Origin of the sequence: Methylocella silvestris BL2, from assembly GCF_000021745.1 — a bacterium.
In the GTDB taxonomy this organism is placed as follows: domain Bacteria; phylum Pseudomonadota; class Alphaproteobacteria; order Rhizobiales; family Beijerinckiaceae; genus Methylocapsa; species Methylocapsa silvestris.
The window spans coordinates 1,882,614-1,927,500 of the sequence record NC_011666.1 but is presented as its reverse complement, the minus strand read 5'-3'; the positions used below and the strand labels follow the sequence as shown (position 1 = coordinate 1,927,500).

Genomic DNA, 44,887 nt, shown 5'->3' with positions numbered 1-44,887 from the left:
AACAGCGGAATTCGTATCGCCGCCGCCGACATTGCCGGGCGGACGCTGAATGAAATCCTGGCCGCCAAAGGGTTTTTGCGCGAGACGCCGGAGCTGATCGCGGCTTTCGATCAGGCGGCGGAGCGCTACTTCGAATGGCGTCAGTGCTATGGCGCGCAGTTCCTCGGCCGCGGAACGGGCTTTCACGCCGAAGATCCCAACGCCTCCCATCGCGATACGGACTGGTCGCGCAAGGACATCGTCGTGCTCTCGACGGGCGGAGGCTCGGCGCGCCTCGTCAATGACGAGGAAGTGCTCTCCGCGCGCAGCCTGACGCTTGAGGCGCCGGGCGACATCCTCGCCCATTTCGCGCGCAAGGCGTCGAAAAGCAATCAATTCGCCGCCGAGGACGAGATCAACGAATTGCGCGAGAAAATGCCCGCCGGTCTCTTCACCCGCCTGCCGGTGCATCCCTACATTTTGATGTTCCATCTCGACCTGCATCACCATCTGTGGGTGCATGTCGATGAAATGTCGCTCTATCGCTATCAGCCGGAATTGAAGAACAAACTGGTGCTGCCGCCGGAGCAGACGGATCTCATCGACATCCTCACCGCCGAAATGGACGTTCTGATGGACGATATCGTCGAGGGCAAATCGGGCGGCACGACCGTGCTTTGCGCCGGGCCGCCCGGCGTCGGCAAGACTCTCACCGCCGAGGTCTATTCGGAAATCATCCAACGCCCGCTCTACCGCGTGCATTCGGGACAACTTGGCCTCAACGTCACGACGATGGAGACGGCGCTCAAGGACATTTTGACCCGCGCGCAGCGTTGGGGCGCGGTGATGCTGATCGATGAAGCCGACGTCTACATCAAGCGGCGTGACGACAACATCGCCATGAACGCGGTCGTCGGCGTCTTTCTGCGCGTGCTCGAATATTTCAATGGCCTGTTGTTTCTGACCACCAACAGGGTTGACGATATCGATGAGGCGATCGTGTCACGCTGCATTGCGCTCATCAAATATTATCCGCCGGACGATGACGCCAAGCGCCGCATCTGGCGCGTCATGGCCGAACAATTTGCGCTCAAAATCTCGGACACGCTGATCGACGATTTAGTCGGAGCCTATCCCGCCGCCTCGGGACGCGACATCAAGGGCCTCGCCAAGCTGGCCGCCAAATATTGCCATCAGAAAAAAACCGCGCCGGACATCCATGTCTTTCAGCGCTGCGCGGTGTTTAGAGGGCTGGATTCGGTCCGCGCGGTGGCGTTTGCCTCGTCGTGACGGGCCCAAGCTTTTCGCGACGGGAAGCGTAATCTCTTGATGGGCTTTCGTCCCATCATCCAGCGCTAGCGGCCGAGACTGGAAATATAATCGCCAACCAATGCGCGCGCCTCCCCGAGCACGTCGGCTGTCTCCTTCAAATCTTCCCTGACCAGCGCTGGCAGGGATTTCAGGACATGCAGAAGCAATGTCGCTGCGGCCTCGCCTTTGGCCGACGGCAGGGGTCCTGCGGACGCCGTGAGGATCGCGACGATCCTTCCCCTTACGGCGGCGCCGAAGGTTGAGCGCATCTCGGCCGCGGCGTTGCTGCGGGCGTTGATGAGCGCGATCGCCGCAGCGCGCTCGGCTCGCAGGCCAAGCATGACGTCGATGAGAGCGCCGGCGAGCGCCGCAGGTGAGAGCCGGCCCGCCTCGGCTTCGATTTCATCGAGAGCATTCAGAAAATGGGCGCCGTAACCGATGACGAACGCGTCGGCCAGCGCTTCCTTGGTCGGGAAGAACCTGTAGAGCGAGCCGATGGCCGTGTCGGCCTGCGCGGCGATCTCTGTCATGGTCGCTAAATCATAGCCTTTTTCAGCGAACACGATGGCCGCTGCGTCCATGATTGCGGCGACGCGATCCCTGCCGCGCTGCCGTTTCGGCGCCACCGGGGCGGCGGTTGACTTTTGCGAGGACATCCTCAACTATCCAATATGCGAATATTCCCTCGCATATCACGCCGCCCGTCTCAGGTCATCCACCCGTTCATTCTGCCGGGCGGACGCCCAGCCGCAAAGGTTTCTCGATGATCGCTCTCGATCCCCGCTTCGCTGCCCTCGTCCTGATCGATCTTCAGGCCGGTATTGTCAGCCGCCAGCTCGCCCCGCGCGGCGGCCCTGACGTCGTGAACGCCGGTAGAATGCTTGCCGAGCGTTTTCGGGCGGCCAGATCGCCCGTCGTCCTGGTCCGGGCGGCGTTCGCGGCCGATTTCGCGGATGCGCCGCCCGGCCTGGTCGACGAGCCGATGCCGCGGCCGGAAGGCGGTTTTCCGCCGGACTGGACGTCGCTTGCGGACGGGCTTGCCGAGCCGACCGACATCCTCATCACCAAGCGGCAATGGGGCGCGTTTTATGGCACGGAGCTCGATCTGCAGCTTCGGCGCCGGGGCGTCCGCACGCTGGTCATTGGCGGCGTGGCGACGAATTTCGGCGTGGAATCCACCGTCCGCCAAGCGTGGGAATATGGCTATGACGTCTGTGTGGCGGAGGACGCTTGCGCCAGCGTTTCCGCCGAACTTCATGATGTCGCGATCCGGCATATTTTTCCGCGCGCCGCGCGCGTCGTGCAGGCGGCCGACATCGCCTTCGCCGCCTGAGATGGCGAACTCATCGCCGTCGCCGCGTCGGGTTTCGCTGGCGTCCCGGTCCGCCGGGGCGCAATGGGCGATTCTGATTGGGCTATCTGCGGCGCTCGTGGTGGGGCTGGAAGCGCTTCATCTGCCGGCTGCGCTGTTGCTCGGGCCGATGCTGGCGGCGATTCTTCTTACCGTAGCTGAGGGCGGCGTTCGCGCGCCGCAATCGGCCTTTGTTTCCGCGCAGGCTGTCGTCGGCTGCATGATCGCCGGGAGTCTTCCGCTGTCCATCGGCGGCGAGATGCTCCGCAATTGGCCGCTGTTCCTCGGCGGCGTTGTTTCGGTCGTCGTTGCGGCCAACGGTCTCGGCTGGCTGCTCGCGCGCTGGCGCGTTCTTCCCGGCGCCGCCGCCATCTGGGGGTCTGCGCCCGGCGCCGCCTCGGCGATGATCCTGATGGCCGAAGCTTACGGCGCCGATATGCGTCTTGTCGCCTTCATGCAATATTTGCGCGTCGTCTGCGTCGCCATCGTCGCCTCGCTTGTCTCGCGGCTCTGGGTTGCGGGACCGCTCGATCACCATCCCGCCATTGTGTGGTTCCCGGCGGTGCCGTGGACCTCCTTCGCCGAAACGCTCGCAGTGGCGGCCCTCGGCGCTTTGGCCGGCAAGCGCTTGCACATTCCTGCCGGTCCGCTGCTGCTGCCGTTGGCGATCGGCGTCACTCTGCAATCGGGCGGCTGGATGACGATTTTTCTGCCGCCATGGTTGCTGGCTGCGTGCTATTGCGTCGTCGGCTGGAGCGTTGGTCTGCGCTTCACGCCCGCGATTATCGCCTATGCGGCGCGCGCGCTGCCGCGAGTCCTCGTCTCCATTCTCGCTTTGATCGCCATCTGCGGCGGGTTTGCCGCAATTCTGGCGACTGTCGGAGGGATCGATCCATTGACAGCCTATCTGGCCACCAGTCCCGGCGGCGGGGATTCGATTGCAATCATTGCGGCGTCGAGCAAGGTCGATGTTCCATTCGTCATGGCGATGCAGATGGCGCGGATTCTGGTCGTGCTGCTCTTCGGGCCAGCGATCGCCCGGTTTGTCGCGAAGCGAAGCGGCGCGGGCGCGAAGACATCCTGAAAACTACACTTCGTCCGCTTGATTTCGCATCCAGAAGGCGAGTTTTGTCAGCGCGGCGTCGATGTCGGCGCGAAGGTCCGGCGCCTCGATCGTCTCCTCAAGCGCGCCGCGCATGCAAAAGAGCCATGCGTCGCGCTCCGGGGCGCCGATCGGAAAGGAAAGATGCCGCTCGCGGAGCCGTGGCTGGCCGCGTTCCGCCGTATAGAGTTTCGGGCCGCCCATCCATTCCAGCAAATATCTTTTCAACAATTGCCGGGTCGGGCCGAGATCCTCGCCATGCATGGCGCGAAGCGCTTTGGCGGAAGGCTCGTTGTCCATGCGCCGGTAGAAGGCTTCGACAAGCCGGTCGACCGCGATCGCGCCGCCGATGCGCGCGAACATCGGCTCCGTCGCCTCCGCTTGGCCCGCCAGCATCATCTTTATTCGTCCATGCTGGGCAACAAAATGACTTCCGCCGGCGCGCCCGGTCCCTGATCGGCGACGAAATCGACGCCGGCGACGAGCGATAGGCCGCCGCCATTGTCCATCAGCACCACGGCGTCCTTCGGCAATTTGGCGAGCTCTTCGAGCAATTCGGCGACCGTCACGCGGCTCTCCTTGTGAGACTGGCGGACTTCAGGCCGCGGGCGCGTCGGACGAGGCTTGATCGAACGAGACGTAAACCGGCTCCTCGTCCAGCATGGTGATTGCGGCCCGGCGCAACACGCCGTCATCGTCATAGTCGTAGCAGTGGACGAGCTCGATCTCGCCGTAAACGAGCTTTTCGAAGCGGATCAGCCGCTCCCGCGCGTCGAACCAGGCGCGGATATAGGTGTTGCGATTGGCCAGCGCTTCGGGGTCGAGTGGGCTGACGAGATTGATCGGCAGTTTGACGCCGCTGTAGGACAAGAAGTACCGGCAATCCTGTTTCGTCTGGGGCGTCATTGCAAAGCTCGTCAGAAGGAAGGAAGAGGTTCGTCTTGCACAGGCCGCGCCTCTCAGCGGGAAGGACGCCGGTCAATCCAGGGCGGGCGCCTTGGCTTTCGCCGCTTCGCGGCGGCAGGTCTCGAGATCGGCGTCGGCAGTTTTGGGTCCGAGGCCGATCCATGCGTCGACATGGGCCGGGTCGAAGCCGACGGAGCGGGCGCCGTCAGCCTCCATCAGCGGACGGCGGATCAGCAGCGGTTCGGCGAGCATCAGCGCGATGGCCGCGCCGGCGTCGAGACCCTGCGGGTTGACTTCGCCGGATTTGACGCGCGGCGCCGCCTTGTTGAACCATTCCGCAACCGGCTTGTCGCCAAAGAAGCCGAGAAGCCGTTCGGAGGTCCATGGCTCCGTCAACAGATTGCGCACGCTGAGGCTATGGCCGGCGTCCTCGAGCAGGCGTTTTTGCTTCGTGTTATTGGCGCAGCCGGGCTTTTCATAAAAAATGACGTTCGTCATGCAAAACCCTCCGCCGCGCGCTTTTCTGACGCCGAGATGTCCGCTACCGGACAAATCAGACAAAATCGCCGTTCGTTGGGACGCTCAGAATGTTTTGCATCCCCTTACGCCTGGAACAGCAAGTTCTGTTCCGTCGTCCTGGGGGTTACTGCGTCCGGGCGGCGAGGGGCCCCGCCGCCGCCCGGACCGACTTCGACACCAGCAGGCCTTAATTGGTCGCTGGCGACTTGTGCATGATGACCGCGTCGTTGAGACGGACGATCTCCACCGCCTCAGCCGCGAAGCCGAGCTCATGCGGGGTCGAGAGCACGACGCTCTGCCCCGGCGCGAGCGTGGTTTCGAACCGGACCGGCAACGTATGCTCGCCCTCGGGAGCGATCGTGGCGACGACATGGAAGGCGCCGTTCTCAACCGTATAATAGGCCGTGCCCGAGAGGTCCCCGAGGTCGATGGCGTGGCCGCGCATGGGGGCCACTTCGGCGGCCTGCGCTGAGCCGATGACGGTCAGCGCCGCAGCCGCCGCGAGAAGGATATTACGAATTTTCATGATCAACTCCATTGCTTGGCGTTATCGCCGTTGCAGCAGAGATGATCCTCGTGCCATCATTAGTCAAACCGATGAGCTGCATGATAGTCATTGATAAAAATAATCTTGCTGGGATCGACCTCAATTTGCTGGTGGCGCTCGACGCGCTGCTGACCGAGCGCAGCGTCACTCGCGCAGCGGCGCGGATTGGCCTGAAGCAGTCGGCGATGAGCCATAATCTGTCGCGTCTTCGCGCGCTGTTTTCGGACGAGCTCATGACCCGCAGCCCGCATGGCATGCGGCTCACGCCACGCGCCCTCAGCCTGATCGAGCCTTTGCGCGCGGCGCTCGATCAGATCGAGGCTTTGGTCATTCGCAATGAGGTCTTCAATCCGGCGACGTCGGAGCGGATTTTCCGGCTCGGGCTGCCGGACAGCACCGAAGCCTTGCGCGCGCCGACGCTGCTGGCGCATCTCTGCGAGGTTGCGCCGCATGTGCGGCTTCGTCTCTTTTCGATCGATTCCCTGAAGGTGCTCGACGATCTCGACGCGGATCGGCTCGACCTCGCCATCGGTTTTGGAACCTTTGTGGACGGACAGGTCCATCACAAACGGCGGCTATTGGCGACGGACAGCTATCTTTGCATGTTTAACGCCGAGCGGATCGGGCTGCAGCCGCCGATCTCGCTTGAGGATTATGTCCGCCTGCCGCATGTGCTGACGAGCCTGCGCAAGGGCGAGCGCGGCGTCGTCGACGACGCTCTTGAGGCGCTTGGCCTCCATCGCATGGTCGCGCTGACGACGCCGCGCTTCGCCGCCGTGCCCTTTCTTGTGCGCGGGGCGCCGGTCATCACCACCATGCATGCGCGGCTGGCGCGCTATTTCGCCGCGCTGCTCGGCCTCAGCCTCAGCCCGCCTCCGGTGGATTTGCCCGAAGTGACGATCTCCCTGCTCTGGCACGCCTCCTATGATCGCGATCCGGCGCATGTCTGGCTGCGCGGCGTGGTGACGAAGCTTTTCGCCACGCCCGATCAATTTGCGGGGCCGGCTCGGCGCGCGTCGGCATGACGATTTCGCGGCTGCGGCGTCGACGCTATTGTGGCGGCGCATCGCAACGGAGAAGCCGACGTGGAGCATGAAATTACGGATGGGCGGCTGCGCGCCGTCATCAAGGCGGCTGGCGCCGAGCTGACCTCGCTGACCGACGCGGAGCGAACCGAATATATCTGGCAGGCTGGCCCTGCCTGGCCGCGTCATGCGCCGGTGCTGTTTCCGATCGTCGGACGGCTGAACGACGATCTGCTCAATCATGGCGGCAAGAGCTACCGCATGACGCAGCATGGCTTTGCGCGCGACCGCGCCTTCAGCTGGATCGAGCGCGGCGCCGACAGTTGCAGCCTCCAGCTTGTCGATGACGAAGAGACGCGCGCGAAATATCCGTTTCCGTTTCGGCTCGAGCTGTCCTATCGGCTGGCCGCGGGCGTGCTTCACGTGGGTTTTGCCGTCGTCAATACCGGCGCGGAAACTCTGCCGGCCTCTTTCGGCGCGCATCCGGCGTTCAACTGGCCGCTGAGGCCGGACATCGCTCAAGAGGATTACGCGCTGATTTTTTCGCAGGAAGAGCCCGCGCCGATCCGGCGGCTTGCCGGCGGCCTGATGACGCCGGACGAATTTGCGACGCCGATCGAGGGAAAGCGCTTGGCGTTGCGTGAAAATCTGTTCGAGGCGGACGCGATCATCCTTGATCGCGTCGCGAGCCGGTCGGTGCGCTTCGCCGCGCCGCAGGGGCCAGGCGTTGAGGTCGAATGGGACGGCTTTCGCGAACTCGGGATCTGGATGAAGCCGGGCGCGCGGTTTTTGTGCGTCGAGCCCTGGCTCGGCGCGGCGAGCCCGATCGGCTTCGAAGGCCCCTTCGAGACCAAGCCCGGCCTCGCGCTGATCGCTCCGGGCGAGACGCGCTCGGCTGAAATGCGCATCAGAGCAATTTAAGCGCGGGCGGCGAGCCGTTGGCGAGCTTTGCGACATTCCGCGACGCGTAACGCGGTTTGACGATGCTTAAGCAGGCGTGAAATGCAGCGCCTTGACTTCCCTGACGCCGGGCGCCGCGCGGATGTCGGCGAGGACCTCATCGGGCACCGCGCCGTCGACCGCGATAAGCGCGACCGCCGAGCCGCCTTCGCGGTCGCGGCCGAGGGCAAAGGTCGCGATATTCAGCCCTGCCGCGCCGAGAATGCTGGTGAAGCGGCCGACGAAGCCCGGCTTGTCGTCATTGCTGACATAGATCATCACGGGCGCGACGACCGCGTCGACCTCGATGCCATTGACCGAAATAATGCGCGGCTTGCCGGCGTGGAACACCGTGCCGCTGATGCGGCGCTCATGCGTCTCGGTCTCGACGATCAGCGTGATCAGCGACTCATAATCGCCGTCGGAGGCGCGGATGACTTCATCGACCACGACGCCGCGCTCCTTGGCGACGGCTGGCGCGGAAACGACGCTGACGTCGGCGAGCAGCGGGCGCAAGAGACCGGCGACGACGGAGGCGGTCAGCGCCTTTGTCTTCAATTGCGCGACGGCGCCCTCATAGATGATCGTGACCTTCTTGACGCCGCTGTCGACCGTCTGGCCGCCAAAAGAGCCGAGGTGGTCGGCCAGAGCGATGAAGGGCCTCAGCTTCGGCGCCTCCTCCGCGCTGATCGACGGAAAATTGACGGCGTTCGAAATCGCGCCGCGGGTCAGATAATCCGACATCTGCTCGGCGATCTGCAAAGCGACGTTTTCCTGCGCCTCATTGGTCGAGGCGCCGAGATGGGGCGTGCAGACGACATTCGGATGGCCGAACAGCGGATTTTCGGTCGCCGGCTCCTTGACGAAGACGTCGAAGGCCGCGCCGCCGACGTGGCCGGAATCGAGCAGCGCGCGCAAGGCCGCTTCGTCGACAAGGCCGCCGCGCGCGCAATTGATGATGCGCACGCCTTTTTTGGTCTTGGCGAGGCTTTCGGCGGATAAAATATGCTTGGTCTGCGGCGTCAGCGGCGTGTGCAGGGTGATGACGTCGGCGCGCGCCAGAAGATCGTCGAGATCGACCTTTTCAACGTCGAGGTCGCGCGCCTTTTCCGGCGAGAGAAACGGGTCGTAGGCGATGACATGCATATGCAGGCCGATCGCGCGTGAGGCGACGATCGCGCCAATATTGCCGCAGCCGATGACGCCCATCACCTTGCCGGTGATCTCAAGGCCCATGAAGCGGTTCTTCTCCCATTTGCCCGCCTGGGTCGAGGCGTCCGCCGCCGGAATCTGGCGCGCCAGCGCGAACATCAGCGCGATCGCATGTTCGGCGGTGGTGATCGAATTGCCGAAAGGCGTGTTCATGACGATCACGCCTTTGGCGGTCGCGGCCGGTATGTCGACATTGTCGACGCCGATGCCGGCGCGGCCGATGACCTTCAACCGGCTCGCATTTTCGAGGATCTCGGCGGTGACCTTGGTCGCAGAGCGGATCGCCAGACCGTCGAAATCCTTGATGATCGCCGCGAGCTTTTCCTTGTCCTTGCCAAGGGCCGGTTGAAAATCGACTTCGACGCCGCGGTCCTTGAAGATGGCGACGGCGGCCGGCGAAAGGGCGTCCGAGATCAAAACGCGCCGAGGCATGAAATTCTCCAATCCTCAAAATGCTTGAAGCGCGCAGCGCCTTGATGCGCTGCTGCGCTCATGCGCAAGCCGTGCGGGACATCCGGTCAGGCGGCCTTGGAAAAATCGCGCTTCACGCTGGCGAAGGCGTAGTCGAGCCAATGCGTCAGCGCCTTTATATCGCTCGCCTCGACCGTCGCGCCGCACCAGATGCGCAGGCCCGGCGGGGCGTCGCGATAGGAGCCGATGTCAAAGGCGACGTTTTCTTTTTCGAGCAGGCTCGCGAGCGATTTCGCAAAGCGGCTCTCCGCGTCGGCCCCGAGCGCTGCGATCGCCGGATCGACCACCTTGAGGCAGACGCTCGTATTCGATCGCGTCGCCGGGTCTTTCGCCAGAAAATCGATCCAGGGGGTCGCCGCGACCCAATCGGCGAGCGCCTTTGTATTGGCGTTTGCGCGCGCGATCAGGGCGGTAAGGCCTCCAATCGATTTTCCCCATTCGAGCGCGTCGATATAATCCTCGACGCAAAGCATCGAAGGCGTGTTGATGGTTTCGCCCTCGAAAATGCCTTCGATCAGTTTGCCGCCGCTGGTCAGGCGAAACAGTTTTGGCAGAGGCCACGCCGGCTCATAGCTTTCGAGCCTCGCGACAGCGCGCGGCGACAGCACGATCATGCCATGGCCGGCCTCGCCGCCCAGCGCCTTTTGCCAGGACAGGGTCGTGACGTCGAGCTTCGTCCAGTCGAGCTCCTGCGCGAAAGCGGCGGAGGTGGCGTCGCAGATCGTCAGGCCCGCGCGGTCGGCGGCGATCCAGTCTGCATTGGGGACGCGGACGCCGGAGGTGGTGCCGTTCCAGGCGAAGACGACGTCATTGGCGAAATCGACTCCGGCGAGATCGCTGATTTCGCCGTAGCCTGCGGAAAAGACCCGCGCGTCCTTCAGCTTGAGCTGCTTGACGATATCCGTGACCCATCCCTGGCCGAAGGATTCCCAGGCGAACACGTCGACGCCGCGTTGTCCGAGAAGGGACCAAAGCGCCATTTCGACCGCGCCGGTGTCGGACCCCGGCACAATGCCGATGCGATAATCGGCCGGAACCTGCAAAAGCTCGCGCGTCAGGTCGATGGCGCGTTTCAGCTTCGCCTTGCCGGCTTTGGCCCGATGCGAGCGTCCAAGCAGCGCGCCGGCGAGGCCCTGCAGCCGCCACCCCGGACGTTTTGCGCAAGGACCTGAGGAAAAATAGGCGCGCGAGGGCCGCGTCCGCGGAGCCGAATGGGTCATCTTGACCCTCCTAATATCATGTCGCAGATCATCATCGATGGGCGCGCAGATTAGCGTCCGCATCAATTTGCGACTCGTGCCTGCATGGGCGATCCGCCCAGCGCGATCCGCATTTGGCGGTCGGCTTTCGCGTAACGCCGTTCATCGCCTTATCGAATTTTGGGAGAGGCAAAACAATAGTTCTATATGCGTAGTCGAGCCGCGCCGACTTACCGCCCGCGGGTTGAGCGCGGGCGGCGCTTGCGCCGCAAAATAGCGATCAGGCCGCTATTTGCAGAAATTCTTGACCAGGGGAGCGTTGAAGCAAGAGCCGGCGAGCGGCTTCAAGGCCGCAAGGGGGGTCACGTTCCAGGTGGCGTCATTTGGAAAGCAACTCGCCGCCTTTGCCGGCAATGCCTGTGCGGTCGTCTGATCCGACGCGACGAACTTGGGAGGCATTTTCACCGAAAACCCGATACAGCCGCCATTCGGGCAGTCAATGTCCTTGCCGGCATAGCCGCAGGTGATGTCGCGCTCCGCCTTGGTCAAATTCGAAGGCGGATATGGGGCGGCCGCGCCGACGCATGTCGAGCCAACGTAGCTGCAAAATGATTGCGGCACGCAGTGGCCTCTCTTGGCGCCGTCGAAATCGCTTTGGTAGGCGCTGAGGTTGAGCGTGACCTTTAAAATGCCGGTGGCCGGATCATAGGCCGGCACGATGCTGCCGGGATTGCTCGAGTCGGGAGAAATAACAAATGGCGCGTTCCTGACGTCAACGCGGATTCTCTTGAACCCGTCGGCCACAACGAACTCGGGGCCGACATACATCTCATAGGTTTGCGCCGTCTTCTCCGTCGCAAACACATTGAAGAAGTCATATGTCTGACCGGCTTTAAAGACGCTTATCAATCCGCCAAAATTGATCGGCGGGTCGTTTCCAATTTTTCTAATATCTTGCGGTTTCCATGGAGCCGTCGTCTGCGTCGTCTTGCTCGCGGTCGTATCAAAAAAGTAGTGCCCGTTATTGACGGTCATGGTCTCGCGCTGGCAGAGATTCATGCCCGCCATCCTGATGAATTCAGGCGTCGCCTTTTTTAGCCACTCCGAGCCGGTCTGATACTCGCGGTAGAGGGGAACGCCAAATTGGCGTGGGTTGGTGGCTTCTGAGTCCCATTCAGTGTCGCCGCAAGACAAATATCCGGCGTCAGGCGGCGGCGGAGACACATGGCGCGTCGCCTCCGGATACACCACGGTGGTGAGATATTCGTAGGGGCTGGTCCGGGCCGTGCCGCCCTCCGTAACGGCGCCGTCGGACTGGCATTCGACGCCTTCGATCGGGGCCGTGAAAAATGGATCTTCATTCACCGACGTCGTTTTCGCGAAACCGGTCAACGATCCGTCAACGTCGGTCAATTCGGTCTGCCGGTCGACCGAGCTGAACTCTCCGAACGTCGTACTGTTCGAAGTGCAGTAACGCGCGGCGGTCTGTGCGGGATTCGTGATATAGGTGTTGGGATTGTGTTGCGGCACGATCACGAGATGGCGAATATCGACGTCTTCAAAAAACAGATTGCGCGAGCGGAAGTTGGGCGGGTAGTAAAACCCATTCGGCTGCTTCCAACCAACGGCGGCATTGGGAATGTAGCATCTGTTTTTGGCGATCGGATTGACTTTGTCGACCAACACGGCCTTGGGTATGCCACTGACCTGCCAGTAAACGGTCGAATCTTTGTCGGCTTTCGGGCCAATGTCGATTTTCTTGATGTCGATATAGGCGTTTGAATCCTGATGAGCCGGCCCATCATAGATGTTGAACATGTGCTGGGCGACGCTGAAGGCGGTAAAGGGCCCCATCACCATGCTGTTCTTCACGGAGGTGCATGCGCGCGTTTGATCCGCCGAATAATCGCAGGTAAGCCCGGTCTCCTTGTTGAACGGACTCAATGCTGAGGCATATCCATAAGGCTTGGTCGACGGTTGCGTTTGTCCGACGAAGACGGTTTTCAGAGCCAGCTCCCACAGCCCCTTGATGGCCGATGAATGCGTATAGTCTCCCCCCGAAATGAAGGACAGGCCAGCATTCTGCACATCGGATATAAAACTGTTGCTGACGAGGTGCCAACGCGTGCGCAGCCATACGGCGGCAAAATTGTAAGACGCATAGTTGAAGCTGGTCGTATAGTCATTGATGACCGTCGGCACGCAATTTGTTTCATCAGCGTCCTGGCAGATCGGCGCTGTCTCTTGGTTGCAGGGGCCGGTAGCGGGGCATTTGGAGCCGTGGCCCAACTGGCCCTGATCGAGGTTGGGATAATAATCGCCCGCACAGATCGGCCATTTGGTTCCGGCCCCACAGTTCGGGGGAGCGACTGCGCCAGTGCTTGGAGCGAGGGGATTCGGGACCGGAACCGCGGGGGTGCTGGGCGTGTCAGTCGGTCCGACGCCGACGCAAGCCTCAGTATAGCCGACTGTCTGGAAAGAGGTCATCGCCGACGTACAGAAGTTGCCGTCGAAATTCATGAGAGGGCTGGTGCCGACGCGCGTCGCGGACTGCGTCCCGGCATAGGAATCCCAGGTCATTTTCAGGGAGCCGCCGCAGATCTGCGCCGGAGCCTGCCAATAGCAGACGCCGCAGAGCGCCGCCCCGGCGGCCATATTGCCCTGAAAGTCGTTCCAGCCGTTGGTAATCCAGAAAACGGACGGCGTGGTCACGTCGCCCATATATTTGGGGATCGGAACAAAATCCGGGGACGAGAGAATGCCCGGAATATTGCGCGGGTTTTGAGCATTCTTAATCGCCGCGCGGGCGAAAATGCCGATGTTCGAGTATAATTTATTATCGGTTTCGACGGCGTCCTCGAGATAGAAGCCGTGGCCGATCGAAAGATAGCCGACGTTGCGCGCGAGCAGCACGTTTTGCGTGCCATGAACGGTGACCCAGCGGGTCATCGATTCATTGATGGAGGAATCCTTCAGGAAGGTGCCGGCCGGCGTCTTCCGCGCCATATGGAAATGAACAGGATAGTGGCCAATCCGTCCTCCCTGTCCGAGTTGGCGAAACTCGACGCCCTGAACGTTGAACGCCGCAAATCCCGCCCGCGCGATGACCTGGCCGCCGAAGGAATTATAGATATCGGCCGGATCGGTGTCGCAGGGCGCAAAGCATTTGCCGAAGGCCGCGCCTCCCGAGACGATTTGGATGCTGCGCGTCAGCAAAGCGACCGCGGCCCTGGTTTCCGCAGCCTTCTTGGTGAACATCAGGCGGGCGGGAATACTGGCGAGCGAATATTGCTCTCCGTTGTGCGTCCATTTCGCGCCAGAATTGTCGCACTTCTGTCCGGTGGGGCAGAGAGCGTCAAATTTTATTTTTTCGCCGCTCTTGTCGATATCCTCAATGACCATTTCCTCGGAGTGATTGGCCAGATAGTCGGTGGTCGTGACGACAAAATGGTCGCCATCTTCCCAGTCGACCGGGCTTGAGACGACGAGCGTGTGGTCGTTCTTTCCTCCAAGAATGGTTCCCTTCAACCTGACCCAGCTTGTCCCGGAGTTTTTCGGGGCCGGCTCGGCGCCGTAGATTGCGCCCTTCTTGCCGAACAGCTGCAGCGTTCCGCCGTAGGAAACGGCCAGCACCTTGGCGCCGAAAAAGCCGACGTTTCCGTCGCCGTCCGCTCCGTCGTCAAACGGCAGGGGGTCATATTTATAGAAGCGATCCGTCACGCCGCCGGGCAGGCTTTGCTCGCTGGCCCCGTTGCTGGCCCAGATATCTTTGTCAATGCCGCAGGGCGCGCCATTGTCGGCTTTGGGCGATTTGCATGTGATCCCTTTGCCGTGCAAATCCGCAGGCATGGCGCCGTAGAGATGGATGGTGAGGCGGCCGCCGCGCGTTCCAAAAGGGTCGGTGACGCTTCCGGCGATCAGTTTGCCTCCGTTTTCAATAAGGATCGAACTCGCCCAGAAATCGATTGCGATCTTGAGGGTATTGGCTCCTTCGTCGAAAATCAGGCTTCCGCCGTTGGTGATGTTAATCTGATTGTAATTGTAGGTCCCGCTACCGGCGTGACATTCGTGGCTGATTTCGATGCTCTGGCCAGAGCCGAGAGGGAGCGTTCCGCCTGGGCATTCCGGCGACTGCGCGCGCGCCGGGCCGGCTGCGACAAACGCGCCGAGAAGCGCTGCGATGACAGCTAGCATCGTGGATTTGATCAGGGAGCGACCATGACGCCGTTCAGCCGCAAGAATACACATCATGCTTCCCCCTAAGATTTAGCCGATGAGAAACCCGAGAATTCAAAAACGTCAAGGCCCCGATAGGCTATTGCGAGCATCGCACAACGGATTAATTACTTGTGCGGCAGCGAAGCGGGCCGCCGGCATAGAACGTGACGTTGACATGTTGCACACCCTAAGAAACCATCCGGAGGATACAGTCGAGGGTTGCAGCGCTTGTTCCGCCGCGCTTTGATTCAGTCGTCCATCGTTGCCATTGAACCAACCTCGCAACGGGGCGAAACCTTTCACCCTGAAGAATTCACCTTGACGACCAATCCAGAAAGAGCCGGGATAAAGACGCGTCGCAGGGCTTTCGACGGGCGGCGTGCGCGCGTGTGGGCGCTCAAGGCGGACGGCTTTATAGTGGTCGCGGCGCTGTGGATGCTTGCGGCGCTGGCGGCTTTGGCCGGCGTCTATGCGGCCTTCGTGTCCAACACGGCGGCGTCCGCCCGTCTTTTTGATGACCGGCTGCAGGCCGAGGCGCTGATCAACGCCGGGCTCGAACTTGCAGCGCTGCGCGTCCTTGGCGGCAAAGATGACGACCGCCCCAGTTCCGGCGAAATCGCGTTCAGGCTCGGGCGCGCGACGGTTGACGTTACGTTTCGCTCCGAGGCGGCGCGCATTGACCTCAATGAGGCCTCGAAGCCGCTGTTGTCCGGCATGTTCGTGGCGCTTGGCGCGAAACAGGACGCCGCCGATTTCGCCGCCGACCGCATCATCGGCTGGCGCAAGAAGAGCAGCGTTCCAGGCCGGAACGAGGAGGCCGATCGCTATCGCGACGCGGGGCTTGGCTATGCGCCTCGGCAGGCGCCGTTCCAGAATCTCGCTGAATTGCGCTTTGTTCTTGGCCTGCCGGCCGACCTCGTCGAGCGCGCGCTTTCTTTTGTTACCATTTTCAATGGTCATGCGGAAGTCGATGTCAATGAGGCTGCGCCCGAAGTCATTGCATCGCTGCCGCATATCAGTCCGGACGCCGTCGCCGCCATTCTCCGCGCGCGCGATCCGCAAAATCCGTCGGCGGTCGTCAACCTGCTCGGCGCGGCGCGCTCCGAGGTCTCCATCGGCGGGCGCCGGCCGATCCGCGTCGCCGTCGCAGTCCGCCTCGACAGCGGCCGGAAGGTCAAAGCCGACGTCGTGCTGCTCATCACGGACGGGGCGGCGCCTTACCGCATTCTCGCCTGGCGCGACGATTTCGACGGTTTTCGATGAATGGCGCGACGAAGATTACGCCATTTGCGCGCTTTATCCGGCAGCCGGCGCATGCGAAGGAGGGGCGCCCCCATCGAACTCCGTGCCGAGCCCGATCATGACTCATGTCGCGACGCTTGTCTGCGATCCCAGAAGGCCGATCCTGACCGACGAATGCGTGCGGCTGGCGCGGGGAGCGGCGCCGAGCCCGCTGGAAACGCGCTGGCTTGATCCGGGCGTCGCTGTCGACATCTGCTTTGCCGCCGACGCCTCCGCCGATCTGAAGACGGTGGAACAGGCGATGCGCCGGACGCTGGCCGGCGCCGCGATCGACATTATCGTCCAGCCGAAGCAGGGCCGGCGCAAAAAACTTCTTACCGCCGATATGGATTCCACCATGATCGGCCAGGAATGCATCGACGAACTGGCGGCCGAAATCGGCAAAAGGGACCACGTCGCGGCGATTACCGAGCGCGCCATGCGCGGCGAAATCGCTTTCGAGGCGGCGTTGCGCGAGCGGGTGGCGCTGCTGAAGGGGCTCCATCGCGACGCCATCGATCGCGTGATCGAGACGCGCCTCACGCTGACGCCGGGCGCCCGCACGCTGATCGGCGCGATGCGCCGCCATGGCGCGCATACGGCGCTGGTTTCCGGAGGCTTCACCGCCTTTACCGGCGCGATCGCCGAGGCGATCGGATTTGAGGCGCATTTCGCCAACAGGCTGGAGATCGATTCCAACGATTTCTTTACGGGCCGCCTGATCGAGCCGATCTTCGGCGCCGACGCCAAGCTTGCGACGCTCCGCCGCCTCTGCGCCGCCTATGGGCTCGACGCCAGCGAAGCCATCGCGGTCGGAGACGGCGCGAACGATCTTCCGATGCTGCGCGAGGCAGGCCTTGGCGTCGCTTTTCGTGGCAAGCCCCTCGTCGCCGCCGCTGCGGATGTTCGCATCGATCATGCCGATCTGACCGCCTTGCTCTATGCGCAGGGTTTTTCGCGCGAGGAGTTTGCGGGCGACGGAGGCAGGGCTGCGGCGGGGGGCCGCTAGGTGGAAACGCGCCTTGGCGCATCCCAAGTTGCGGGGCTTGGATCTTTTCGCTGGAATGGCGCGTCAGCTTCTGGAATGATCCGGTCCGGCGGAGCAATTTGTCGGACGTCCGCTCCGGTCGGAAAAATCAGGGTCGATCAAGAAGAAAAGAACCGGACGTGCCAGCTTTTCAATTTCATGGCTGTTTCGCGCGTCTGGACGCAAGTGCGCCTCCGACCCTTCGCAACAGCGTTTTCGCCCTGCTGACGCTCTGCCTTGCCGCCTTTGCCGGCGCGGCGCCGGCGGCAGCGATGAGCTTTCGGTCCGTCGGTCATCCTGCCGTATCATGTCGGGGCGTCTGCGGCCCGATCATTGCGGCCGAGGGCCGGATCACGGATGAAACGCCAGCGGAATTTCTCGCTTTTCTGCGAAGCGCCTATCGCCCGGGCGGCGCCCATGGCGCTTTGCCGCGTCCAATCGTTCTGCTCGATTCGCAAGGGGGCAAGATCGTCGCCGGCATGGAGCTTGGCAAAGCGTTTCGCAAATTCGGCGTGACCGCCATCGTCGCCTCGGCCGGCTCGGGCGACGCGACGCCTGCCCCCGGCGTCTGCTACTCCGCCTGCGTCTATGCGCTGATGGGGGCGGCGACGCGCATCGTTGCGCCCTCCAGCGCGATCGGCGTCCACCGCATGTTCGCCTATAATGGCGGCGCGCGCCATTTCGCGACCGGGGAGATGATGGCGGCGTTACGCCGCTACAGCCGGGCGATGGGCGTCAGCACGGAAGTTATCGCGGCGGCGGAACAAATCGGTCCGGACTCGCTGCGCATTCTAACGCCGGGCGAGCTCGCGCGCTGGGGCCTTGCTTCAGCCGGGTCGTGACCGAGCCTTCAAATCACGATGAGGTCGGTTTGACGTTGCCAGATTGCGTCGATTCCAAGCGTCGAGGGCATGACGCTGGTTCTTGGCGCGATGCCTGGCGCAAGCGGCCTTTTAGCTGGCGGTCGAGTTCGGCCTCCGGCTGCGCGCCGACGCGCCGCTGCGGACTTGAAGCTCCTCGTTGCGGTAGCGCGCAGGGGTCATTCCGACGATCCGGCGAAAATATTCATTGAGATGGCTTTGGCTGCTGAAGCCGACCGTCAGGGCGATTTCGATCAGCGAAGATCCGGCCTCGGCGAGCAGCTTTTTCGCCTGCTCCACGCGCTGCTCGATCTGGTATTGATGCGGCGGCCGGCCTGTGGCCTCCTTGAAGGCGCCGCAAAAATAGCGCGGCGTCAGATCGACCAGCGCCGAAAGCTCCGACAGCGTAATATTGCGGTGAAGATTGGCTTCGATGTAACCGGTCACCAGCCGCAGCTTGGCGTCGGAAAGCGAGCGGGTCGGTTCTGGCGTCAGATCGGCGTCATGAAGAAAATAGGCGAGCTGCGCGACGAAAACCGTCGCTGCGCTTTCAAAGAACATCGGCCCCCGCGGAAAGCCGTTCTGGCATTCTTTTCGGAGCTCCGAGGCGACCATCCAGCACATCCGATCCTTCGTCCAGGAATGGTCGAAGACAGCCGCTTTTTCGACCAGGGACTTAATGCGGCGATCTGAATTGACGAATTCCGGCTCAAGAAAAAGCCACAGGCCTTCGCCCTTGCCGCGGCAACGCACGGCGATCTCGCAGCCTGGAGGGGCGATGAACATGTCGCGCGATTCAATCGCTGAGGCGTAGGTTTTCGCCAGGGTCTGTTTGCCGTCGAGACGCCAATTCACCTCGCTGCCGGCGTCCTGAAAGCAGATCGCAATTGCGACATCGTCGCGCTTCATATTGCGCTCACATCGCGCGTCCACGTCCTGAGTTCGTCTGAGAACCGAGCCTGCCCCCCATGAAAGGTGAGCTTCCTGAGAGGACGTCCGAAGGAACTCCTCTCCACCCATCGCGCCTGCCAAAGCTCCGCCAACCATGTCTTCCCCCCTCTACTTTTTTTGCAGTTTGACAGGGACGATAGACAAATGATTTTATTTATCAACCATGCGCTGCACAATAACGAGCAGGAGAATAGATTTTTTCGACGATAAGCTGCAGCATCGCATTTTGAGAATGTGACTCACCAGAAGTATAAATGAAATATAGAACAGTCTGTATCTGTAAATTAGACTGGCTATGAGCGTGGTACTCTTTCGTATTCAGGCGGATAGGTCCGGGCCGCGACGCTCCATTGCGGAGCGTGCGCGCCGTCCCCCGCTAGAGCCTCAGACTTTCTTTAGCTCCTCCAGCCACACCGATCCGTTCTGGCTGGTGAAGCTTGGCGGCTGCGAGCCGCCGCTTTGCTGAACGCCCGAGATCTGGTGGTCGCCGCTGTCATAGGACGTCAGCTTGCCGTCCTGTTCTATCAAGAGCCGATGCTTTTGCGGAAAGAACGCGTAGCGCATGTTGTTCTGCGCGCCGCTCGATGATGGCTGACCGAGTTCGTCGGGCCACCATTTTTCGCCCCACGACATGGGTTTCATGGGCTCCATCGGCTTCATTGGTTGCATTGGTTCCATCGATTTTACCCTCCAGATTTCTATTTCGCGGGCCAGCAACGTATAAGTCCGCGCAAGGTTGCGCGCCGGCGCCGGGCTTGGAACAGGAACGGCCTTGTGACGCGAAGAGGGAGATAGAAATGAGGCGGTCTCAAAGATCCAGGTCAAGCCTTGCGTTCAGGGTGACGCTGGCGGCGGCCCTGGCGGCGGTTAGCCTCGCAGCAACGGCGGCGAATGCGTCCGAGACGAACGCGCGGAAGCGCGCCGCGCACAAAAACCATTCTGGGGTCGCCTACGCGAAACAGAGCCGGTCGACGGGGTATGTGGATCTTTCCGAAGATGGCGCGAGCGGCGCAGGCTTCTATCCCCTGCCGCGGCAATATCGGACCGGGGCGCTCCATGAGCGGCAAAACCGTCCGATCGAATATGCCGGCGAGCGGAACCCGATTGGCTTTGCGATCCAGAGCGAGGCGATTGGCTATGATTATGATTCGGGCGTCCCGTTCGGCGGCGGCTATGCTTTCAGCAATTCCCACAGCGTGCTTGACCCCATCGACGGCGTCGGGACGCCATTCTTCGGCGGCTATTACAACAATTAGGGGGCAGAAGACTCGTCGGCTGAGGGCGCCGACCGAAACGCGCGCAGTTGGCTCTTGTAGTCATGCGCCTGACGATTAACGATCGTTCGCTGGGCGAAAGCTTTGCGTGACCAGGCGAAAAGGCGGCGAGCGGGGCTTGGCCAGATCGGTATTGTGCGGGCGGCGGCGCTTGCTCTAGACGGCGAAGCTATATTCCCGCGCGGCAATGAACCGGTCGATCTGGATTGGGCGCAGGGTCTTTGAAAGCTCGTTCGCCAACCTGTGGACGTGCGCCTGGCGGGCGTCGAGCCAACCCTCCGTCCAACCTTCGCAAGCCTCCGCCTGATCCCTGGGATTATGGGGATTCATGCTCAGCGCGCGGCCTTCGACGTAAGCTTTCACTCCGTGCTGGTAGAAGCGGGCATATGACATGGCCTACCCTCCAAACCCATTTTCCGCCTTTGTTTATTAAAACAAAGTATAGATCAGACGTTCCGCGCCGATATGTGATGGCGCACTCGCTGTAATCTGAGAAAAGACTTAAGCCAGACCGTAGAATTATGCGGTCTTTAGCGCAGCAACAATTGGAGGCAGAAAGATGACGCCGCTGCGCCCAGAGCATGATCCGAAGAAGATGCAGACTTTTTCGACAAAGATGATGCGCTCAAGCAACAGATTAGGAGCGGAGGGATAGAACGCATGCGGCTATGCGCCGGGCGCGCCGCGGGCGAGCGCGCTGCGCCGGCGGGCGAAGTTTGAAGGCTTCCCTCGAGCAGGCAGCGCTCGCGTGACGGCAGCGTGAAAGAGGCGATCTGGCGGTCAAGCTCAAGCAAATTTCTTGTCGGCTCCCGTCGAATCTGCGAGAAAGACCGGCCTCGGTCGCAGCCCGGCGCCGGCGATCCGGCCGATTTCCTTCCATTGGCGCCCTTGCGATGACTGATCTGGCGTCTGCAAAACCTTCGAACGCGATGCGTCGCGTGCTGGCGATCTCGCTGGCGCTTGTTGCGATATTCGCCGCTTATATGGCGTTTTTCGCCGGTCTTTGTCTCCAGCCGGAAACAAGCGAAACCGCCGTCGCCGAAAGCCTTGCGACCAAAACTGCCCCGCTGAACATCTTCCTCGAGGCGACGCAGGTCGATCCGGTCAGGCAAGCGATTTCGATCAGCCTCGATTTCTCCACCGAAGCCGGGCCGCGGGGCGCCCATTATCCGGCCCTGCCTGATCGCGACATCACGGTGCATGCAAGCGATGGAGACTATGTGCTCGACATCGTGCTTGGAGCTGGCAGCGCCGCGCCGACAACGATCGCGCAGATCGGCGTCAACGGCTCGATCAGCGCTTATCCCTTCGACGAATATAGGGGCGAGGTCACGATCGCCGCGTGGGAAGGCAAGAAACCGGAGGGCGAAAGAATTCCCATCCGCCTCACGCTCTGGGAGCGTCTGGCGGGCTGGGAGATCGACATTTTGGCGCGCGCGCCAGCGCCCGGCGAAGTGGGGCTCGGGCTTGAAATCCGGGCGAAACGTCCCCTCGCCCAGATTTACTTCGCCTCGCTCGTCTATGCGGTCATGGCGGTCATCGCGCTCTGCGGCCTGACCATCGGCGTGCTCGCCATCGCCGGTCTGAGGCGGCTTGAGGCGGCGCTCACTGGCGCTCTTGCGGCCATGTTGTTCGCCGTTCCCGCGCTGCGCAACGTCATGCCCGGCGCGCCGCCGCTGGGCGTCAAGGCGGACGCTTTTGTGTTTCTTTCGGCGCAGATGGCGCTGATGATCGGGCTTGCATTTTTCATCATCGCCTGGGCCCGGCGCGGGCCGGCGCCTTGATCGCGTGACGATCGCGCCGGCCGCGTTATGCGATTTCAGCCAAGCGGCTGGTTCAGCGCCCAGACGATGCCGAAGGGGTCGCGCAACTGGCCGTAGCGCGCTCCCCAGAACATCTCCGCCACAGGCATCACGACTTCGGCGCCTGCGTCGGTCGCGCGTTTCCACCAGGCGTCGATATCGTCGACCTGCACCATGAGATTGAACCCCTGAGCGCTGGCTTGAGAGCATCCGTGCTCAGGAAAGAAATCGCTCAGCATGATCGAGCCGCCGTTGATGTAAAGATGCGCGTGCATGGTGCGCCCCTGCGCGTCCGGCGGAATGATTGCGGCGGTTTCGGTGCCGAAGGCGCGCGCATAGAACTCCACCGCCTTGAGCGCCCCTTCGACCATAAGGTAGGGGACGACGCCGCTCTTGACCTCAGCGGCGGGACAGGTTTGCGCCTCGGCGCCTTCGGGGGCGGTTTGAACTTCCGTGCCAGTGGTCATAGTCAGGTTCCTTTCGTCGTAAAGATGGAAGTGGAAAGAAGGGGTGTTGGCTCCCGTTCAAGGACGGCGCGGCGAGCCGCCGCCCGACAGGCCGTCGCATAATTTCCTTATGGCGAAGCCTCAGTCGCCTGCGTCAGGCGATCGAGATGCATGCGGATATGGGCGGCTTCCGCGGGCGAGTTGGCGAGCGCGATCGCCTGGGTAAACGCCGCGCGCGCTTCCTCCCTGCGGCCGAGCTCAGAAAGAAACGCGCCCTTTGCTCCGAAGAAGTAGAAATATCCGGAAAGCTGCGCCGCCAGCGGCGCGATCATCTCCAGCGCCGCGGCTGGTCCACGCGTCTTGCTGACGGCGACTGCCCGGTTGAGCGTGACGACCGGGGAGGGCTGCAGCCGTTCAAGCGCAGCATAAAGCGCGTCGATCTGCCTCCAATCGGTCTCTTCCGGCCGATTGGCGCGGGCGTGCGTCGCGGCGATCGCGGCCTGTATCTGGTAGGCCCCCGGCTGGCGATGGCGCAGCGCCTTGTCGATCAGCGCCAGCCCTTCGGCGATCAGCTTGCCGTCCCAGAGGCTCCGATCCTGATCGTCGAGAAGGATGATTGCGCCGGCCTCGTCGAAGCGCGCTGCGGCGCGGGCGTGCTGGAGCAGCATCAGGGCCGTCAGGCCCATGATTTCGGGCTCGGTCTGGAACAGACGCAACAGCAGCCGCGCCAGCCTGATCGCCTCTTCGCACAGGCACCCGCGAACGGAGGATTCGCCGGACGAATAGCCTTCGTTGAAGACGAGGTAGATCATCGCGGCGACGGCGCCGAGCCGCTCGGCGCGCTCCACCGGGCCGGGCGCCTCGAATGGGATCTCGGAGCGCGCAATCTTCGCCTTGGCGCGGGTGATGCGCTGCTCCATCGCGCCTTCGCTGGTAAGAAAGGCGCGCGCGATCTGGCGCACGCTGAGCCCCGAAACGATCCGCAGCGCCAGCGCGATTTGCTGGCCGGGCGGTAGACTGTCCGCGCAGCAGACGAACAGAAGACGCAGCACGTCGTCGCGGTAATGGGCGCCGTCGAGCCGCTCGGCGAGTTCGGCTTCGGCGTCGCCGAGATCCGAGATCGCCTCGTCGGGCGGGAGCGGGGCGAGCTTCGCCCGCTTGCGAACGCCGTCGAGCGCGGCGTTGCGGCCGACGAGGATCAGCCAGGCCGTGGGGTCGCGCGGCGGCCCGTTCTGGGGCCAATTGCGGAGCGCGCGCAGGCAGGCGTCCTGAAAGGCTTCCTCCGCCGTGTCGAGATCGCGAAAGTAGCGCATCAGCGCGGCGATCGCCTGTGGCCGGGCGGCGGTGAGCGCGGCATTGATCCAGGTAAGCTCGTTCATGGCCGCCAGCTCACGCCTTTACTCCGCTCCGCTGGTCGGGAATGAACAGGGCGACCGGACGAATCTCGTAAGAGCCGCCTGGATTCGCCGCACCAAGTTCGCGCGCGACTTCGAGAGCCTCGTCGAGGCTGGCGACGTCGATCACGTAAAACCCGAGCAGCTGCTCCTTGGTTTCCGCAAAAGGGCCGTCGATCACCAGCGGCGGCTCCCGCGTCTTGCGCAAGGTTGTCGCGGCGGTGGTCGGCAGAAGGCGCAAGGACGGGCCGAGCTTGCCGGCCTTTGTCAAACGCTCCTGAACGACGCCGATGCGGGCCATGACTGCGTCGTCCTCCTCCTTGCTCCAGGAGCAGACGACATCTTCTTCATTGTAGCAAAGAATAGCGTAGAGCATGGCCGTTCCGCTCCTTACGCGCCTGTCTGCGCCGTTGCCAGCAACCGATCGAGGCGATCATAGCTTTGCGCGATCGCTCGCGTCATGCCCGAATTGAGAGCGCCGTCGCATCGGCGCAATCTCATCGTGGCTTGCAAAAAGCGGCGGCCGTCTGGGCCGTCAAGCGATCGGCTTCCGCTTCGAATGTTGTGGAAGCGGTCATTTCGATCTCCGTTGACAGGTCTGCCACAAGGACGGGCGCGCGCCGTCCGGTCCGACGAGACTCATGAATATTTTTGACGGCCAAGCGGCGGCGAGCTTGCCGCAAGCAACCACCGACTGCGGGATTGTCATGCCCCTGCAAGCCTATGTTTCGATTGTCAATCGATTCCGGCGGAGCCAAACTCGCGATCCCTCCCGGGAGCATTCGCATGGGCCGGCTTGTCTCGTTTTTGCTTTCGTTCTTCGGCGTCTTCGCCGGCTTTATCGCCTTTGCCTGGTGGTTCAACACTTTGCTTATTGGGTTGGCGCTGCGCGGGGCCGAATGGCGGCCGCCCTTGCGAAAAGGTCCGCTTTGGGCCTCGGGGCTGTTGCTGACGACAATCTGGCTTGTCTTCACGGCCATTTCAGCAGGCGCCGCCTTCATTCTGTTTCGGGCGCTGAGCGGGGACATCAGACTCTGGCTCGCACAATCGACGTCGGAATCTTATGTCTCCGTTGCCTATCTGATTGTCGCATGGGCGTTCGGGCTGATGTTGGCGGTCGGCGCGGCGGCCGGCCTCAGCAAGGCTCTCGGCGCATGGGGCGCGGCGAAGCGGCGCCATCACCTCTTCAATCGCAACGCGCCGGAGCTGCAAGATGTCGCGCTCCCCACCGCGCCGGGCAATGGCCGGCGCATCGTTATCCTCTGTGACGGCACATCCAACCGGCCGGACGACAAGGAAGAAGGCGAAAGCGCGGCGACCAATATCTGGAAGTTGAGCGAGGCGCTGAAAAGCGACGACACCCAGACCGTATGGTATCAGCCTGGCGTCGGGACAGACACATCCTCCACCGCCAAGGCGGCCCGCCGCACGCAAAATCTGCTGTCGATCACCGGCGCCGCGGCCGTGACCAAAATCACCGCGATGGGCGGCGCTGTGATCAAGCTGGTCGAAAGCGCCGCCGGCGTCGGCATCAGCGAAGCCATCCTCAACGGCTATAGCGAAATCGTGCGTCAATACCAGCCCGGGGACCGCATCTATCTCATCGGATTTTCGCGCGGCGCCTTCGCCGCCCGCTGCATCGCCGGCGTGATCTCGCGCTGCGGGCTGTTGCGCGCTGATTATTTGTACTATGCGCCCGACGTCGTGCAGATCTATCGCAGCCGGGCGCATCCCCTGGACAAGATCTATTTGCGCGAGGATATGGCATATCCTGCCGCGGAAAACGCCAAACCGGGCGCCACGGCGGGCGCCGTGAAAGTCGAATTCCTGGGCGTCTTCGACACCGTGGCCTCGCTTGGATTTCCGCTCTGGGGCTATTGGTTCCGCGTACTTCCGATCTGGAACAACAGCAATTTTTCGGCCAGTCCGGCGAAGGCCTGCAAGGCAGTCTATCATGCCCTGTCGATGGATGAACGACGCTCACAATTCTTCCCGATGCTGTTCGAGAAACCCTCCACGCCTTCCGATGATGATCCTGCGCTCACGCAAATGTGGTTTCGCGGCGCGCATGGAGATATCGGCGGCGGGTACGGCCGCCACGAGGTCTCCGACGTCGCGCTCGAATGGATGATGGACGCCATGAGCCGCCACGGCCTGTCCTTCCGCGAAGAAGCCGCGGCCGGCGTCAAGCCCGATCCGCTGGGGCGGCTGCATGACGAACTCATGCGCGAGCCAACCTGGCGGATGTTTGGAACCTGGCCGCGGTGGCATCCTGTCCCGAGCGAGACGGCCGGCGAGCTTCACGACAGCGTGCTGCGTCGCGCCGAGACGCTGTACAGCGAGACCGGACGCCCGGACCTGCTGCGGCTCGGGATCGGCGAATCGATCGAATTCATCGTCAACACGCAAGCCGACTGGCGCCGGACCGGCGTCGTGATCGAGCAGGGCGCGGCCTATCGCATCGACTATCTCGCCGGCTATTCCCGCGATGGCGCCTGTCCGCTCTGCGGTCCTGACGGCCAGAAGCCGGGATCTTTCGATCTGCGGCGCTGGTTCGGCTGGGGATTGCGGGTGAAGGATGCGCAATGGATGGCGCTCGGCGCCACAATCGCGCATCCGCGCGACTGGCCGCCCCAGGAGAGGCCCTTTCATGAGGCTCTCAAATATCTGTTCTACAGCGCGCCAAAGGAGCTTCTCGATCAGATCGCCATGCTGGGTCGCGATCTCCACAGACCTGGCGACGGCGTCTGCCTCGTTAATGAAGCGCCGGGCGGCCTCCTGCATATGTTCGCCAACGACTGGTGGCAGACGGCGTCGAACAACAGCGGCGGTCCGCGGCTGCGGATCACGCGCCTGGCACATCCTGATGAGGGCGCGCCGATCTGGACCTTGTCGGCGTCAGGCTCCGCCTGGACGCGCCGATTCGCCGGCAGGAACGGCTATGCCGCCTGATTCGGAGAAACCGCCGCGCGCCGTCGCCATTCGCTTGAATGTTGCAGCCTGGAGGCGCCGCTCGGCAACCGGAAGTCGTTGCATCGGGGATACAACAGCCGCTGCTCAGGTCAATTTTGCCGGAGAACGCGAAAGAAATGCTATCTCATTCACAAGGTGGGTGGATTTCTGCTTAAACTTGTGACAGGAACTGTTGAGCACACTACTCAGTTTGCTTTGGCGCAGTTGCAATGGCTGACGCTTGACAGGTAGTTTGGGCAGAACCGATGGTTGGCGCTGTCTCCCGTTGGGTGCGGTCAGCCAAACAATTAACGAAGGCGTCATGGACACATCACTGGAACGTATACGCAGCAAAATCGTTGAACTCGAGCAAAAGATTGCTGATCTGCGCATTGCCGAGCGTGAGCTGCACGCTCTCGAAGGCGCGCCTGCAGCAAAGCCGCGCGGCCGCGCCGCAGCCGCTCCTGTTGCCGCTGCTCCCGCCTCCGCGCCGCCGGCGTCCCCAGCGAAGACGCCGGTAGCCAAAACGCGCGTCGCCAAGGCGAGCGTCGGCAAACGGGGCCCGCGCAAGGCGTCTGCCGAAGGCGCGCCGCGTCAAACGATTGGAGCGGCGATTTCGGAAGTGCTCGACAAGCACGGCGCCCTTCCCGCCGCTGAGATATCCGAGCAGATCAAGGCGACTGGCCGCGATATCAACAATCGCATGGTGTCCTTCGCTCTGCAGGCGATGAAAAAGCGCGGTCTCGTCAAGAATTCCGATGGGAAGTGGTCTACGGCAAAGCCGCGTTCCAAATAGTCTTGCGATCGCGTCATCTTGCGGCGCGAAGCCACCCCGTCCGCCGGTTGTGACCAGGGTTACAACGGGCGGCCGGAGCTTTCGGCCAGGCGCCTGCCCCAATCCTCATGGCGCAAGCTGCTGGCAATTCGCACCCTGCGGCCACGCTGACCCTCAACTGACCGGGCTGCCGCAAAGCCGCGCGCGATTTAAGCGGTTCAGCGTCTCCCTGCGGGCGAAAACATAGTAGCGGCTGAAGATTCCCCGAAAGTTTTAAGCAAAGCGATGATCGCCGGCGCGCTCGTCGTGCGGCGTCGTGCGGCCAGAATTAGAGCCCAAACTGGTCGCGGGCGGCGCGACCGGAACCACTGGCGGGAGATCTATAGGCGAGCGCATCAAGGGCGCTGTGAACGCAGCTCCGACACAGGAGCGCAGGGCGAGCACGCAGGCGTTGCTGACGAGATCATCTCTTGTCCTGAGCAACGTCCGCCAAAAGCTGTCTTTGCCGGGTCGTCCGCGTCGCGCAGCGGGTCGAAGTAGGCCCTGTTGCCGGTTATACCGGCTATGACAAGCCTCATATCCGCGTCGATCGCATTGCAGGCGAGTCAGAACATGGCTCTTTTCTCCGGTGTGAGGCGGGCTCGCGGCGGCGCTGGCGTTGATAATTGCAGGTGAAGTCGAATTGTCCTGCTCCAAACGCCGTGCTGTATCGCCGATACTACGGATTGCGAACGGCCCCAACGCCATTTTGCCAAGGTCGGGCAGTTTTCCGGTCGCACTCGAATTCCCAACCGAGCGGGCGCCACGCCGCCGCAATAGGACAAGGGTGCGCCGATTCAAACGGCGAAGGTCGAGGCATGGTATTTGTGGTGCGGTTGCCGCGGCTGCGGATCCCTTTGGGAGAGTTGATGCCTCTTGACTTTATGCGGTTCCTCTTTTCGGGGGATCGTATCCATCATTCTCATGACTTCTTCGCTCGCCTCGGACGATGGAATAGGTGAGCTGGCAGACGGGGACGCCGCAGGCGCCCGCACATCTTGACGAAGCCGACGGGTCGCCTGGTAGCGCACGAGGACGGATTGTCAAAATTCTGTGGGATGATAGGCGAGGTGGAAAGGCCAGCGCGTCTGAGCGTTTGGTATAAGCCAGATGGAGGGCCGTTCATGATCAGGACCACGCTGTCGAACCATTGTGCGCGAATCGTCTGCGCTGCGACGCTCGCGTTGACGGCGTCCGGCGCTTTTGGCGAGGCTGGCGCGCCGGCCGCGACCGGGCGAACCTCCAAGGGACCGACGCTCGTCGATGCGCGGGGCATGAGCCTTTATACCTTCGACAAGGATGCGGGCGGAAAATCGGCCTGCAATGATGGCTGCGCGGCGCTTTGGCCTCCGCTTCCGGCGGCTGCGGGCGCGACGCCCAGCGGCGACTGGACGATCATTTCGCGCGACGACGGGTCGAGGCAATGGGCTTATAAGGGCAAGCCGCTCTACGCATTCACGCAGGACGCCAAGGCTGGCGACGTTGTCGGCGACGGCTATAAATCGGTCTGGCATATCGCCAAGCCGTAGCCCGTGGCGCAAGGCGCCGCGGGTTTTCGACGGGTTCGAGCGGCCGGCAAGCGACGACCGTCTTACGGCGGTCGCAGAATAATCGGCCCGTCCTGTAGCTTGCCGGCGAATCAAGGTCTAAATTCCGCGGCGAGAGCCGTTGCAAAGGAGAGGCGCCCGTGACCAGTGTCGTTATCGCCGGATATGCGCGCTCGCCCTTTACGCCGGCCAAGCGCGGCGAACTGGCGGCGGTGCGGCCGGACGAATTTGCCGCGCAGGTGATCCGCGCGCTGGTCGCAAAATCAGGCGTTCCCGCTGAAGATATCGAGGATCTGCTGCTTGGCTGCGCGTTTCCGGAAGGCGAGCAGGGGCTGAATCTTGCCCGCATGGTCGGCCTCATCGCCGGGCTGCCGAAATCGGTTGGCGCCGCCACCATCAACCGCTTTTGCGGTTCGTCAATGACCGCCGCGCATATTGCGGCCGGCGCGATCGTCATGGGCGCCGGAGACGTCTTCATCGCCGCCGGTGTCGAGAGCATGAGCCGGGTGCCGATGATGGGCTTCAACCCACTGCCGCACCCGCAATTCGCCGACCGCGAGCCCGGCGCCTATATGGGGATGGGCGACACCGCCGAGAACGTCGCCGCCAAATGGGAAATCGGCCGCGCCGCGCAGGACGAATTCGCGCTGCGCTCGCAGCAGCGCGTCGCCGCCGCGCAGGCGTCCGGCAAATTCGCCGACGAGATCGTCGAAATCGAGACGCCAAAAGGCGCCGTGGGGACGGACGGCTGCATTCGTGCGGACACGACCGCCGCAGGCCTCGCAGAGCTGAAGCCCGCCTTTAACGCCAAGGGCGTCGTCACCGCGGGGACGTCCTCGCCGCTGACGGACGGCGCCGCCGCCCTTATCATCGCCTCGGAAGATTATGCGAGACGGCGCGGCCTCGACATTCTGGCGCGCATCAAATCCGTCGCGGTGGCCGGCTGCAACCCCGAGATCATGGGGATCGGGCCGGTGGCGGCGACGCGCAAGGCGCTGCAGCGCGCAGGCCTCACAGCCGCGGATCTTGACGTGATCGAGCTGAACGAGGCTTTCGCCGCGCAGGCGATCGCCTGCATCCGCGAGCTTGCGCTGCCCTTGGACGCCATCAACATCGACGGCGGCGCCATCGCACTCGGCCATCCGCTCGGCGCCACAGGCGCGCGCATTTTGGGCAAGGCCGCCGCGTTGCTGAAGCGCGAAAAAGGCAAATATGCGCTCGCCACGCAGTGCATCGGCGGCGGCCAGGGAATCGCCACCATCCTTGAGGCCGTCTGATGAGCGACATCAGAAAGGTTGGCGTCATCGGCGCGGGCGTGATGGGCGCCAGCATCGCCGCCCATGTCGCCAACGCCGGCGTTCCGGTGCTGCTGCTCGACATCCCGGCGAAGCAGGGGCCGCGCAGCGCCATCGCGCAAGACGCTGTGACGCGCCTTCTCAAAGCCGATCCTGCGCCCTTCATGAGCAGGGCTGCGGCGAAATTCGTCAGCACGGGCAATATCGAAGACGATTTTGGCGGCTTATCGGAGTGCGACTGGATTATCGAGGCCATCGTCGAGCGCCTTGACGTCAAGCAGGATCTTTATCGGCGGCTTGAAGAGCTCAGAAAGCGCGGCTCCGTCGTCTCGTCGAACACCTCGACGATCCAGCTCGCCGATTTGACCAAGGGGCTGCCGGAGCGCTTCGCCGAAGATTTTTTGATCACGCATTTCTTCAATCCGCCGCGCTATATGCGGCTTCTCGAAATCGTCGCCGGCGCGCAGACACGCCCTCAAGCGCTCGCCGCGATCTCGCGCTTCGCCGATATCTCTCTCGGCAAAACCGTCGTCCTCTGCAAGGATCGCCCGGGCTTCATCGCCAATCGCCTCGGCGCCTATTGGCTGCAGACGGCGGTGACGGAGGCGATCGAGGCGGGGCTCGATGTCGAGGATGTCGACGCAATCCTCGGCAAGCCGATGGGCGTGCCGAAGACGGGCGTCTTCGGCCTTATCGATCTCGTCGGCCTCGATCTGATGCCGCATGTCGCGGCGAGCCTTGCCGCCGCGCTGCCGCAGGCCGATCCTTTCCACGCCGCCAACAGGCCGGTTCCGCTGGTCGGCCGGTTGATCGCCGAAGGCTACACCGGCCGCAAGGGCAAGGGCGGTTTCTATCGGCTGAACCGCGAGGGCGGCGAAAAAATCAAGGAGGCGATCGATCTGCGCAGGGGCGTCTACCGTGCAAGCCGTAAGGCCGAGGTCGAAGCGATAAGCGCCGGCGGCGGCAAGCTCAAGCCGTTGCTCGAACATGACAGCGTCCACGGGCGCTACGCCTGGCGCGTGATCGGCGCGACGCTGAGCTACGCCGCCGCTCTTGTCGGCGATGCGGCCGATGACGTCGCCGCGATCGATGAGGCGATGCGGCTCGGCTATAATTGGCGCTTTGGGCCGTTCGAGCTCATCGACCAGCTTGGCGCCGGCTGGTTCGCCGCAAAGCTCGAAAGCAGCGGCCTTCCTGTTCCCGAAATTCTCCGCGTGGCGGGGGGGCGCCCATTCTACCGCGTCGAGCACGGCCGCCGTCAGCGGCTTGGCCGCGACGGCGCCTATCGCGATCTTGCGCGTCCGGATGGCGTTTTGATGCTGGCCGACATAAAACTCAGCCGCGAGCCAGTGATCAAGAATGGCTCGGCGGCGCTGTGGGATATTGGCGACGGCGTCGCCTGCTTCGAATTCACGAGCAAAATGAATTCGCTCGATCCTGACACGCTCGATTTGTTGATGCGTTCGGTTCACGAGGTCGCCAAGAATTTCAAGGCGCTGGTAATCTACAATGAAGGTCAGAATTTCTCGGTTGGCGCCAATCTCGGCCTTGCGCTGTTTGCCGCCAATATCGCGATGTGGTCCGAGCTTGAAAACCTGGTGAGTCAGGGACAGACCGTCTATCGCATGTTGAAATATGCGCCTTTCCCCGTGGTCGGCGCGCCCTCCGGCATGGCGCTCGGCGGCGGCTGTGAAATCCTGCTTCATTGCGACGCCGTGCAGGCCCATGCGGAAACCTATGTCGGGCTCGTCGAGGTCGGCGTTGGGCTCATTCCCGGCTGGGGCGGATGCAAGGAGATGCTGCAACGCTGGGCGAGCCTCGGGCGTCTGCCCAAGGGCCCGATGCCGCCGATCGCCAGAGTGTTCGAAATCGTCGGCACGGCGACCGTCGCCAAATCCGCGGCCGAAGCCAAAGAGCTGTTGTTTCTGCGGCCGGGCGATGGAATCACCATGAACCGCGACCGGCTGCTCGCCGACGCCAAAGCGAAGGCCTTGACGCTGGCGGACAATTACGCTCCGCCGCAGCCGATCGTCCTGAACCTGCCGGGCCCCAGCGCGGCGACCGCGCTCAAAATGGCGGCCGACAGTTTCTTTCGCACGGGCAAGGCGACCGCGCATGATCTGGTCGTCTCGGCTGCGCTGGCGCGCGTGCTGTCTGGCGGCGAGACAGACGTTATGCTGGAGAGCGACGAGGACCGCCTGTTGCGGCTCGAGCGAGACTCCTTCATGCGGCTTGTGCGAGACCCCGCCAGTCTTGCCCGGGTCGAGCACATGCTGGAGACCGGCAAGCCCTTGCGCAATTAAACGCTGTATCGAACGGGAGCGATCCTATCATGATGAGCTACAAGGCTCCGTTGCGCGACATACGCTTCGTGCTGTTCGAGCTGATGGGCGCCGACGAACTGGCGGCCTTGCCGGGCTATGAGGATTTTACGCGCGATCTGATCGACCCCATTCTCGAGGAGGCCGCGAAGATCTGCGAGGAGGTGCTGTTTCCTTTGAACCGCTCCGGCGACGAAGAGGGCTGCACGCTCGAAAACGGCGTCGTGCGGACGCCGAAGGGATTTCGCGAGGCCTATCAGACCTATTGCGAGGGGGGCTGGCCCTCGCTTGCCTGCGATCCGGAATTCGGCGGGCAGGGCGCGCCTCATATGCTCGGCGTCATGATCGAGGAGATGATGTGTTCGGCCAATCTCTCCTTTGGCCTCTATCCCGGCCTGACGCAGGGCGCCTATGTCTGCCTCAGCGGCTATGGATCGGACGAACTGAAGCGAACCTATCTGCCGAAAATGGTTGAAGGCGTATGGTCCGGCACCATGTGCCTCACGGAGCCGCATTGCGGCACGGATCTCGGCTTGCTGCGCACGCGCGCCGAGCCGGAGGCGGACGGAAGCTACCGGCTTTCGGGATCGAAAATGTTCATCTCGGCGGGCGAGCATGATCTGACCGACAACATCATCCATCTCGTGCTCGCGCGGCTGCCGGACGCGCCGAAAGGCGTCAAGGGCATCAGCCTGTTCCTCTGCCCGAAATATCTCGTGCATGAGGACGGATCGCTCGGGGCCCGCAACGGCGTTTCCTGCGGCTCCATCGAGCATAAGATGGGCATCAAGGCGTCTGCCACCTGCGTCATGAATTTCGACGGGGCGACAGCCTTTCTCATCGGCGAGCCGCATAAGGGGCTGCGCGCCATGTTCGCCATGATGAACGCCGAGCGTCTCGCCGTCGGCGTGCAGGGGTTGGGCGTCGCCGAGGCCTCCTATCAGGGCGCCGCGGCCTATGCGCGCGAGCGGCTGCAAGGCCGTTCGCTCTCCGGCGCCAAAGATCCGGAAAAGCCGGCCGATCCGATTATCGTTCATCCGGATGTGCGCCGCATGCTGCTGACGCAGCGCGCCTATGCCGAAGGCTGCCGGGCGCTGGCGGTCCTTGCGGCGAAACAGCTCGATCTCAGTCGCCATTCCGATGCCGCCGTGCGCCGGGATGCGGAGGATTTCGTCGCGCTGGTGACGCCGATCGTTAAGGCGCTGTTGACGGATCTTGGGACCGAATGCGCCAATCTCGGCATGCAGATCATGGGCGGCCATGGCTATATCCGCGAGAACGGCATGGAGCAATATGCGCGCGACGCCCGCATCGCGCAGATCTATGAAGGGACCAACGGCGTCCAGGCGCTTGATCTCGTCGGACGCAAGCTTCCGGCTCATGCCGGGCGGCTGTTGCGCTCCTTCTTCCACCCGGTCTCGGCCTATATCGAGGCGAATTCGGGCGACAAACAGCTCGCTGAATTCGTGCAGCCGCTCGGCAAAGCCTTTCAGCGCCTGCAGCAGGCCACAGCCCAGGTCGCGCGCGCGGGCATGCGCGATCCCGACGAGGCAGGCGCCGCGGCGAGCGAATATCTGCGGCTGTTCGGACTGACGGCGCTTGCCTATCTCTGGACGCGGATGGCCGAAGTCAGTTTTTCGGAAGCGCAGAAGAGCGAAGACGAAAAATTCTACGCCGCCAAGATCGCAACCGCGCGCTTCTACATGCAGCGCGTACTGCCGCAGACGAGCGGGCTGTTTTCGTCGATCATGGCCGGCGGCAAGACCATGATGGCCTTCGACGAAGCGGCGTTCTAGCGCTCTCTTCCGGGCGAATTACCGATAGCCTTCCTCGGCCAGAACCTGCCGCACGGCCGGACGCGAACGCATCAGCTTGTAATGCGCGAGGCAATTGTCCGGCAGCGGAATATTGGTCTTGTCGGCCCAGAATTCGACATAGAACAAAGCGGCGTCGGCGATCGAAAAATCCCCGGCGACATAGGCTTTGCCGGACAACTCGCCGTTCACCGTCTCCAGCGCTTTGAGGACGATGTCGCGGCCTTCGCTCTTGATGGCTTCGACGCCTTTTCGCGCGGAGACATAGTTTTCCGGCGTGAAGACGCGGCGGAAGCCCTCGCCGTGAATGTGCCGCGTGCAAAAATTCAGCGTCTCAAGGGCGAACTGCGCCGCCTGCTCGTCCTGCGGCATGAGGCGCCGCCTCGGATAGGTTTTGGCGAGCCACACCGCGATCGAGTTGAAGTCGGTCAGCGTCCCCCCGTCGTCGCATACCAGGGTGGGAATGGTCCCATTGGGATTGATGGCGAGATAATCGGGCTTCAAATGATCGCCCTTCACCAGATTGACGATATAGGCCTCGAAGACGAGACCCACCTCCTCAAGCAGGATGTGGATGCCGGTCGAGCAGGACCCGGGCGTCATATAGAACTTCATAAAGCGCGCCTTTTGCGGTGAAGCCCCGGCGTTCGCAATTCGCGCGCCATCCCGCCCGACCTTGATCGGCGTCAATCCTTGAAAGGGCGGAAGACGCTAGGCTCACGCCCAATGGCGGCGCCCGTTCGCGCGGATGGAACGGCCGGCCTGCCGCGGCAGGGAGGATAGTCATGAATGAGATGAGCCCGTTGCGGCCGAGCGAGACGGAATTATGGTCGCCCGAAAAATTCGAGGCGGAGATCCGCGCCGTCGGGGTCGAGCGCTATCATGACAAGCATGCGTTCCATAAGCTTCTGCACGGCGGAAAGCTGAACAAGGGCCAGGTGCAGGCCTGGGCGCTCAATCGCTATTGTTATCAGGAGGCGGTTCCGCGCAAGGACGCCGCCCTGATCAGCCGCACGCATGATCGCGCTCTGCGGCGCGAATGGGTCCGCCGCATCCATGATCATGACGGCTTCGGCGACGAGCCGGGCGGCCTCGAACGCTGGCTCATTTTGACGGACGGCCTCGGCCTTGATCGCGACTATGTCGTCTCGCGTCAGGGCGCCCTGCCGGCGACGCGTCATATTGTTGAATCCTATGTATATTTCGTGCGTGAGCAGCCGCTTGTCGTCGCCGTCGCCTCCTCGCTGACGGAGCTGTTTGCGCCGTCGATTCATCGCGAGCGCATCGCCGGAATGCTGGAAAATTACGATTTCATTGGCGACGATGTGATGGCCTATTTCAAGCGGCGTCTGACGCAGGCCCCGCGCGATGCGGATTTCGCGCTCGGCTACGTCAAGGAGAACGCCGCGACCCGCGCCGAACAGGAGGCTTGCGTCGGCGCGGTGCGCTTCAAATGCGACGTGCTCTGGGCTCAGCTCGACGCGCTGCATCACGCTTATGTGGTTCCGGGGCTGATACCGCCAGGCGCTTTCGTTCCGACCTAAAAGCGACCTTCCGCGGCGCCAGGGCGTGGCCGAGCGCCCGCGCCCTTATGGCGCTTTCCTGACAAAACTGTCCGCTTTCGGCGCGGCCGCGGGTAAGACCGCCGGCCGGATCGCGCCGCGAAAAATTTTCAAAAAAGCGGCTTTCCACACGGAAAGCGATGATTGTCCCCGCCCTCTGGCCGCAGCGCAAACGGCCGTGTGCGCTGCGGCACGCAAATTGAATTGTTCTAAATCAATCGATCCCGATGATTTGGAACTTTTGGATGTCCTCAGTCGCTGAACTCGATCTCCCTGTCGTCTTCAAATATCACGTCATCGCCTGCTTCACGAAGCGTCCGCCCGGGCATCCGCGTGGCAGCTGCATGGAAAGCGGCGCGCAGCCGCTTTGGGAGCATCTGCAGAAAAAGGTGGAGGCCCAGCGTCTGACTGACGTCTGCGTGACCGCCTCCGGCTGCCTCAGCTTCTGCCGCGCCGGCCCCTTGATGGTCGTCTATCCGGAGGGCGTCTGGTACCATCCGGAGACCGTTGACGACATCGACGAGATCGTCGACCGGCATTTTGGCGCGGGCGAACCGGTCGAGCGCCTGATCATCGTCCCGAAGGTCTAAATCTCCTTTTTTACGAGACTCGCCATGCTTGAGACGGCCATCATCGGCGGCGGATTATGCGGCCTGGCGCTTGCCGCCGAGCTGGAAGCGGCCGGGCGCGACTATTGCGTGTTTGAGGCGCGCTCGCGCCTCGGCGGCCGCGTCCTTTCGGAACAGTCCGAAAAAGCCGCGATGCGCGTCGATCTTGGCCCGACATGGTTTTGGCCGGAGACTCAGCCGCGCATCACAAAACTCGTGGCGGATCTCGGCCTCGCTCATTTCGCCCAGCATGATGAAGGCGCCGTCCTGCGCCTCGTCGACTTCGACAAGCGGGCCGAGCGTTCGGAAGGGGAGAGCGTCCACGCCGGGGCGCGGCGCATTGCCGGCGGAACGGCGTCTCTCATCGAGGCGCTCGCGGCAAAAATTCCGGCGGACCGCATACAACTCGGCCATGTCGTCACCGCGATCAAGGATTGCGGCGATCATATCAAGCTGACGGTTCGCGCGGGCGAGGCTGAGACAATTGTCGAGGCCCGCCGCGTCGTGCTGGCGCTGCCGCCGCGCCTCGTCGAACAGAGCATCGTTTTTGAGCCGGCCCTCGACCATCATCTCGTCGACGCGCTGCGCGAAACCGCGACCTGGATGGCCGCCGAGGCCAAGGCGGTGACGGTGTATGATCGGTCGCTTTGGCGCGAGGCGGGCGCGTCGGGCAACGCCTATGTCACCCATCAGGACGCCGTGTTCTATGAGATTTTCGACGCCTGCGACGCCGCCGGGACGGGCGCCGCGCTTGGCGCCTTCCTGGCTTTGACGCCCGCCCTAAGGGAATCCTTCGCGGTCGGGCTGCCCATGCTGATGGGCAATCAGATCGCGCAAATTTTTGGGCCCGAGCTCGAACAGGGCGAATTGCATTATCAGGATTGGGCCGCCGAGGCGTTCACCTGCGCGGCGAGCGATCTCGCCCCCCTGGCGGAGCGCCCGCTCTATGACAATCCCTATCTGCGTCAGGCCGCCTGGGGCGGCAGGCTCCTGTTCGGCGGCTCGGAAACGGCCGGCGCTGCGGGCGGTTATATGGAGGGCGCGGTGGAGGCGGCCCAGCGCCTTTTGCGCGACATCACGCGCTTTGCGCCGGCGAAGGAGAACGGCATGGCAAATGAAGTCGCGCTCGCCGCTTTCGGGCAATGGACCGCCGAGCGCCAATCGCACATTCTCGCCGCCTACCGGACGCATCTCAATCGCCTGCTCGCCAGCTCCGACAAGGAATTCGTCACCCAGCGCGCCATGCTTGCGACGATGGAAGAGGTTTTCGCTGACGCGCTTGCCAAACTGGGCGAGCTGCCGTTTGACATGGATGGCGTCGCCATCGCGGCCGGCCGCTCGGACCTCACGCCAAAAATCTTGCAAAACTTCGACGGCTTTCTTCAGACGCTGCTCGACTGCGTCGTGAAGTTCAATCGAACCTCATGCGCGCTGTCCAATTTTCCAGGCGAAGACAAGCTTGCGAAGGACTATGTGCAGGCGATCCTGCTCGATCTTGCCGCAGCGTGGCGGGAGTTCTGCCTGTCCGCCAACGCCATCTTCGTGGCCAGAACAGAGGCCGCCGCGGCCTAGCCATTCGTTACTTTTCCGGCGCTCGCGCGTTTAGCGACGAATGCGTCCAGCGCCGGAAAACGCAACGTGGCGGACACCAAGCTCAAAACCTATCGCGCCAAGCGCGACTTTGCTCAAACGGCGGAACCGAGCGGAGAGGCTCCGATCGCGGCCGGACCGCGTCGGCGCTTCGTCATCCAGAAACATGCCGCAACCCGGCTCCATTACGATCTTCGACTGGAGCTCGACGGAGTCTTCAAATCATGGGCTGTCACCAAGGGCCCCTCGCTCGATCCGCATGACAAGCGCCTTGCAGTTGAGGTCGAGGATCATCCGCTCGACTATGGCGATTTCGAAGGCGTGATCCCCAAAGGCCAATATGGGGGCGGCACGGTCCAGCTGTGGGATCGCGGGTTCTGGGCGCCGGAGGGCGACAAGACGCCTGAACAGGCGCTGGCCGACGGCGATCTCAAATTCACGCTCGACGGCCAAAGGCTGTATGGCAGTTGGGTGCTCGTGCGCATGAAGGCCGACCGCACGGGCGGCAAACGAACCAATTGGCTGCTCATCAAACATCGCGACGGCTACGCGCGGGATGGCGACGCCGACGCTCTGCTGGCGGAGGACCGCTCCGTCGCTTCGGGCCGCGCGATGGCGGCGATCGCGGCCGGCAAGGGCAAGGGGCCAAAGCCTTTCATGCTCGCGGGCGAGCAAGCCGCCGATCCGAAAGCGGTGTGGGACTCGAACAAGGGGCTCGCCGCCGAGGCGCGCGCGGCGCCCAAGGCCACGCGGAAAAAATCTGGCGCGGCTTTGGCGCAAATGCCGGATTTCCTGCCGCCGCAGCTTTGCCAGCCGGTCGAGCGGCCGCCTTCGGGCGACGGTTGGGTTCATGAAATCAAATTCGACGGCTATCGCATGCAGCTTCGCGTCGCCGGCGGCAAAGCGACGCTGAAAACGCGCAAGGGGCTGGACTGGACCGATAAATTCGCGGCGATCGCTGCGGAGGCGGCGGATTTCCCCGACGCTATCATCGATGGCGAGATCGTCGCGCTGGATAGCTCGGGCTCGCCCGATTTCGTGGCGCTGCAGGCGGCGCTTTCAGAACAGAATACCGATGATCTGATTTTCTACGCCTTCGACCTGATGTTCGAGGGCGGGAGAGATTTGCGGCTCGAGCCGCTCGCCGCGCGCAAGCAGGCGTTGGCGCGTCTCATAGCCGGCGCGCGGCTTGGCGCGGGCGCGCTGATCCGTTTCGTCGAGCACTTCGAGACCGGCGGCGACGCGATTTTGCAATCCGCCTGCCGCCTCAATCTGGAAGGCATCGTTTCAAAGAAACGCGACGCGCCCTACCAGCCCGGCCGCTCCGACAGCTGGACCAGGGCGAAGTGCCGCGCCGGCCACGAGGTGGTGATCGGCGGATGGACGACCACGGAGGGGAAATTCCGCTCCCTGTTGGCGGGCGTCCATCACGGCGAGAATTTCACCTATATCGGCCGCATCGGAACGGGGTTCGGCGAAGCCAAGGTCAAAACCCTGCTGCCGAAGCTGAAGCAGTTCGCGGCGGAGACATCGCCCTTCACCGGGCCGAGCGCGCCACGCAAAACCGCTTCGATCCATTGGCTGAAGCCGGAGCTCGTCGCCGAGATTGAGTTTGCGGGGTTTACAGGCGCCGGCATGGTGCGGCAGGCGGCCTTCAAAGGGCTGCGCGAAGACAAGCCGGCCGAAGAGGTCGAAGCCGAGACGCCGGCCCCGCCGGAGCAAGCTGCTGTTCCCGATCCCGCAGAGATTCAGGCGAGCGCGCGTTCATCCTCGGATAAGCCCATGGCGACGGCCAACGGCAAACCCATCGTCATGGGCGTCGCCATCTCCAACCCGGCGAAGGAGTTGTGGCCGGCTGACGGCGCCGAAGCTCCGGTCTCGAAACTCGATCTGGCGCGCTATTACGAAGCGGCCGGTCCCTGGCTCATAGAGCATGTGCGCGGCAGGCCTTGCTCGCTCATCCGCGCGCCCGACGGGATCACTGGCCAGCAATTCTTTCAGCGCCACGCCATGGCCGGAGCCTCGAACCTGCTCGATCTTGTGACCGTGTCGGGCGATCGCGCGCCCTATCTGCAGATCGACCGTGTTGAGGGATTGGCGGCGGTGGCGCAAATCGCTGGGCTTGAGCTGCATCCGTGGAACTGCGCGCCGGGGCGCCCGGAGACGCCCGGGCGGCTGATATTCGATCTCGACCCCGGCCCCGACGTCGCCTTCGAGCAGGTGGCAGCCGCCGCTCTTGAGATGCGCGACAGGCTCGACGCGCTGGGGCTCGTCAGTTTCTGCAAGACGACGGGCGGCAAGGGGCTGCATGTCGTCACGCCGCTGGCGGTCGCCAAGGGCTCCAAACTCACCTGGCCCGAGGCGAAGGGGTTCGCTCAGGAGGTCTGCCGGCGCATGGCCGCGGACAATTCGAACGCCTATCTCCTCAACATGTCCAAAAAGCTTCGCGCGGGGCGTATTTTCCTCGACTACCTGCGCAATGACCGCATGTCGACGGCCGTCGCGCCGCTGTCGCCACGCGCGCGTCCGGGCGCCACGGTTTCGATGCCGCTGAACTGGAGCGAGGCGACCAACAGCCTCGATCCGAAAGCCTTTACGATCCGCACGTCCGTTGGGCTTCTCGACAAGAGCAAAGCCTGGGCCGACTATGATTCGGGCGCGCGTCCGCTGGAGGCGGCGATCAAACGCCTCGGCCGCGCCAAGGCGGCCGCGTGATCCGCAAGAAAGGCAGCCTATGGCTCCGCGTTCATTCTGGAAAGGTTATCTGAAGCTCTCGCTCGTGACCTGCCCCGTGGTCATGGCGCCGGCGAAATCCGAAAAGGAAAAGCTGCGCTTTCACACGCTGAACCGGGCTACCGGCAACAGGGTGCAAAGCCGCTACATCGATTCGGTTTCGGGCAAGCCTGTAGATTCGGCCGATCAGGTCAAGGGCTTTCCGCGCGACGATCAGTCTTACGTCATGCTCGAAGATGAGGAACTCGATTCCGTCGCGCTGGAGAGCGCCCGCACGATCGACATCGAGCTGTTCGCGCCGGCCGACTCGATCGACTGGATCTGGTATGACGCGCCGCACTATCTGACCCCGGGCGACGAAGTTGGAGAGGAAGCTTTCGCCGTCATCCGAGAGGCGATGAAGGCGACCAAAATGGTCGGGATTTCCCGCCTCGTGCTCTACCGCCGCGAACGCGCGGTGTTGCTGGAGCCGCGCGGCAAGGGCATCATCCTATGGACGCTGCGTTATGGCGACGAGGTGCGCGATCCAAAGCTCTATTTCGACGCCATCAAGGATCAAAAGCCGGTCCCCGAGCTGTTGTCTCTCGTTAACAGGCTGATCGAGGAGCGCGTTAAACCCTGGAGCCCGGAGATGGCGAGCGATCCGGTGCAGGATCGGCTGCGGGATATCATCGAGGCCAAGAAAACGCCGCCGGCGAAAAAGACCAAAGCCGAGGAAAAGACGGGGAAGGGCAGCGCGGAGAGCAATGTCATCGACATCATGGACGCCCTGCGCAAAAGCCTCGGTCCGGCTGCGAAAAAGCCCAAGGGGCGCTGAGCGGCTCGACGCCGTCAGCTCGCCTTTTTCCGCGGCGCGCGGGTTTTTGCCTCGCTCGCCTTCGAGGTCGATTTCGCTGTCGCCCTGGCGGTCCCTTTGGCGCTCTCCCTCAGCGCGTCGAGCAGGCTCGTCACATTGGTCGCCGCGACCGGTTTTGGCGGCTCGATCTTGCGGCCTTCAAGCTTCGCCTTGACGAGAGCGGCGACGGCCGCCTCATAGCGGTCGTCGAACTTGCTGACGTCAAACTTGCCGGTCTTCGTCTTGATGATGTGTTCGGCGAGATCAAGCATCTCGCCCTCGATCTTGACGTCGCGCACATCGGCGAAGGCTTCGTCGGCGGAGCGGACTTCATAATCGAAGTTGAGGGTGCTCGCGATCAGTCCGGCGCCAGAGGGGCGGATCAGCAGCGAGCGCATCCGGCGAAACAGCATCGCGCGCGCCAGCGCTGCAACCTTTTTTGCGCGCATCCCCTCGCGCAGCAGCGCGAAAGCCTCCTCGGTGGCCTGGTTGCTTGGCGCCAGATAATAGGGGCGATCAAAGAAAACGTCGTCGACTTCGTCGCAGGAGATGAAGGCCTGGACGTCGAGCGTCTTGTCGCTTTCGGGAATGGCCGCCGCAATCTCGTCAGCCTCAAGCATGACGTATTCGCCATGCCCGGTCTCATAGCCCTTGACCTGATCGTCCGGCGCCACCGGCTTTCCGGTTTCGGCGTCGATGAATTGCCGCTGCACGCGATGGCCGGTTTTGCGATTTAGCGTATGAAACGCGATGCGCTCCGAAGTCGAGGCGGCGGTGAACAGCGAAATCTGTGAGGTCAGTTCGGCGACCTTCAGGACGCCTTTCCAGTTCGCGCGCGGCGCCACAGCAATTCTCCTTCATGGTTGCAACGCCGACGCCGCCCCGCCCGTTCCCCATCCATCACGCGGCGGGAGCCTTGGCTTTGTTCGAGCGGGGGCGGCGTCGCCGGCGACGGTCCTGCCGCCATAAGAAGGCGAGAGGCGCCGTTCTTCCGCAACAAATGCCTCAAAAGAGGGTTTCGTCGCGGCGCGCTCGGCAAGCCGCGCCTGATCGTCAAGACGTTTCAAGGCGTCAAGCTCCTCTGCGCGTCCGAGCCGGGCCTTGCGGACGGCGGATTTCATGACGCGGATCGTCTCGTCGTAGACTTTTACGGGCACGGGGAAGGGATGACCGTCCTTGCCGCCATGCGCGAGCGAGAACCGCGCCGGATCGGTGAAGCGGCAGGGCGCGCCATGCACCACTTCGGCGACCAGCGCCAAAGCGCGCACCGTGCGCTCGCCGACGCCCGGCGTCATCAAGAGATCGGCGAAATCCTGCGGACCGCAATCGGCCGCAGCGGCAAGCGCGCCGCGCAGCCGGCGCATCATGACATCGCCGGGCCGAACCTCATGATGCGCCGGCATGACGAGAAAGGGGAACTCGAGCTGCGGCTTCGGCGTCGGCGCCGCGCGTTCCGCGAGCGAAGCGAATTCGCTGGCGATTCCATCCGGCCCGAGGGTTTGCAGCAAATCGAGTTGTCGCGCGCGTGAAAATTCCGCGCGGTGATCGGTGAGGTTGATGATGTCGGCGCCCTTGCGCCCGTCGATCGCCGCATGCGGGTCGTCGACGAAGCTGCGCAGCCCCTCTGACAGCCAATGATAGCGCCGCGCCTGCCGAAGCGCGCCGTTCATGCCCTGTTGGACGACGACCCAGCTGCCGTCATCGGCGACGATGAAGCTGTGCAGGTAAAGCTCGAAGCCGTCCTGCACGGCGGCGCTGTCGACCTTGGCGACGAGGCGGCTCGCATCCGCCAGCGGCGCTCCATCAAATCCCGCCTCTTCGCCGGCGCGCATCAGCTCCGCCGGCGTCTGGCGGGAATGTTTGCCGCGGCCGCCGCAGATATGAATTCCAAGCTCCCGAGCCCGCGGCGCAAGGCCCCGCTTCAGGGCGCCGAGCACGCTCGTCGTAATCCCCGACGAATGCCAGTCCATTCCCATGACGGCGCCAAGGGATTGGAACCAGAACGGATGCGCGAGCCGGCGCAGGAATTCGTCGCGGCCGTAGTGCAGGATCACGGCCTCGCTGATCGCCGCGCCGAGCAGTGTCATGCGGTCCGCAAGCCAGGCGGGCACGCGGCCGGAGTGCAGCGGCAAGTCAGCGTTTCCGCTGCGACGGGTCATCCTTGGGTCCTTCCCTCGTTGCGCGACGGGGCGAGTTTGACGCAAGGGCGCACGCGCGTAAAGGCGGCCCAGCCGATGGAACGGGGAGCCGAGACCATCGTTTGGGAGGCTGCGCCGTTTTTCGGGATCGCTCCGTGCTTGATTCAACAGATGAAGCTTCGCTTGTTGTCGATCCGAGGGAAGCGGCCGAGTCGGCGGGCTTGCGCTACGTCTCGGACTCCCGGCCGGGGATCAGCCGGCGAAAATCCGGCAAGGGATTTTCCTACAGGCATCCAGGCGGCGGCCTTGTCCGGGACGCCGCCACATTGAAGCGCATTCGATCGCTCGCTATCCCGCCCGCCTATGCCGACGTCTGGATCTGCCCATCCCCCAACGGCCATATCCAGGCGACCGGCCGCGACGCGCGCAAGCGAAAGCAGTACCGCTATCATCCCGCGTTCCGCGAGCTCCGCGAGAGCGCGAAATATGAGCATGTGATGGCTTTCGCTAAAGCGCTGCCCGCCATTCGAAGACGAGTCGCCGCGGATATGTCGCAACGCGGATTGGGGCGCGAGAAGGTGCTCGCCGCGGTCGTCTATCTCTTGGATACGACCCTGATCCGCGTTGGCAATGAGGATTACGCGCGGCAGAATAAAAGCTATGGCGTCACCACTCTGCAAAACCGTCACGCGGTCGTCGAGGGGTCGCAGGTGCGCTTTCGCTTCACGGGCAAGAGCGGCAAGCAATGGTCGCTCAAGGTCAAGGACCGCCGCATCGCCCGGATCATCAAGCAATGTCAGGAATTGCCCGGCCAGGAGCTTTTGCAATATGTCGATGATCATGGCGAGGAGCAGCGCGTCGCGT

Annotated in this window: 41 protein-coding genes (2 of these 41 only partly in view); 23 read left to right on the top strand and 18 right to left on the bottom strand. The window is 63.1% G+C overall.

All coding sequences use genetic code 11. The features are described from left to right. Window positions 1-1,269, top strand: partial view of an AAA family ATPase gene (locus tag MSIL_RS09015; protein ID WP_012590787.1) — the 3' portion only. The gene continues 444 nt to the left of window position 1, outside the view; the window shows 1,269 of its 1,713 coding nt (coding positions 445-1,713); the start codon falls outside the window, past its left edge; the stop codon is at window positions 1,267-1,269. Window positions 1,270-1,334: 65 nt separating this feature from the next. Here the strand turns inward: MSIL_RS09015 and MSIL_RS09010 are convergent, their stop codons facing one another. Beyond that, window positions 1,335-1,946 carry a TetR/AcrR family transcriptional regulator gene (locus tag MSIL_RS09010; protein WP_012590786.1) on the bottom strand — a complete coding sequence of 204 codons (612 nt, stop codon included), beginning with the start codon at window positions 1,944-1,946 and terminating at the stop codon, window positions 1,335-1,337. Window positions 1,947-2,053: 107 nt separating this feature from the next. Here MSIL_RS09010 and MSIL_RS09005 point away from each other — a divergent pair, with 107 nt between their 5' ends. Together MSIL_RS09005 and MSIL_RS09000 are read left to right on the top strand one after the other, a co-directional pair. Beyond that, window positions 2,054-2,623, top strand: a complete 570-nt coding sequence (locus tag MSIL_RS09005; protein WP_012590785.1) for a hydrolase — start codon at window positions 2,054-2,056, stop codon at window positions 2,621-2,623. Window position 2,624: 1 nt separating this feature from the next. After that, window positions 2,625-3,725, top strand: coding sequence for an AbrB family transcriptional regulator (locus MSIL_RS09000; protein ID WP_012590784.1), 1,101 nt, complete (start codon window positions 2,625-2,627; stop codon window positions 3,723-3,725). Window positions 3,726-3,728: 3 nt separating this feature from the next. On the opposite strand, the gene MSIL_RS08995 is transcribed toward MSIL_RS09000, so the two are convergent. The 5 genes from MSIL_RS08995 to MSIL_RS08980 all read right to left on the bottom strand — a co-directional run bounded on the left by MSIL_RS08995 (window position 3,729) and on the right by MSIL_RS08980 (window position 5,694). Continuing rightward, complete coding sequence (locus MSIL_RS08995; protein WP_012590783.1) at window positions 3,729-4,142, bottom strand: group II truncated hemoglobin; 414 nt, start codon at window positions 4,140-4,142, stop codon at window positions 3,729-3,731. A 2-nt stretch (window positions 4,143-4,144) separates the two neighbouring features. Further along, complete coding sequence (locus MSIL_RS21660) at window positions 4,145-4,312, bottom strand: hypothetical protein (RefSeq protein WP_012590782.1); 168 nt, start codon at window positions 4,310-4,312, stop codon at window positions 4,145-4,147. A gap of 28 nt (window positions 4,313-4,340) precedes the next feature. Further along, window positions 4,341-4,649, bottom strand: a complete 309-nt coding sequence (locus MSIL_RS08990; RefSeq protein WP_012590781.1) for a DUF6156 family protein — start codon at window positions 4,647-4,649, stop codon at window positions 4,341-4,343. 72 nt (window positions 4,650-4,721) lie between these two features. Beyond that, window positions 4,722-5,147, bottom strand: a complete 426-nt coding sequence (locus tag MSIL_RS08985) for an ArsC/Spx/MgsR family protein (RefSeq protein ID WP_012590780.1) — start codon at window positions 5,145-5,147, stop codon at window positions 4,722-4,724. Window positions 5,148-5,355: 208 nt separating this feature from the next. Continuing rightward, window positions 5,356-5,694 (bottom strand): hypothetical protein, encoded by a 339-nt coding sequence (locus MSIL_RS08980; RefSeq protein ID WP_012590779.1) that lies wholly within the window; start codon window positions 5,692-5,694, stop codon window positions 5,356-5,358. A gap of 80 nt (window positions 5,695-5,774) precedes the next feature. Here MSIL_RS08980 and MSIL_RS08975 point away from each other — a divergent pair, with 80 nt between their 5' ends. After that, window positions 5,775-6,740 (top strand): LysR family transcriptional regulator, encoded by a 966-nt coding sequence (locus MSIL_RS08975; RefSeq protein WP_012590778.1) that lies wholly within the window; start codon window positions 5,775-5,777, stop codon window positions 6,738-6,740. Between the two features lie 60 nt (window positions 6,741-6,800). Then, entirely contained in the window at window positions 6,801-7,661 is an 861-nt protein-coding gene (locus MSIL_RS08970) for an aldose 1-epimerase family protein (protein WP_012590777.1), read from the top strand. Between the two features lie 66 nt (window positions 7,662-7,727). Here MSIL_RS08970 and serA read toward each other — a convergent pair whose 3' ends face one another. The 3 genes from serA to MSIL_RS08955 form a co-directional block, all read right to left on the bottom strand. Then, window positions 7,728-9,323 carry a phosphoglycerate dehydrogenase gene (gene serA / locus MSIL_RS08965; protein ID WP_012590776.1) on the bottom strand — a complete coding sequence of 532 codons (1,596 nt, stop codon included), beginning with the start codon at window positions 9,321-9,323 and terminating at the stop codon, window positions 7,728-7,730. Between the two features lie 86 nt (window positions 9,324-9,409). Beyond that, complete coding sequence (locus tag MSIL_RS08960; protein WP_012590775.1) at window positions 9,410-10,582, bottom strand: phosphoserine transaminase; 1,173 nt, start codon at window positions 10,580-10,582, stop codon at window positions 9,410-9,412. A gap of 267 nt (window positions 10,583-10,849) precedes the next feature. After that, window positions 10,850-14,755 carry a G8 domain-containing protein gene (locus tag MSIL_RS08955; RefSeq protein ID WP_049768132.1) on the bottom strand — a complete coding sequence of 1,302 codons (3,906 nt, stop codon included), beginning with the start codon at window positions 14,753-14,755 and terminating at the stop codon, window positions 10,850-10,852. Window positions 14,756-15,166: 411 nt separating this feature from the next. Between MSIL_RS08955 and MSIL_RS08950 the strand changes: the two genes are divergently transcribed. From MSIL_RS08950 to MSIL_RS08940, 3 genes are all read left to right on the top strand, one after another. Further along, entirely contained in the window at window positions 15,167-16,042 is an 876-nt protein-coding gene (locus MSIL_RS08950; protein WP_012590773.1) for a type II secretion system minor pseudopilin, read from the top strand. Window positions 16,043-16,139: 97 nt separating this feature from the next. Further along, window positions 16,140-17,069 (top strand): phosphoserine phosphatase SerB, encoded by a 930-nt coding sequence (gene serB / locus MSIL_RS08945; protein ID WP_012590772.1) that lies wholly within the window; start codon window positions 16,140-16,142, stop codon window positions 17,067-17,069. Window positions 17,070-17,227: 158 nt separating this feature from the next. Continuing rightward, window positions 17,228-17,929, top strand: a complete 702-nt coding sequence (locus MSIL_RS08940; RefSeq protein ID WP_012590771.1) for a COG3904 family protein — start codon at window positions 17,228-17,230, stop codon at window positions 17,927-17,929. A 111-nt stretch (window positions 17,930-18,040) separates the two neighbouring features. Here the strand turns inward: MSIL_RS08940 and MSIL_RS20125 are convergent, their stop codons facing one another. Together MSIL_RS20125 and MSIL_RS08930 are read right to left on the bottom strand one after the other, a co-directional pair. Continuing rightward, window positions 18,041-18,856 carry a helix-turn-helix domain-containing protein gene (locus MSIL_RS20125; RefSeq protein WP_049768131.1) on the bottom strand — a complete coding sequence of 272 codons (816 nt, stop codon included), beginning with the start codon at window positions 18,854-18,856 and terminating at the stop codon, window positions 18,041-18,043. A 426-nt stretch (window positions 18,857-19,282) separates the two neighbouring features. Continuing rightward, window positions 19,283-19,540, bottom strand: coding sequence for a hypothetical protein (locus MSIL_RS08930; protein ID WP_244406242.1), 258 nt, complete (start codon window positions 19,538-19,540; stop codon window positions 19,283-19,285). A 338-nt stretch (window positions 19,541-19,878) separates the two neighbouring features. Here MSIL_RS08930 and MSIL_RS08925 point away from each other — a divergent pair, with 338 nt between their 5' ends. Then, complete coding sequence (locus MSIL_RS08925; RefSeq protein WP_148213061.1) at window positions 19,879-20,154, top strand: hypothetical protein; 276 nt, start codon at window positions 19,879-19,881, stop codon at window positions 20,152-20,154. A 174-nt stretch (window positions 20,155-20,328) separates the two neighbouring features. Here MSIL_RS08925 and MSIL_RS08920 read toward each other — a convergent pair whose 3' ends face one another. Next, the gene (locus MSIL_RS08920) at window positions 20,329-20,565 is read right to left on the bottom strand and encodes a hypothetical protein (protein ID WP_012590767.1); all 237 of its coding nucleotides are present in this window, start codon (window positions 20,563-20,565) and stop codon (window positions 20,329-20,331) included. Between the two features lie 500 nt (window positions 20,566-21,065). On the opposite strand from MSIL_RS08920, the gene MSIL_RS08915 reads away from it, so the two are divergent. Further along, a complete protein-coding gene (locus MSIL_RS08915; protein ID WP_083772200.1) occupies window positions 21,066-21,956 on the top strand; it encodes a DUF4436 family protein in 891 nt (296 codons plus the stop codon). Between the two features lie 35 nt (window positions 21,957-21,991). On the opposite strand, the gene MSIL_RS08910 is transcribed toward MSIL_RS08915, so the two are convergent. The 3 genes from MSIL_RS08910 to MSIL_RS08900 all read right to left on the bottom strand — a co-directional run bounded on the left by MSIL_RS08910 (window position 21,992) and on the right by MSIL_RS08900 (window position 24,190). Further along, window positions 21,992-22,441 (bottom strand): VOC family protein, encoded by a 450-nt coding sequence (locus MSIL_RS08910; RefSeq protein WP_012590765.1) that lies wholly within the window; start codon window positions 22,439-22,441, stop codon window positions 21,992-21,994. Window positions 22,442-22,548: 107 nt separating this feature from the next. After that, the gene (locus tag MSIL_RS08905; protein WP_012590764.1) at window positions 22,549-23,799 is read right to left on the bottom strand and encodes an RNA polymerase sigma factor; all 1,251 of its coding nucleotides are present in this window, start codon (window positions 23,797-23,799) and stop codon (window positions 22,549-22,551) included. A gap of 10 nt (window positions 23,800-23,809) precedes the next feature. Continuing rightward, window positions 23,810-24,190 (bottom strand): YciI family protein, encoded by a 381-nt coding sequence (locus MSIL_RS08900; RefSeq protein WP_012590763.1) that lies wholly within the window; start codon window positions 24,188-24,190, stop codon window positions 23,810-23,812. Window positions 24,191-24,600: 410 nt separating this feature from the next. On the opposite strand from MSIL_RS08900, the gene MSIL_RS08895 reads away from it, so the two are divergent. From MSIL_RS08895 to MSIL_RS08870, 6 genes are all read left to right on the top strand, one after another. Then, window positions 24,601-26,766, top strand: coding sequence for a DUF2235 domain-containing protein (locus tag MSIL_RS08895; RefSeq protein WP_012590762.1), 2,166 nt, complete (start codon window positions 24,601-24,603; stop codon window positions 26,764-26,766). 322 nt (window positions 26,767-27,088) lie between these two features. Then, window positions 27,089-27,562 carry a winged-helix domain-containing protein gene (locus tag MSIL_RS08890; RefSeq protein ID WP_012590761.1) on the top strand — a complete coding sequence of 158 codons (474 nt, stop codon included), beginning with the start codon at window positions 27,089-27,091 and terminating at the stop codon, window positions 27,560-27,562. A gap of 1,142 nt (window positions 27,563-28,704) precedes the next feature. Continuing rightward, window positions 28,705-29,109, top strand: coding sequence for a COG4315 family predicted lipoprotein (locus tag MSIL_RS08885; protein ID WP_012590760.1), 405 nt, complete (start codon window positions 28,705-28,707; stop codon window positions 29,107-29,109). 158 nt (window positions 29,110-29,267) lie between these two features. Further along, a complete protein-coding gene (locus MSIL_RS08880; protein WP_012590759.1) occupies window positions 29,268-30,404 on the top strand; it encodes a thiolase family protein in 1,137 nt (378 codons plus the stop codon). Further along, entirely contained in the window at window positions 30,404-32,725 is a 2,322-nt protein-coding gene (locus MSIL_RS08875; protein ID WP_012590758.1) for a 3-hydroxyacyl-CoA dehydrogenase/enoyl-CoA hydratase family protein, read from the top strand. Before MSIL_RS08880 ends, MSIL_RS08875 begins: the two co-directional genes overlap by 1 nt. Window positions 32,726-32,754: 29 nt before the next feature. Then, window positions 32,755-34,539 carry an acyl-CoA dehydrogenase C-terminal domain-containing protein gene (locus tag MSIL_RS08870; RefSeq protein ID WP_012590757.1) on the top strand — a complete coding sequence of 595 codons (1,785 nt, stop codon included), beginning with the start codon at window positions 32,755-32,757 and terminating at the stop codon, window positions 34,537-34,539. Window positions 34,540-34,557: 18 nt separating this feature from the next. On the opposite strand, the gene MSIL_RS08865 is transcribed toward MSIL_RS08870, so the two are convergent. After that, a complete protein-coding gene (locus tag MSIL_RS08865; protein WP_012590756.1) occupies window positions 34,558-35,172 on the bottom strand; it encodes a glutathione S-transferase family protein in 615 nt (204 codons plus the stop codon). Between the two features lie 170 nt (window positions 35,173-35,342). On the opposite strand from MSIL_RS08865, the gene pqqC reads away from it, so the two are divergent. From pqqC to ku (MSIL_RS08835), 6 genes are all read left to right on the top strand, one after another. Beyond that, window positions 35,343-36,101, top strand: a complete 759-nt coding sequence (gene pqqC / locus MSIL_RS08860; RefSeq protein ID WP_012590755.1) for a pyrroloquinoline-quinone synthase PqqC — start codon at window positions 35,343-35,345, stop codon at window positions 36,099-36,101. A 25-nt stretch (window positions 36,102-36,126) separates the two neighbouring features. After that, a complete protein-coding gene (locus MSIL_RS08855; protein ID WP_041367815.1) occupies window positions 36,127-36,381 on the top strand; it encodes a hypothetical protein in 255 nt (84 codons plus the stop codon). Then, window positions 36,365-36,709, top strand: coding sequence for a (2Fe-2S) ferredoxin domain-containing protein (locus MSIL_RS08850; protein WP_012590754.1), 345 nt, complete (start codon window positions 36,365-36,367; stop codon window positions 36,707-36,709). Before MSIL_RS08855 ends, MSIL_RS08850 begins: the two co-directional genes overlap by 17 nt. Window positions 36,710-36,733: 24 nt before the next feature. Beyond that, the gene (locus MSIL_RS08845; protein WP_012590753.1) at window positions 36,734-38,299 is read left to right on the top strand and encodes a flavin monoamine oxidase family protein; all 1,566 of its coding nucleotides are present in this window, start codon (window positions 36,734-36,736) and stop codon (window positions 38,297-38,299) included. 66 nt (window positions 38,300-38,365) lie between these two features. Next, window positions 38,366-41,032, top strand: a complete 2,667-nt coding sequence (gene ligD / locus MSIL_RS08840) for a DNA ligase D (RefSeq protein ID WP_012590752.1) — start codon at window positions 38,366-38,368, stop codon at window positions 41,030-41,032. Between the two features lie 19 nt (window positions 41,033-41,051). Next, window positions 41,052-41,867: a non-homologous end joining protein Ku gene (gene ku / locus MSIL_RS08835; RefSeq protein ID WP_012590751.1), complete on the top strand. Its 816-nt coding sequence runs from the start codon at window positions 41,052-41,054 to the stop codon at window positions 41,865-41,867. Between the two features lie 14 nt (window positions 41,868-41,881). Here the strand turns inward: ku (MSIL_RS08835) and ku (MSIL_RS08830) are convergent, their stop codons facing one another. After that, the gene (gene ku, locus MSIL_RS08830) at window positions 41,882-42,730 is read right to left on the bottom strand and encodes a non-homologous end joining protein Ku (RefSeq protein WP_012590750.1); all 849 of its coding nucleotides are present in this window, start codon (window positions 42,728-42,730) and stop codon (window positions 41,882-41,884) included. A gap of 12 nt (window positions 42,731-42,742) precedes the next feature. Next, window positions 42,743-44,044, bottom strand: coding sequence for a DUF763 domain-containing protein (locus MSIL_RS08825; RefSeq protein WP_012590749.1), 1,302 nt, complete (start codon window positions 44,042-44,044; stop codon window positions 42,743-42,745). A 134-nt stretch (window positions 44,045-44,178) separates the two neighbouring features. On the opposite strand from MSIL_RS08825, the gene MSIL_RS08820 reads away from it, so the two are divergent. Then, window positions 44,179-44,887: the 5' portion of a DNA topoisomerase IB gene (locus tag MSIL_RS08820; RefSeq protein ID WP_012590748.1), read on the top strand. The gene runs 392 nt beyond the window's last position; the window shows 709 of its 1,101 coding nt (coding positions 1-709); the start codon lies at window positions 44,179-44,181; its stop codon lies off the right edge, out of view.

Coding starts and splice junctions, on each gene's coding strand:
- pqqC (WP_012590755.1), top strand. CDS start 35,343: ATGAATGAGATGAGCCCGTTGCGGCCGAGCGAGACGGAATTATGGTCG.
- MSIL_RS08985 (WP_012590780.1), bottom strand. CDS start 5,147: ATGACGAACGTCATTTTTTATGAAAAGCCCGGCTGCGCCAATAACACG.
- MSIL_RS08995 (WP_012590783.1), bottom strand. CDS start 4,142: ATGATGCTGGCGGGCCAAGCGGAGGCGACGGAGCCGATGTTCGCGCGC.
- MSIL_RS08975 (WP_012590778.1), top strand. CDS start 5,775: ATGATAGTCATTGATAAAAATAATCTTGCTGGGATCGACCTCAATTTG.
- MSIL_RS08870 (WP_012590757.1), top strand. CDS start 32,755: ATGATGAGCTACAAGGCTCCGTTGCGCGACATACGCTTCGTGCTGTTC.
- MSIL_RS08960 (WP_012590775.1), bottom strand. CDS start 10,582: ATGACCCATTCGGCTCCGCGGACGCGGCCCTCGCGCGCCTATTTTTCC.
- MSIL_RS08895 (WP_012590762.1), top strand. CDS start 24,601: ATGGGCCGGCTTGTCTCGTTTTTGCTTTCGTTCTTCGGCGTCTTCGCC.
- MSIL_RS08915 (WP_083772200.1), top strand. CDS start 21,066: ATGACTGATCTGGCGTCTGCAAAACCTTCGAACGCGATGCGTCGCGTG.
- MSIL_RS08850 (WP_012590754.1), top strand. CDS start 36,365: ATGTCCTCAGTCGCTGAACTCGATCTCCCTGTCGTCTTCAAATATCAC.
- MSIL_RS08955 (WP_049768132.1), bottom strand. CDS start 14,755: ATGCTAGCTGTCATCGCAGCGCTTCTCGGCGCGTTTGTCGCAGCCGGC.
- MSIL_RS08875 (WP_012590758.1), top strand. CDS start 30,404: ATGAGCGACATCAGAAAGGTTGGCGTCATCGGCGCGGGCGTGATGGGC.
- MSIL_RS08825 (WP_012590749.1), bottom strand. CDS start 44,044: ATGACCCGTCGCAGCGGAAACGCTGACTTGCCGCTGCACTCCGGCCGC.
- MSIL_RS08930 (WP_244406242.1), bottom strand. CDS start 19,540: ATGAAACCCATGTCGTGGGGCGAAAAATGGTGGCCCGACGAACTCGGT.
- MSIL_RS09005 (WP_012590785.1), top strand. CDS start 2,054: ATGATCGCTCTCGATCCCCGCTTCGCTGCCCTCGTCCTGATCGATCTT.
- MSIL_RS08910 (WP_012590765.1), bottom strand. CDS start 22,441: ATGACCACTGGCACGGAAGTTCAAACCGCCCCCGAAGGCGCCGAGGCG.
- MSIL_RS08885 (WP_012590760.1), top strand. CDS start 28,705: ATGATCAGGACCACGCTGTCGAACCATTGTGCGCGAATCGTCTGCGCT.
- MSIL_RS09010 (WP_012590786.1), bottom strand. CDS start 1,946: ATGTCCTCGCAAAAGTCAACCGCCGCCCCGGTGGCGCCGAAACGGCAG.
- MSIL_RS08900 (WP_012590763.1), bottom strand. CDS start 24,190: ATGCTCTACGCTATTCTTTGCTACAATGAAGAAGATGTCGTCTGCTCC.
- MSIL_RS08890 (WP_012590761.1), top strand. CDS start 27,089: ATGGACACATCACTGGAACGTATACGCAGCAAAATCGTTGAACTCGAG.
- MSIL_RS08990 (WP_012590781.1), bottom strand. CDS start 4,649: ATGACGCCCCAGACGAAACAGGATTGCCGGTACTTCTTGTCCTACAGC.
- MSIL_RS08865 (WP_012590756.1), bottom strand. CDS start 35,172: ATGAAGTTCTATATGACGCCCGGGTCCTGCTCGACCGGCATCCACATC.
- MSIL_RS08845 (WP_012590753.1), top strand. CDS start 36,734: ATGCTTGAGACGGCCATCATCGGCGGCGGATTATGCGGCCTGGCGCTT.
- MSIL_RS08920 (WP_012590767.1), bottom strand. CDS start 20,565: ATGTCATATGCCCGCTTCTACCAGCACGGAGTGAAAGCTTACGTCGAA.
- serA (WP_012590776.1), bottom strand. CDS start 9,323: ATGCCTCGGCGCGTTTTGATCTCGGACGCCCTTTCGCCGGCCGCCGTC.
- MSIL_RS08980 (WP_012590779.1), bottom strand. CDS start 5,694: ATGAAAATTCGTAATATCCTTCTCGCGGCGGCTGCGGCGCTGACCGTC.
- serB (WP_012590772.1), top strand. CDS start 16,140: ATGACTCATGTCGCGACGCTTGTCTGCGATCCCAGAAGGCCGATCCTG.
- MSIL_RS20125 (WP_049768131.1), bottom strand. CDS start 18,856: ATGAAGCGCGACGATGTCGCAATTGCGATCTGCTTTCAGGACGCCGGC.
- ku (WP_012590751.1), top strand. CDS start 41,052: ATGGCTCCGCGTTCATTCTGGAAAGGTTATCTGAAGCTCTCGCTCGTG.
- MSIL_RS09000 (WP_012590784.1), top strand. CDS start 2,625: ATGGCGAACTCATCGCCGTCGCCGCGTCGGGTTTCGCTGGCGTCCCGG.
- MSIL_RS08905 (WP_012590764.1), bottom strand. CDS start 23,799: ATGAACGAGCTTACCTGGATCAATGCCGCGCTCACCGCCGCCCGGCCA.